Source organism: Bacteroides sp. (genome assembly GCF_030151085.1).
In the GTDB taxonomy this organism is placed as follows: domain Bacteria; phylum Bacteroidota; class Bacteroidia; order Bacteroidales; family Bacteroidaceae; genus Bacteroides.
In genome coordinates this window covers 1-42,118 of record NZ_JASLER010000068.1, presented here as the reverse complement: position 1 = coordinate 42,118, position 42,118 = coordinate 1, and the positions used below count along the sequence as shown (strand labels likewise).

The window sequence follows — 42,118 nt, the reverse complement described above, 5'->3', positions numbered from 1 at the left end:
TGCGCCAAGAACTGCCCGGCAGATGCAATTATGGGAGATATGCGTAAACCGCACGTTATCAATCCTGAGACGTGTATCAAGTGCGGCATGTGCATGGCACGCTGCAAATTCAAAGCAATCAATGTCTGCTAAATCTTTACTGCTATGGAAGAAAAACAAATTACTCTACAAATAGATCACCACTATATCACCGTAGCCGAAGGCTCTACCATCCTGGAAGCCGCACGGAAAATTGGCATCAATATCCCTACCCTGTGTCATATCGACCTGAAAGGAACCTGCATTAAGAACAATCCCGCTTCTTGCCGCATCTGTGTCGTGGAAGTAGAAGGACGCCGCAACCTGGCGCCTGCCTGTGCTACCCGGTGTACGGAAGGAATGGTAGTTCGTACCAGTACATTGCGTGTAATGAATGCACGTAAGGTGGTAGCCGAACTGATTCTTTCGGATCATCCGAACGACTGCCTTACTTGTCCTAAATGTGGTAACTGTGAATTGCAAACATTGGCACTACGTTTCAATATTCGTGAAATGCCTTTTAATGGAGGAGAATTATCTCCTCGCAAGCGTGAAATCACCTCATCCATTGTACGAAACATGGATAAATGTATCTTCTGCCGCCGATGCGAAAGTGTTTGCAATGATGTTCAGACTGTGGGTGCATTGGGTGCTATCCGCCGTGGCTTCAATACAACGATAGCACCTGCATTTGACCAGATGATGAAAGATAGCGAATGTACCTATTGCGGACAATGCGTTGCTGTATGTCCGGTAGGTGCACTGACTGAACGTGACCATACTAATCGATTGCTGGAAGACTTGGAAAATCCGAATAAGATTGTCGTCGTACAAACCGCCCCTGCGGTACGTGCTGCATTGGGTGAAGAATTCGGTTTACCTCCCGGTTCGCTGGTAACGGGAAAGATGGTGTATGCCCTTCGTGAACTGGGCTTCGATTATGTCTTTGACACGGATTTTGCTGCCGACCTCACAATAATGGAAGAAGGCTCTGAAATACTGAACCGCTTGACACGTTTCTTGGACGGTGACAAGTCAGTTCGCCTGCCTATTCTTACCTCCTGTTGTCCGGCATGGGTGAACTTCTTCGAACACCACTTCCCGGATATGCTCGATATACCGTCCACTGCACGTTCTCCACAGCAGATGTTCGGGTCTATCGCCAAGACGTATTGGGCGGAGAAGATGGGAATTCCACGGGAGAAATTGGTAGTGGTATCCATCATGCCGTGTCTGGCCAAGAAGTACGAATGCGACCGGGACGAGTTCAAGACGAATGGTAATCCGGATGTAGATTATTCTATCTCGACCCGTGAATTGGCAAGGCTTATCAAACGTGCCAACATCGGCTTTACCCTTTTACCGGATATGGAATTTGATCAACCGATGGGTACATCTACCGGGGCCGGTGTAATATTCGGTACAACGGGTGGTGTAATGGAGGCTGCACTTCGTTCGGTATACGAAATCTACACAGGCAAGCCATTGATGAATGTAAACTTTGAGAAAGTACGTGGATTGGCAGGAGTACGCCGAGCTACGATCGACTTGGATGGTTTTGAACTAAAAGTGGGCATTGCTCATGGATTAGGTAACGCCCGACAGTTATTGGAGGACATTCGCAATGGAAATAATGAGTACCATGTAATTGAAATCATGGCATGTCCCGGAGGATGCATCGGTGGTGGCGGACAACCATTACATCACGGTAATTCTGACGTACTTTATGCCCGCGCCAATGCACTTTACCGGGAAGACGCAACGAAGCCGTTCCGAAAGTCCCACGATAATCCGTACATCAAAACATTGTATGAGGAATATCTTGGCAAACCACTCAGTGAGAAGTCGGAGAAGTTGCTTCATACGCATTATTTCAATAAGTCGATTGATTAACCTCTAAAACGGAAAACTATGTCAGAGATAAAATTAGCCTGTGACGTTGCCGACCAAGTACGTGCCATTTGCGACAAGTATGACAATCAGCCGGGCGAACTCATCAATATATTGCATGAAGCACAGCATCTGCACGGGTATCTGCCCGAAGACATGCAACGCATCATTGCTCATAAACTGAATATTCCCGTATCTCGTGTGTATGGGGTAGTTACATTCTATACCTTCTTTACTATGACTGCAAAAGGAAAATATCCTATTTCAGTATGTATGGGAACGGCATGCTATGTACGAGGTTCGGAGAAGTTATTGGAAGAATTTAAACGTGTACTGGGAATAGAAGTAGGAGAAACAACCCCGGATGGTAAGTTCTCACTGGATTGCTTACGTTGTGTTGGTGCCTGCGGACTGGCGCCGGTAGTAATGATAGGCGAAAAGGTGTATGGCAGGTTACAGCCCATTGATGTGAAAAGAATTCTTGAAGAACTGGAATAAAACACTTATAGCTGCGTTGGCTCACACTTATATGTGTGTAAGCTAACGCAGCTACACAATAGATATCTTATCCAAAATGCCACTCAAATAGGCAATCGCCACTCCATAATTTGTCATCGGAATATTCTGAGTACGGGAATGTGCTATACGGCTGAGCACATATTTACGATTGAACATACAGGCTCCACAATGGATAATAAGATCATAGTCCGACAAATCTTTTGGAAAATCATTGCCGGAAACGATATCTATTTGCAAACTCTCACCAATACGATTTCGTAATAGCCGGGGAAGTTTTACTCTGCCAATATCTTCTGTAAGAGGAGCGTGAGTGCAGGCTTCGGCTATCAATACGCGAGATTGTTCTGTAAGTTTGCTGATAGCCGATGCACCTTGAATAAAGTAATCGATGTCCCCCTTATAGCCGGCAAAGAGAACAGAAAAGGAGGTGAGCAAGCTCTCAACCGGTTTCTGTTGGTAGACAATGGAAAAGGCTTGCGAATCTGTAATAATCAGTTTCGGAGGATTAACAAGAGCACGCAAGGTCTCTTGCAGTTTGTCTGTTGTGCAGCTCATTACCAGGCATTTCTTATCCAATAGTTCGCGGATAGTTTGTACTTGGGGAAGAATAAGCCGTCCCTTGGGGGCTTGCAAATCTTGGGGCATTACTAGAAGCACCACATCTCCTTCTCTTACTAAATCACCGGTAATGGTTTGTTCGCCAAAGTTTTCGGGCAGCTTTTCAAGAATTGACTGATAGATATTTTGAATACCCTGGCGTTCTTTGGCACTGACAATTATAGGAAATTGTCCACAATTCTCTTTTATATGCAATGCAAGTTTATCGGCATCAGAAAGTATATCGGCTTTATTTAGAATCAAAACTACAGGAATATCGCGTTCAGCCAATAGACTCACCCATTCCTTTTCCAGCTCTCCTCCATCTTCACAGAGAAGTAGGGCAATATCGGTTTTTTCAATCGTCTTCAACGTGCGTTCAATGCGCATCGTTCCCAATTCATGCTGATCATCATCAAAACCAGGCGTATCTATAAAGAGACAAGCACCAAGAGGTTGTATTTCCATTGCCTTCGACACAGGATCGGTAGTAGTACCGGGAGTAGCCGATACAAGAGCAGTATCCTGTCCCGTCAAAGCATTGATAAGACTGGATTTACCACTGTTGCGCCGTCCAAAGAGAGCGATGTGCAGCCGACTGGCGTTAGGAGTTTGATGCATATAAATTAATATATTGAGTTACGCAATCACATGAATGGGAAGTCTGCGGAGGCGCTACGCCCCTAGAATCTGAAATCTCTTTTTCCATTCTCTATTTCTTGCAAATTTCTGATAGCAATCTCTTTTATTTTAGGATTAGGAATATGTTCTATTTCTTTGCGAATCAAACGTATTCCTTTCTCCAAAGTATCAGGTGAAGCGTAATCCTCCAAATATTCTTTCAATGTCATCAGCGCATTGGGCTGGCAACAGTTTGCTATCTGCCCACGTTTGACAAGGGACATGAAACGATCGCCTGTACGCCCTTCACGATAGCAAGCTGTACAGAAGCTGGGGATATGTCCTAAATCGAGAAGCCAGTTGACCACTTCATCCAAGGTACGGCGGTCGCTTACATCGAACTGTGCGGAGTTCTCTTCTTCCGTTTCCGGCACAGCATAGCCTCCAACGCTGGTACGAGAGCCACCACTAATCTGAGAGATACCTAGTTCGAGCACCCGTCGGCGTACAGCCTCCGATTCGCGGGTAGAGATAATCATGCCCGTATACGGTACGGCAATTCGAGTTACAGCAATAATCTTACTGAAGATCTCGTCAGAAATAGCATTCGGGAAATCTTGTGTCGAGATATCATCTGCCGGGCAAATTCTCGGAACACTAATGGTATGCGGACCTACTCCGAATGCGGCTTCCAAATGCTCGGCATGCATCAGCAGACCGACGAAATCGTAACGGTAAGTGTTCAGTCCAAATAAAACTCCTACCCCAACATCATCTATCCCGCCTTCCATAGCACGATCCATCGCTTCGGTATGATAAGCATAATCGCTCTTAGGACCTGTGGGGTGCAAAGCTTCATAATTTACCTTGTGATAAGTCTCCTGAAAGAGAATATAAGTACCTATGCCCGCATCTCTCAAACGACGATAATTCTCTACCGTTGTTGCAGCAATATTTACATTCACTCTGCGGATAGCTCCATTCTTGTGGTGAATGCTATATATAGTTTGAATAGATTCCAATATATAATCTATCGGATTGCGTCGAGGATCTTCACCAGCTTCCAAAGCCAAACGCTTGTGACCCATATCCTGAAGAGCAATAACCTCCTGCTGTATCTCTTCCTGCGTCAACTTCTTACGGGCTATTGTACGGTTCTTAGCATGATAAGGACAATATACACAACCATTTATGCAATAATTGGAAAGATATAACGGGGCAAACATAACTATACGATTGCCATAAAACTTTTGTTTGATTTCCTTCGCTAAATGGAAGATACGTTCGGTCAGATCAGGTTCATCACACTCTAACAGCAATGCTGCTTCTCTATGAGAAAGTCCTTGATACAAAGCAGCCTTCTCAATCAAGCTTTCTATCAACGACCGGTTACTACGATTCACCCGGGCATACTCCAGTGTGTCCTGTATCTCCTGATGGTTGATAAATTCTTCCGCTTGTTTTGATTTTACATTATAGATCATAAAAAATAGTGATTAATGATTAGTGATTAGTGATTAATGATTACCGTGCCGCATTTTTGCGCAGCCAACTAATCACTAATCACTATAGAACTAATCACTGTTTATAGTCTCCTCTTTCTTTCGAAATCTCATAACCAATTCGTTTCAGCCTTTCCTCTAACTTCATCAATCCTTCGGCGGCTTCGGCACCCAATGAGGCTTTGTTGTCATATAGAGAATAATTTTTCCGCTGAGACTGCGGAGAAAGATTGGGCATGACGACGTTGGCTCCGGCAAGTATTCCCCGCTCCCGTCCTTCGGGTGCAAGTGTTGCCAAGGCTGTAGTCGAAGGAATTAGTGCGGTGGGATGCATCAAACGGAAAATAGAAAGTAACTTCAAAGTCAGTTCCATATTTCCGGGCAAACACGCAGCAAATGGCGTATCACGATGTGGAAGGAAAGGACCGATACCGATCATCTCAGGTTGAAACCGTCCAATATAAAGTATATCCTCAACTAAGTGATCAATAGTTTGTTGAGGACTACCTACCATAATCCCTGTCCCTACCTGATAGCCGATCTCTTTAAGCCAGTCCAAACATTGTAATCGACGGGTTAGTGACATTTCTTCAGGATGAAGCACACGATAATGCTCTTCATTATAAGTCTCATGTCGTAATAAATATCGGTTGGCACCCGCCTGAAAGAAACGTTCGTATACTTCACGGGATTTCTCACCTAACGATAAAGTAATGGCACAATCCGGAAACGACGAACGAATAGCGGCAACAATTTCAGTTATCCAATTATCCTTCACCTCCGGGAACTCGCCACCTTGCAACACAAAAGTACGGAATCCAAGTTGATACCCTTCACGACAACACGCCAGAATTTCTTCGTGCGTTAATTCATAACGAGGAATATCCCTGTTTCCTTTCCGTATTCCACAATAATAGCAATTATTACGGCAACGATTCGTTATCTCAATCAGTCCGCGAATGAAAATCCTATTTCCAAAATGCATGTAAGCCACTTCTTGTGCCTGCTCTTGCAAATATTGTAGGATTTCTACATCCTCGCATAACAAAAGCTTCTTATATTCGTCAGCACTTAACTTCCATTCCCGGCGCAATTTGTCAATAGAATTTTTCAATCTACATTCTTCATTTAATAAGTTTTCTCTTGTTTTGCCAACTCTTGTTGAAATTGGCGTTTACCGGCTGCAAGCTCATTATGTGCACAAGGTCCGGTAATACAACCACCTTCACATGCCATAACTTCAACAAACTGTCCCGGAGCTTTACCCGATTTGGCAAAAGCACGCAATGAACCTATATTCTTCTTATCCAGATTGGCAACCTGTACAGCATTGATTTTATCTGCTTCATCTTTCAGATATGCCTTTACAGCTCCCATAACGCCTCCTGCTTGTGCAAATCCATGAGCTTCGCGCACAGAAATATAGGGCATTAAATAAGGAGATGTTTGCTCCAATTCAATATTCAATCCTGCCCAAACTGACGCCACTTCCTCAAAAGTCATCACGAAATCTACGGCTTCGTCCCGTTGGGCTTCTTTGCGTTTAGCCACACATGGACCAATGAAAACTACTTGTCCGTCCGGATACTTTTCTTTCGCAATGCGAGCAGTATAATACATAGGTGAACCTGTTCCCGATACGAAAGGTTTCATTCCGGGGATATGCTTATTGACCAATTCAACATAAGACGGACAACAAGATGTTGTCATGAAACTCTGTCCTTCTTCTAATTTTTCAATCAGTTCATGGGCTTCGTTGCTGACTGTATCCATAGCTCCCTGAGCCACTTCTATAACATCTGTAAACCCTATAGCTTTCAGCGCTCCATATACTTGTTCGATGGAAGTCTTGAATTGTCCCAAAATAGAGGGTGCTACAATGGCTATCATCTTTTCTCCTTTACGGATTCTATGTAGAATATCAAATACTTGAGACACCTCGAATATTGCCCCAAACGGACAAGCATTCAGGCATTTACCACAATAAATGCATTTACTTTCATCAATGTGTTCTATTCCCTTTTCATCTTTGCTGATAGCCTTCACCGGACAAGCTTCTTCACAGGGTACCGGAATGTATACGATGGCATGATAAGGACAACTCTTATGGCAAATACCACAACTGATACACGTATCATGATCGATCCATGCCTGACCACTCTCTTTCACATGTACCGCTTTCTTAGGGCAATTAGTCTGGCAACTACGGGCAGTACATCCACGACACAGGTTAGTAATTTCATAATTGATCTGCACGCAAGCCGAACAAGCTTCGTCAATGACGCACATGATGTTATCTTTGGGCTGACCATTTTCCGCCCGATCCATTGCACGGGCTGCATACTCAGATAAAGGAGTCAATTCATCTTGTTCATCCTCCATATCGAGTCCTAGCAAGGGTAATGATTTATATTTCCACACAGCGCGCTCTTTATGCACGCAACAACGTCCGGCATGCTTCGATCTTCTCGGACTCAATTCAATTGGTAAACGGTCAATCTTTTCTACAAGTTCGTTGTCGTTCCACAGTTTCACCAGCTCTTTGAGCAGTCTGTGGCGAACAATCATAATGTTGTTTGTAAATGCCATATTTTTTCAGCCAAAATTAGTTAGGTTGTAACATTTGCAAAGATAGTGATTGTTTTGTAATTGGCATAAAAAGTATAACTTTGTAGTCATAACAAATTAAATACGATAGATATGTTTACTCTTAGAAAAGCCACTCTTGCTGATTGCGAACTGATACAAACACTCGCCCGGCAAATATTCCCCAGCACGTATCAGGAAATTCTCACACCTGAACAGATTGATTATATGATGGAATGGATGTATTCATTGGACAACATTCGCAAACAGATGGCAGAAGAAGGTCACGTTTATTTCCTCGCCTATGATGAAAGTAAAATAGCCGGTTATGTTTCAGTACAACCTCAAGGCGAGGATGTGTTCCACTTGCAAAAGATTTATGTGCTCCCTGCTTACCAAGGTGCACATTGCGGCAGCTTTCTGTTCCGCGAAGCCATTAAGTATATTAAAGAAGTACATCCCACCCCATGCCTAATGGAATTAAATGTAAATCGCCACAACAAGGCATTGAATTTCTACGAACGTATGGGAATGAGAAAATTAAGAGAAGGTGATTTCGAGATAGGAAACGGATATTATATGAATGATTATATAATGGGGATGGAAATTTGAGTAATTAAGAATTAAAAATTAAAAGCTGCGCAGTCAGAGAATCACCTCATAACCTTGCGCAGCTTTTAATTTTTAATTTCTAATTCTTAATTATTTCGCCACTCTCTCCAGCCACTTCAGCATAAACAACATAGTGAACATGGATAAACAACATGCAACAACGAATACAGTCCAGGTCATCCAAATAGGAATACTTTCATAAAGGATTGCACCGATAACGAGTAATTGGTTACCAATAGCAGTAGCACCTAACCAGCCACCTTGCATAATACCTTGATATTTGGGAGGAGCAACCTTAGATACGAATGAAATACCCAATGGGGAAATGTACAACTCGGCAATAGTCAGAATTAAATAGGTAACCATCAACAACAACGGAGTTACTTTTACAGGAGAAGTACCTAAAGCAATGATATCTTTATGCATTGGTAAGTTACCCAAGTATGAACCAACAGCCATTACTAAGAAAGCAGTAGCCGCAATTCCCATACCGATAGCAATCTTCTTCGGTGTTGAAGGTTCTTTTCCTCTAGCACGCTGAGCAGCAAACACAGCCATAATAACCGGCGTCAGGAATACTACAAAGAACGGATTCAATGACTGGAACAACTCAGCAGAAATAGCCATACCAAACAGATTCAAGTCAGTATATTCTTTTGCAAAATAAGTCAATGTCAAGCCATTCTGATGGAAAGAGAACCAAAAGAAGATTACTACGCCAAAAACAGCAAACAGTGCATACATACGTTGCTTTACTTCTTGAACGCTCATTTCTACAACGGCAGCATCACCAGCTTTAGCGGCAACTTTTTTACTTGGATCGGGGAATCTCTTTTTGTTAATTATAAAAATCACCAATGAAACAATCATTGCAATGATAGCTACACCAAATGCATAGTGGAAACCTGTAGTAAATACGTTCAGATAATCATTAGCAAATGCGGTCATATCTGTTACAGGAGCACCAGACATTATTACTTTGTTTGCCAATACGCTATAAGTATCAACCGCTTCGGGTGACAAAGTACCAGCTAAATGTCCATGACAAAGTGCAGGTAGATCAGCATTATAGCTATAACCAAAAGTAGACAACCACCAGTTACGTACACCAACAGCCGCCATCGGAGCGAAGATAGCTCCCAAATTTATAAACATATAGAATAATGAGAAGCCTGAATCACGCATGTTGGCATATTGCGGATTGTCGTACATCTGCCCCACCAATGCTTGCAAGTTTCCTTTAAAAAGTCCGTTACCAAATGCGATGACAAATAATGCCACACAAGTAATAGTTAAGAAAAACGCTTTATTTGCAACTGGCGTAGAAGACGGAATGGCAAGCATCAAATAACCTGCTGCCATCAAAACGATACCTGCCAGGATAGTACCTTTAAAGTTGCGAGTTCTGTCGGCAATAATACCACCAATCAATGCAAGGATGTAAATTGAGAAGTAAAAAGTAGAATAAATCAACCCTGCCTCTTTTCCATTCAAACCAAATTTTGCTTGTAAGAAAAGTACAAGTATTGCCATCATGGTATAAAATCCAAAGCGTTCTCCTAGATTAGATAGAGACGCAGCAACCAAACCTTTAGGGTGTTTGTTGAACATAGAAATAAAGTTTTATTGTTAGTAATTAAATTGAATTTCTAAATAATTTCTGCAAATATATACTTTTTGTAGAATATTACCCTAACAAAATGAAATATCTCAAGCCCAAAAAGACGAATTATTCGTTAAAAAGTATACAAACGTCAGCTTTTACTTCTTTTATCAGATCTTTAGGATCAAGCTTCAGTTGTAGTCCCCGCTGTCCGGCGCTGATATAGATATACGGAAATTGAAGGCAGGTCTCATGTATATAAGTAGGAAAAGACTTTTTCATGCCGATGGGCGAACAACCGCCACGAATATACCCTGTCAAGGGTAAAAGTTCTTTCATAGGAATAAGATCACATTTCTTATTGCCTGAAACTTTAGCTGCCAGTTTCAAATCTACTTCATGCTCACCGGGAATCACACAGACAAAGTATCCATTTTTATCACCATGAAGAATCAAAGTTTTGAATACACAGTCTATATCCTCACCTAAGCTGGCAGCTACATGTACTGCACTTAAATCATTCTCATCCACTTCGTAAGGGATGAGTTCGTATGCTATCTTGGCTTTATCCAAAAGCCTTGCAACATTAGTCTTATTTATTTTCATTGTGTAAGCCTTTCACATTCAGTTCTTCTTTCAAGAATTTCGGAGTATACCCTTTCGTACTCTTGGCTACTTCTTCCGGTGTACCATAAGAGAGGAGTTCTCCTCCACCCTTTCCACCTTCGGGCCCCATATCAATGATGTAGTCGGCCATCTTGATAACATCCAGATTATGTTCGATGACTATGACGGTATTTCCTTTGTCTACAAGTTTATTGAGTACATTCATCAGAACGCGGATGTCTTCAAAATGAAGACCGGTAGTAGGTTCATCAAGGATGTAAACGGTCTTGCCCGTATCACGCTTAGAAAGTTCCGTAGCTAATTTCACACGCTGGCTCTCTCCACCTGAAAGCGTAGTAGAAGATTGTCCCAACTTGATATAACCTAATCCGACATCCTGAATAGTCTTGATTTTATTCAATATCTGAGGAACATTCTCAAAAAATTCTACGGCACGATTAATGGTCATATCCAGTACATCGGCAATGGATTTTCCTTTGAAACGTACTTCAAGAGTCTCACGGTTATAACGTTTGCCATGACAAACTTCACAAGGGACATAAACATCCGGAAGGAAATTCATTTCAATGGTCTTATAACCATTACCTTGACAAGTTTCACAGCGTCCGCCACTGACATTGAAAGAGAAGCGTCCCGGCTTATATCCACGTATCTTGGCTTCGGGCAAACCGACAAACAAGTTACGGATATCAGAGAATACACCTGTGTAGGTAGCCGGATTAGAGCGTGGTGTACGTCCTAAAGGAGACTGATCCACATTCACTACTTTATCAATATAATCCAATCCTTCACTACTGTCGTATTCCAAAGGATCTTGAAGAGAACGGTAGAACTTCTGGGAAAGTATAGGCTGCAAGGTTTCGTTGATTAGCGTAGATTTACCGCTACCGGAGACACCTGTCACGCAAATCAATTTACCAAGCGGAAATTCTACATCTACATTCTTCAGATTATTTCCTTTGGCACCTCGCAACCAAAGGCTATGCCCATTACCTTTGCGTCGTTTCACAGGAACTTCAATCGCACGTTCACCATTAAGATATTGGGAAGTCAGGGTATGAGTCTGCAACATCTCCTGAGGTGTACCGGAGAATACTACTTCTCCTCCCAGACGTCCGGCTTTAGGTCCCATATCAATCACATAATCAGCGGCAAGCATCATATCTTTATCATGTTCTACAACGATAACAGAATTGCCAATATCACGCAGGTCTTTTAAGGAATGGATAAGGCGCTGATTGTCTCGTTGGTGCAGACCGATACTCGGTTCATCTAAAATATAAAGTACATTCACCAGCTGGGAACCGATCTGTGTTGCCAAACGAATACGCTGGCTTTCACCTCCAGACAAACTGACGGCACTTCGATTCAATGAAAGATATTCCAAGCCGACATCCAGCAAAAACTTAAGACGTGTACGGATTTCCTTTAGAATTTCAGCAGCAATCTGTTCTTGTTTACCACTAAGATGCTGGTCTACATCCACCAACCAATCGTATAATTCATTGATATCCATTGATGACAACTCATAAATATTCTTATCGTATATACGGAAAGAAAGAGCTTCCTTGTTCAGCTTGGCACCGTGGCATTCGGGACAAACGGCAGTCTTCGCAAACTGTTCCGCCCATTTCTGTGCAGTAGCGGAAGCATCTTTTTCCTGTAGCATCTGGATATATTTTACTACTCCTTCGAAGGTAACGAAATAGTCGGATGAAGTACCAATTAAAGAACTTTTTATCTTGATACGGTCGTCTGATCCGTAAAGGATCTCGTCGATGGCATCATCCGGCAACTCCTTGATCGGAGTTTTCAGCGTCGCCTCGTACTTCTCCAGTAGAGCGGCTATCTGCCAAAATATCATACTATTCTTGTACTTTCCCAAAGGAGCGATGGCACCATCAGAAATTGAGAGTTCTCGGTCAGGTACTACCTTATCAATGTCTATTTGATTGACTACCCCCAATCCTTTACACTTGGGACAAGCACCTTGCGGAGAATTAAAAGAGAAGTTATGCGGTGCAGGTTCCCGGTAAGACAACCCAGTAACAGGGCACATCAATCGTTTACTATAATGGCGAACCGTATCATCCTGTGCATCGAGAATCATCAGCAACCCGTCGCCTTGGCGCATGGCTGTAGCAACACTATTCTTCAAACGTGTATCATCTTTATCGGCAACAACCAGCTTATCGATTACCACTTCTATATCATGATTCTTATACCGGTCGAGCTTCATGCCCGGTAAGGCTTCACGAACCTCACCATCTACGCGGACATACAAATATCCTTTCTTACGTATCTGTTCAAAAAGTTCTTTGTAATGACCTTTACGACTACGTACCAGCGGGGCAAGGATGTAAATGCGCTTACCTTTATAATCACTCAGAATAAGATCCAAAATCTGTTCTTCGGTATATTTCACCATCTTTTCGCCAGAAAGGTAAGAGAAGGCTTCACCTGCACGAGCATATAACAGACGGAGGTAGTCATAGACTTCCGTAGTAGTTCCCACCGTAGAACGAGGGTTCTTATTCGTTGTTTTCTGTTCGATAGAGATTACCGGACTTAACCCTGTTATTTTATCCACATCAGGTCGTTCCAGGTTACCCAGGAAATTGCGGGCGTATGCCGAAAATGTTTCAATATAGCGGCGTTGTCCTTCAGCAAAAATGGTATCGAATGCCAAAGAAGACTTACCGCTTCCGCTAAGTCCTGTGATGACCGTAAGGCTATTACGGGGGAGTTCCGCATCGATATTCTTCAAGTTGTGCACGCGCGCACCATATACATTGATATATTCTTTTTCTTCTTGCATATTTATTTATCCTATCCTTTTTATCTTAGAAATATTGATGTTTTTTTGAAACGTAACTGCAAAAATAACTGTTTCTACCCGAATATCAGCCGAAAAGAGTTATTTTTCAGTTTTGAAATGCACAATATTATTTCTTAACGCAATCCTTTGGTTAAAATGGGACAATATTCGTAACTTTGCAGCTACTTTGGGAAATTGTAAACATAAACCAACGATTATCGAATGAAAAAGATTAACCGCATTATCTGCTCTCTGCTGCTTGCCAGTGCATGTAGTTTTGTAGCAGCACAAGAGAATCAATCTTATTTTCTGCACACTATCGAGAAAGGACAAAGCCTATACTCCATCGCGAGTATGTACGGCATTAGTCAATCGGATATTATAAAGCTGAACCCCGGAAGCGATGAAAAAATATATGTAGGACGTGCACTACGCATTCCGCGTGGCAATGCCAACGTACAAAAAGAGACATTCCATACCATCGCCCCAGGTGAAACACTTTATCGGCTGACTACAAAATACAATGTCTCTGCCAAAGCTATTTGCGATGCCAACCCGGGACTAAGTGCTGAGAACTTCCGTATCGGACAAGTTATCCGCATCCCGTCTTCTTCCGAAGCAAGTGACTCTACTTCCGATTCTCAAACTACCACTCCGGTAGTAACCAATAACAATATCCCCGGTCCTGTAGAATCTCGCTGCCGGGAGATGCACCGCGTGAAAAAGAAAGAAACGGTATTTAGTATCAGCCGTGAATATGGTCTTAGCGAAGCCGATTTGATTGCTGCCAATCCGGAACTGAAAGGTGACAATAAAATCAAGAAGGGCGATTTTCTGTGCATCCCCTATCCTACCGCACAGGTTGTACAACCCACCAAACCGCAAACCATTCCTACTGATAGCGAGTTGTTCAGCGAAAACAAGAAGACAACAAAGCGTTTCAATACGATCAAAGCCGCACTTATCCTTCCTTTGCTGGATGTTTCGAAAGGCGAATCTGATCGGATGGTGGAATACTACGAAGGTTTCTTAATGGCAGTTGATAGCTTGAAACGTACCGGTACATCTATCGATCTATACACTTATAATTCCGGACCGGAATCCTCTTCACTGAACTCAATACTCAATAAGAGCGAGATGAAAAGCATGGATATAATCTTCGGCCCCCTATATCAAGACCACATCGACCCATTGGCAGACTTTGCCAAGAAAAACAATATCCGTTTGGTTATTCCGTTCACATCCAAGGATAATACAGTATTCCGTAATCCTGCCGTATATCAGATCAATACGCCTCAGTCTTATTTATATTCTGAAGTTTACGATCATTTCGTGCGCCAGTTCCCCAATGCAAACGTTATCTTTATCGAAGCAAGCCAGGGAACCAAAGACAAAGCTGAATTCATCAAAGGGTTGAAAGATGAATTACGCAACCGTGCTATTCCTATGAAAAGCTTGAAAGAAGATGCCAGCGTTGAAGCATTGAAAGCCGCATTGCGTTCTGATAAAGAAAATATATTCATCCCGACTTCCGGCAGCAATCTGACTCTAATTAAGGTACTTCCCCAGTTAACTCTATTGGTTCGCGACCAACCTGAAAGCCGTATCCACTTGTTCGGTTATCCGGAATGGCAAACTTATACCAAAGATCATTTGGAAACCTTCTTCGAGCTTGATACATACTTCTACTCTTCTTTCTATACCAATAATCTGCTACCGGCAGCTATCAACTTTTCTAAGAATTATCGTAGATGGTACGGGAAAGAGATGGACGAACGTTATCCGAAATTCGGTATGCTGGGCTTTGATACAGGCTATTTCTTCCTGAAAGGTTTATCACGTTATGGTTCGGACTTTGAACAGAATATGCCTGGAATGAGTTTAACACCCATCCAGACCGGCTTCAAATTCCAACGGGTAAATAACTGGGGAGGATTTATCAATAAGAAAGTATTCTTTGTACGCTTCACCAAAAATTATGAGCTGATAAAGCTGGACTTTGATTAAAGGATAATTCATAATTTGTAATTAGTAAAAGATGAAACTGAAAACAATCATAGGAGCAACTTTATTAGCAGGCGTATCCGCTCTGCCGACTTATGCCCAGATAGGCGAACAACGTCATAACCTCGCAGTCGGTATCAACGGAGGTATCAACCTGAATAGTGTCAGCTTCACTCCCTCCGTTAAGCAGAAAAACCTGATGGGTATTACTGGCGGATTAACGGCACGCTATATTTCTGAAAAGTATTTCAGTATGATATGTGGCGCACAGGTTGAAGTGAACTTCTCACAACAAGGATGGGATGAGTATTACCAGGATTATCCAACCCTCAGCTATACCCGCACCATGAATTATGTGGATATTCCTTTCCTAGCACATCTTGCATTTGGTAAAAACAGGGGATTACAATTCTTTATCCATGCCGGTCCACAAATAGGTTTCCTGATTAGCGATAGCGAAAAGATCAGCGGAAATTGGGAAGAAGTAATTGCCGGCGGTGCAAATATCGAAACAGAGCAGCATGGCAAACCTATTGACAATAAATTCGATTATGGTATTACCGGAGGTGCAGGCATAGAGTTGCGTACTAAAGCCGGTAACTTCTTGGTAGAGGGAAGATACTACTACGCTCTCTCCGACTTCTATAGCAGTAGCAAAAAAGACTATTTTGCCCGCTCCGCACACGGAGTTATCACTGCCAAGATTACTTATCTCTTTGATTTAAAGAAGTAAATCAGATACAAAAAAACAGACCATGTGTTCAGCAAAAACACATGGTCTGTTTCATATAAATAGATGGTCTGTTAGAGGCAAATAGACGGTCCGTTTGACCTCAACAGATGGTCTGTTTCGTTATCTCAATCTATCCGCAGCTTTCACCATCAACTCATCTCTATAAATAGCACGGAATGCCAAATAGTTCAGAATGATAGAAATAACAGGAAGGCTAAGTGCCCATCCTATCCGGAAAGTCGATGCGTCCAAATCAGTATCCAGTACGTAGTAGAACACACAGAAGGCAATGTAATAACCAATCAGCAATATACTGCTAAAGATTGTCATACGTATCTGCATCATACGGTTACGGAACAAGAATATTGTACAGAACGCTATAATTGCGCTCAACAATAATATACCGAACAAGCCCCATGTAGAATGGAAACTTCCGTCAGCCATAGCTACGCCCATTGGCTTAAAAATGTGTGTCGTAACTCCGTCCGCTCCAATAAATTGTCCTACCGGCATACACATTGCCACAATTAGTAGAACAGTTACCACAAATAAATAAACGGATTGAATACGTTGTATCATTACTGCAATTTTTCTTTTTCCTTAGACGGGTTACGATAGTAAACCTTACCTTCAATATACTCTTGTGTAGCAATCAAACCCGGCTTCGGCAATTTTTCATAATAGCGGGAAATTTCAATTTGTTCCCGGTTTTCAAATACTTCCTCCAAATTATCATTGTAAGAAGCGAACTCAGCCAATTTCTTAGAAAGATCGTTCTTTATTTCCACACTAATCTGGTTAGAACGCTTTCCGATAATTGCTACAGTTTCATATACATTACCGGTATCCTCACACAACTCCATCATATCACGAGTTACCGTACTGGCAGGAGCATTTGTCTTTCTGTAATCCATAAATTTGTCTATCTAATTTAATTCTATATCGATATATTTCTTTTAAAGCTTAATCTTGCAGAACCTTTTGTGATTCCTTGAAGATACGATCGGCTTCCTTCAAATATTTACTTTCGGGAAATTCATTCTTGAAAGCGTAATATTCATCGACTGCCTCACGATAACGTTCTGGCTTTCTATCTTCCACACTATATACAGCCAATTCATATTTGGCACGCAAAACGAGGATAGACAAGTCTTCACGCAAATTGGTATAAGGATAATCTTTCAAAGCATTCTGTGCTGTAATAACACAAGCCTGATAGTTGTTGCCCAAGTAGTTACCTAAATTATAATAAAGTCTGGCAGAAAGATATTCTTTCATCACCAATTTGTCTTGCAAAGCAAAAATCATAGACTGTGCTTCGTCTTTTTTAGTACTTTGAGGGAAATATTCCAAGAACATTTGCAACTGCTGTATAGCACTGTATGTACCCGACTGATCCAAGCGCGGTTCGGGAGTATCCAGATACAAAGCCTTTCCGGCATGGAAACGTGATAGTTCAGTAAATGTACCACGGGGATAAACGTTGTAATATTGGATAAATGTCTGCGCAGCAGTTTGATAATCTTTCTGATTATAATAACTCATACCAAGCATATAGAGGGATTCCTCAGCTTTATCAGTTCCTTTAAGGATAGCGATAAGCTCGTTAAGCAACGTTGCGGAACGATTGTACTGACCTTTCGCGAAGTAGTTCTTAGCAGCTTCGTATTTGTATTCGTAGTCTGTGCTTTTCAGCAATTTGTTGTATTCTCCACACGAGGAGAGCAGCAGAGCTGCAAGCAAAGTTATTAGGATGTTCTTTTTCATTACTTTCATTCAAATAATGCGCAAAGATAGAAGTTCATATCGAATAAAGCAACGATACGTACCTTAATTTTTCAAAAACCAGACGAACAGGGAGTTTTAGAGGACGAATGGAAAGGAAGGGAGGAGAATTAGTGAGTAGTGATTAGTTGACTACGCTATCATGCCGTATGGTAATCACTAATCACTATAACACTAATCACTATTTTACAGTTTATACAAATCACTTGCAGCCAAAAGATCTACTTTCTTTTCAGTCAGTACACGGATGCAATTCTCCATATCATTGGGGCGAATGATGACATTGGCTGTCTCGCCATTGGCAAAAGAGTACATATATTCAATAAACACTCCTTCGTCAGATAAGAAACGGAGGACTTTTGACAGAGAACCGGGGATATTGGGGCAACTAATGCCGACTACATCCGTTACGTTAACTGCAAAATGGTTATCTTTTAAAGCTTTATAGGCTTTATCGGGTTCAGATACAATGCCACGAAGAATACCGAAGTCAGCATTCTCGGCTATGCAAAGAGCAGAAAGGTTGACACCTTCTTTAGCGAGCACTTCAGTCACTTCCGTAAGGCGACCGGACTTATTTTCAAGGAAAATAGAAAGTTGTTTTGCTACCATAATTATGATTTACAATTTGACGATTTACGATGTACGATTAAGGGATGATTTACAAAGTAATTTCAACCGTACATTGTTAAATCGTACTGGTTTATAGTTTACGATTATCCATCACACGTTTTGCCTTGCCCATACTGCGTTCAATGCTGCGAGGCTCTACCAAACGAACATCTACACCCAAGCCCAGCACACTTTGTAAGCGACCGGCGAGCTTTTTCTTTAGTGCCAACATCTTGTTGATTTCATCAGAATAGTATTCAGGACGAACTTCAACTTGCAACTCCATGGTATCTGTATTATTCTTACGATCAACAATAAGGAGATAGTGAGGCTCAAATTCCGGCAATTCAAGAATAACAGATTCAATTTGTGTCGGGAATACGTTCACGCCACGAATAATAAGCATATCATCACTACGTCCGAGAATACGATCCATACGAACCAAGGTACGTCCACAAGGACATGTATCGTAATGCAAGGCTGTAAGATCCTTGGTACGGTAACGAAGCAAAGGCATACCTTCTTTAGTAAGGTGGGTAAATACTAGTTCACCAGTCTCGCCGGGAGCTACGGGTTCAAGAGTATTCGGGTCAACTATTTCGGGGAAGTAATGATCTTCATTCAGATGTGTTCCGTGCTGGCAATCACACTCATAACCTACTCCCGGACCGGCAATTTCACTCAATCCATAGATGTCGTATGCTTTGATACCCATTTTATTTTCAATATCCTTGCGCATACTCTCCGTCCAAGGCTCAGCACCGAAAGCACCGGCTTTCAGCTTAAATTCCTCACGGGGGTAACCGGAATCCTTGATGGCATCCGCCAGATAAAGAGCATACGAAGGAGTACAACAAAGGACGGACGAACCGAAATCATGCATCAAAGTAATCTGTTTCTCTGTATTACCGCTGGACATCGGAATAACGGAAGCACCTATATTCTCGGCACCGGCATGTGCGCCCAAACCTCCGGTAAAAAGTCCGTAACCGTATGATACTTGGAAAATATCTGATTGATCGGCACCGTAAGCTGTAAAAGCACGAGACAAGCACTCTGCCCATACAGAAAGGTCTTTACGGGTATAACCTACCACAGTGGGCTTTCCGGTAGTACCCGAAGAAGCATGAATGCGCACAATCTGACTCATAGGAACGGCACAAAGACCGAACGGATAGTTATCACGAAGGTCGTATTTCGTAGTAAACGGAAGTTTTACAATGTCGTCTATGCTGTTTATGTCATCGGGAGTAACACCCAGTTCTTGCATCTTCTTACGATAAAAAGGAGTATCGTGATATACGCGCTCCACAGTTTTTTTGAGACGAATGCCTTGAATCTTGCGAAGACTTTCGCGGTCCATGCATTCGATGTTTTCATTCCAAATCATGTTTTTAAGTCGTATTAATTTAATATTTATGAATTGTTATAATCTGATGCAAAGTAAATAAAACATTTGAAAAATTGATAGCAGAATCTGATTTAATTTACTTTTTTGATATATCTTTGAATCCTATAAGCTCGATTATTACCAATGAATTTTGAATTAACATCCGCCTATAAGCCTACCGGCGACCAACCGGAAGCTATCGCACAGCTCACCGAAGGCATACGTGAGGGAATTCCTGCACAAACATTGCTCGGCGTTACCGGTTCCGGAAAGACATTTACCATAGCCAATGTTATTGCCAATATCAACAAACCTACGCTGATATTAAGCCATAATAAAACACTGGCAGCCCAACTATATAGTGAATTCAAGGGATTCTTTCCGAATAATGCCGTAGAGTATTATGTATCCTATTATGATTATTACCAACCCGAAGCATATCTGCCATCTTCGGACACTTATATTGAAAAGGATCTCGCCATCAACGACGAAATAGACAAGTTGCGTCTGGCAGCAACCTCTTCCTTGCTATCCGGAAGAAAAGACGTGGTAGTAGTCTCTTCCGTATCATGTATTTACGGCATGGGAAATCCGTCGGATTTCTATGAAAATGTCATCGAAGTACAACAAGGCAAGAATTTTAGCCGCAATGTATTCCTGCGCCGCTTGGTAGATAGTTTATATGTTCGTAACGACATAGATCTTAATCGTGGAAATTTCCGTGTAAAAGGCGATACGGTAGATATCTATCTGGCATACGCTGATAATCTGCTTCGCATTGTATTCTGGGGAGACGAGATAGATAGTATTGAAGAAGTCGATCCGATCAGTGGGGTAACCATTGCAAAATTCGACAACTACAAAATCTATCCTGCCAATCTCTTTATGACCACCAAAGAAGCAACCCTCCGTGCCATTCATGAAATAGAAGATGATTTGCACAAACAGGTTAAGTGGTTTGAGCAGGAAGGTCGTCCGTTTGAAGCCAAACGACTACAGGAGCGTGTAACGTATGATATGGAAATGATTCGCGAATTAGGACATTGCTCGGGTATCGAAAACTATTCCCGTTACTTTGATGGTCGTGCTCCCGGTACACGTCCTTACTGTTTGCTCGATTTCTTCCCCGAAGATTTTCTGATCGTCATTGATGAGAGCCATGTCAGTGTGCCTCAGATTCGTGCAATGTATGGTGGCGACCGCGCTCGTAAGACAAACCTTGTGGAATATGGTTTTCGTCTGCCTGCCGCTATGGATAACCGCCCCTTGAAGTTCGATGAATTTGAGGAAATGGCGAAAGAAGTGATCTACGTCAGTGCTACACCGGCAGATTATGAATTAATAAGATCAGAAGGTATCGTAGTAGAGCAAGTGATCCGTCCTACAGGATTGCTGGATCCTATCATTGAAGTCCGTCCCAGCCATAATCAGATTGATGACTTGATGGAAGAAATCCAAATACGTATAGAAAAGAACGAACGTACTTTGGTCACTACCCTTACCAAACGTATGGCAGAAGAATTAACAGAATATTTGCTGAATAATAACGTAAAGTGTAACTATATCCATAGTGACGTAGATACATTGGAACGAGTAAAGATCATGAGTGATCTCCGTGAAGGCTTATATGACGTGCTTGTTGGTGTTAACCTTCTACGTGAAGGGCTAGATTTGCCGGAAGTATCTCTCGTTGCCATCCTCGATGCCGACAAAGAAGGCTTCCTCCGCTCCCACCGTTCATTGACGCAAACCGCCGGACGTGCCGCTCGTAATGTTAACGGTATGGTTATTATGTATGCTGACAAGATTACGGATAGTATGCAGCTGACCATTGACGAAACCAATCGTCGGCGTGAAAAGCAGTTGAAGTATAACGAAGAGCATGGTATTACTCCCCAACAAATCAAGAAAGCAAAGAATCTCAATGTGTTTGCTACCACGGAAGTACCGAATGGAGAAGCCTCTGTGAGCAGAGATAAATCATCAAGTGCTCCTCGTCCTTATATGGAGCAAGAAACATCATCCGGTATCGCCGCCGATCCTATTGTGCAATATATGAGCCGTGCGCAGTTGGAAAAGAGTATCGAACGCACCAAGAAACTGATGCAAGAAGCTGCCAAGAAACTCGACTTTATCGAAGCTGCCCAATATCGTGATGAGGTGTTGAAGATGGAAGAAATGCTAAAAGAAAAGGGTTCCTAATAGAACAAAAAAGAGCCGCTAACAGATTTCTCTGAAAGCGGCTCCTACCTTAGTTTATCTCAAGATGATTTTGATATATTGGCTAAAGTATCATCGTTTGTCCACCAATCACACCTGCTACAGCGCTAGCTACAGCAATAATAATCTTCAAAATTACGTTCCAAGTTTTTTTCATAGAGTTCTTACGTTTTAATTATTGATCTTCTGTTTTTGTTTTACACTCATGCAAGATGTCTTTTATCCCAAAGGATTATCATTCTCATCTCCGGCAGAGCCACCCCCTGAAGGTTTCGAATCATCACCTACGGTAACTTTCCCTTTCAGATAGTCATCCAAACTCACCAAATCCAGTCTTTCACCGGCACGAGTAGCTACCTTCGTTATCTTCAGTTCCTTATTAGCTTGAAAACAAATACGTACACTTTCCACACTCTTGGCAGTTATATCATCTGCTTTCTCTTCACCTTTCGATTTTGCCGCCAGCATAAACACACCCAATCCGGCAATATTTACTGTTTTACCTTCCAGCAACTGTTCTTTCAGCTTTTCCACAAAGTTCTGCATCGTACTCTTGATGTCACCAATAGACAAGGAAGATCTGTCTTGCATCTTCTGTGCGATAAATGCCAAATCTACACTTTGTCCCAATGTCACCAGTTGTGGAAAATACTTCTTAGGAGAGTTTTCAACCCGAGGGTCCGACGGCCTCTCTACCGCTCTAAAAATTACACTCATACTTTTTTCTTTAGAGATTAAAATTCAGTTTTAATTCACACGTTTCGTTGATCAACGATACAAAGGTGCGGACTAAAAGTTATATCACCAAAGAAAAAAGGGGGCTGAAAGCAGTTTTTCTGAGAAAAGTTATAAAGTACTAGAAATCAAGAAAAAGCCGCTGACGAATCTCTTCGAAAGCGACTTTCTAAATAGTTAGCATCTCATTTATAAGGGTACTATAACATACACATCTTCATTTCTTTTACGATATACCTCACATCCTCATCCGTCACATACGGACCACTTGGCAGGCATAACCCTCTCCTGAACAAACTTTCGCTTACCCCATTAACATATGCAGGACTCTGTGCATACACCGGTTGCAAATGCATCGGCTTCCAAAGAGGACGGCTCTCAATACCTGCCTTATCCAACCATATACGCATCGCCTCTACATTACGATTCGGTTCACAAGACGTATGAACACATTTCACCTCGTGTGTCACACCAGCAGCACCACCTACAGCACCTTTTACAGCCTCACTGTAAGCTTTTTCCTCACCTTTTACCTGCAATTTTTCATCCAAGAGCACTGTATTCAACCAATAATTACTATCATAACGATCCGAGGGATTTTCATGTAATACGATACCTTTCATTTCCTTCAACAGCTCCCTATACAAGGTACAAATATACTTATGATGTTCTATATGTTCATCTGACACCGTCATCTGACCACGACCAATACCAGCACAAATGTTACTCATTCTATAGTTATAACCTATCTGCTCATGCTGATAATATGGATATGCTTCACGAGCTTGGGTAGCATAAAACATAATTTCCTTCTTTGCTTCCTCATCAGCGCAAATCAGTGCACCTCCGCCACTAGTCGTTATCATTTTATTGCCGTTGAATGATAATACTCCATAGTGACCGAACGTGCCACACACTTGCCCGTCAAACTTACTGCCGAAACCCTCAGCAGCATCCTCAATCACCGGAATATCATATCTCGCAGCTACGGACATTATTTCATCAATCTTGCCGGGCATACCATAGAGATAAACAGGTACAATTGCTTTCGGCTTTCGCCCCGTCTTGTCGATACGGTCTTTGATTGCTTCTTCCAAGAGTACTGGGTCCATGTTCCATGTATCCTTTTCGCTATCCACAAATACAGGCGTGGCACCAAGGTATGTCACCGGATGGCTTGAGGCACAAAATGTAAAGCTCTGTACTATCACCTCATCTCCCGGTCCCACTCCACAAGCTAACAAAGCCAAGTGTACTGCCGCTGTACCGGCACTGAGTGCCACCACTTTCTTATTATGCCCCACAAAATGTTCCAAATCCTGCTCAAAAGCATTAACATTCGGACCGAGCGGAACCACCCAGTTCGTATCGAAGGCTTCCTGTATGAAGCCCATCTCCTTGCCGCTCATGTGAGCAAGGCAAAGATAAATTCGTTTATCCATAAAATATATGTGACTTTTCTAATGATTCGACTTCCTCACGTAATGGGGTATAAAAAGAAAAGAAAGGACTTTATAAATCCTTTCCAAGCACTGTATAAATGATGATTTTGAAGTCATACCACTTGCCATGACCAGGACAAAGAACTGAAGCGAACTTATTACAGTCTTAATTCTAAGTATATAAAAACGTAAGCACTTTTACCTTTAAATAATATAATGCCCAGGCATTACAATAAAACCATTACACTCCAATTTCTTTAATAGATTCTCGCTTTCATGAGCCATCTTTTTATCACTTCGAGGAAATGTACACACCAATTTGCATTTAGGTATATACGAATCACCCGTAAATACATATTTACCAATACAGTAAGATAAACATGTAATGTCATGCCCAGGAGTTGGGATAATATCCATGTTTATATCATCAAAAAGATTAATTGCTTGTTGATCTTTCAAAAACGAAACACTCTGAGGATATATTAAAACAAAATCCTCAATTTCGGAATGATACTTTGAGAAATTAAGTTTGGGAGACTGTAAAGCCTTTAACCCATCTTCTGTGGTATAAACTCTCGCCTTGGGATATTCCGTCAGCAAGCTATTTAACCCATAAATATGGTCATAATGCGTATGGGTTAAAAACACACCTTTTAAGACAAGGTTGTTTATTGATAGATATTTTGTAATTTGTGACAAATCACCGCAGTCTATCATATAAACCCAATTATGTCTATTATGACTTATTAAGTACGTACATGAATATAAAATGTTATTGACTATTTTATGGATCTGGATCATAATATAGACGGTATTCTCGTAAACGTATCTATCAGATTATATCCATCCCATGTTAATGCAAAGGCTGTTGTCTCGCCAATTGGTACTATTCGATCAAGTCCCCGAAATCTGTTTTGACGAACAAATTCAGCAAGTTCTTCCCGGCTGAAACCATAGTAGCTCAAAGTCTGATACTTAATAGTTACAATTGGAGCAATTTCATCAAGTGATTTAATTGTTTTCTCAGAGAAATAACCACAAGTACAACGAAAATCCTCTATATTTGATGGAAGTTGAGAGAGTTCAGCACGTACTACCACATTATCCGGCATTTTTTCTTCCTTGATATCCATACAAGCAGCCTGACGATAAAAAGCTGTAAGCTTATCCATACTCATAACAGCCTGCAATTGATACTTTGTAGATACATACTTGTGAACGGCAATCCAAAAACGTTCTTTAGCTTCTTTCAAGCAGGAGTTAGAGAGCCAAAATATAATATGTGGAGTAGAACAAGCATTTTGATCAAACAGATATGTATCGTTATAGAATGCTTCTGCTAGTTTCTGGATTTCTTCATCACTTGCTTTCAATATTGCTTCAGGCCTAATAGCAGCAATTGAATAACGATCAGCAAAGCACACATCGAATGAACGTGCAGGAATTGTATTTTGACGTATAGTTTGTATCGTTGTATCCCCACCCCATATAACACGAACATTGGCAATAGAAGAAAAGTAAGCACTTGCATCGGATGTATGGTCGTAACGCACGAGTACAATTCGACTAGCAACATCTGCGTATTCTCCACATCCTATTAATGCATGAAGATGTTTTATGATCAAATCTACTTGAGCAAATTGTTTTGAACTAACACGCACAACATTAGCATTACCAGTCAATAACCCTGCCACCAACGAGTAACCAAAATTAATAGGAACATTGGAGGGGGCAATGTGAAAAAGCACTCCTCTACCTAATTTCAACTCACCATCATGAACATATTCCAACTCCAACTTCAGCAGATTTGCCTTCCGACAGAAATATGCAAAAGTAACAACATCTGGGAATAAACGGCTTTGACGATCCTTCATCAATGAACTAGAGAGTGCATTCAGAAATTCAATAACTTTGTCCGAAAATGGAACATCCGGACAATATGCCGTAAACTTGTCCCAATCTATTTGAGCCGGGTACAACAATGTATAATTAGAACTTGGTTGCATAAGTATCACTACATCCGCGGATTTCCGCATTTTTAATTCTTCCTTTAATTTTGAAATACTTTCCTTTCAATCCACAAAGACAATCATCCTCACCTAGAATCATTCCTTCATCTTCCGTTAGTAGGATATGTCCCGGGTAAGAACCGGGAAGTATGCTAACCACCTCGATTAAGCCATTTTCCCCGATTTCTGCCAACGAAAAATCATAAGGACGACGAATAAGAATATCACTAAAAGCACTAGCATGTAAATGACCACATTTACACTCCATATAGATGCATCCGGTTTGTTCTACCATACCATAATAATCATGTATATTCTCTGGTAGAATTCCACATACATCATTTAAACTCTTCTTATATTCTTCTTGAGAGACCTTCTCTGTAACGAGTTTTTTCCAACCACCGCCATGAATCAATACACCTTCACTTAAATCAGGCTTGTAACCACTTTCCAATAATTTCTTATAAAAATGTTGCCAAATCATAAAAGTGAAACCAAACATAAAGATAGTTTCGCCCTTGTTGGATTCTATAAATTCTTTTATTCCTTCAATATCCAACTCCATTGCTTCGTTGAGCGCATACTGGCGCTTATTACCAAACATAGAAAAACCTAGGATTCCCGCACCACGAGCCGAAAACAGATTACGATTCTTCACTACGGCGGATGAATCTAGTATCAGCATTGGAACTCGCTTTGTCCCGAGGAAATTGCTTACAATCTTTGTTAAACATTTCTGTTGAGCAGAACTTGTTTCACGATCAAGGAATATACGACTTACCGCTTGACCTGTTGTACCAGAAGATGTCATCGTCTTTACAACTTCATCCTTCTCACAAGAGCGCAATTCAAATTCCTTGAAAAGACGTACTGGCAGAAACGGTAATTTTTCGTAATCCGGCAGATTGTTAATATCCAAACCTCGAGCATCCATCATTCTTCTATATGGCTCACATTGCTCATAATGCTTACGAGTAAGTTCATGTAGTCGCTCATTAAGCAAGGCGTGCTTTTGCTCTCTGTCTAAAGAATATGGAGCGGTTTCAAGTATTTCGTTTATATCCATTGTATTATTATAGCATTTTCTGAAGTTCAGGGTAATCTATCTTCCCTGAAGTTTTTACTGGTATTTGGTCTATAACCCTCACTTGGAATGCCCTCGGATTAAACCCTGTTTTCTCCACAAGCAATGCTTTAATTTTTTCTTCAAGACATTCTTCTGTTACAAAGATTGTAATCAAGTCATCCACTCCACCGCAAGCACAATTGGGAGTTATTGCTTTTACCAATTGTTCCGTAGCATCAAGGTTTGTGCGATTACCCCAGATTTTTACAAATCGTTTCATGCGACCAGTTATATAGAAGAATCCATCTGCATCAAATTTGGCAATATCACCTGTATGCAATTCGCCATGGTTTTCATCTCCGTTCATCAAGTCTTCACGACACTCGGCATACCCCATGCAGACGTTCTCACCCTTATAGACGAGCTCACCATCTACCTCTGGTTCTACTATTTCGTTTCCATCAGAATCCATCACGCAAAGTTGACCACCGGGGATAGCAATACCGATAGAAGCATTCTTCTCCACAGCCTTATCAAAAGGCAAATAACTCATTCGTGGAGCAGCTTCTGTTTGGCCATACATAACTATGAATTTCTTGCCACTCTGTTTCGCAAAGCCTACATACTCTTCCACATAAGCAGCATTCAACTTACCACCGGCTTGAATCATTGTCTTTAGTTGTGGTAATTCCATGCGGAAGAATCGAAGCCGTTTAAGCATTTCGTATGTGTAGGGAACACCTGCAATAGAAGTAGCCTTTTGTTCCTTTACGAACTCCCAAAATTCACGTTGCATAACAGCCTTATCTGTTAGCAATATCGCAGCGCCCTTTATTAAGTGGCTATTGATTACCGACATGCCATAGCTATAGTACATCGGTAGAGATGTCACAGGTCTCTCATTCTCTGTTATCTGTAAATATTCCGCTATAGACTCTGCATTACTTTCTAAATTTTTTTCTGAAAGGCGTACTAATTTTGGCGAGCCTGTACTCCCTGATGTGGTCAAACAAAGTTGAAGTTGGGGATTGATTTCCTTCTCAATCAATGGCTCACTATAAGTCATTGTCTGGAGGGAATATTCCTGATACTGATAGATAGTTTCGCCACCAATCTCGCTAACACGAGTGGTAGGCATCCAAATATACTCCGGCTGGTAGATAGCAATCAATCGTTGTACCAATTCCAAATCCTTACTACCATCCAATAACACTTGTGGAATATTCTTGTTCATGCAAGCCACATAACCAACAAAAGAACCAAGAAGATTTTCACACAATGTGAAAATGAGTCCTCTTTGAGGAAGTGCAGAAACAAAGATATCTACCTCGTCAGCGAGTTCATAATAGTTCAAAGACTCACCACGGTCAGTAATGACCGCAATATTATCCTTGTATTGCAATAAACCAAACATTAATATGATTTTTGATTATTATAAATAATTAGAATCTTTGAGTAAGAAAGGGTCTCCATGTCCAGGAATCAGAATTGTACTCTGAGTTAAAGATTTTATGTATGGTAATGTCTTGCTCATATATATTGAGCGTTCACTTTCTGGAAACTTTAAAATAACAGGGGCATTTTGCAAAATTGTGTCTCCAGTGAAAACAAGATTATCGTCAATCCAATAAAAACTACTCCCCGGACAATGACCAGGTGTAGATATACCCTTGATGGTTATATCCGAAATATTCCATTCAACATTTTCATCGAATGTAAAATCAGCCTGAATAGTGTAGGGCTTAAAATGCTCTTTGAAGATTTTATACCTATCGCCTCCGTCTCTTTTATCCATGTCCGCCCATACAAGAGCTATAAGGGCTGGATTGTTCTTTCTTTTTACGGCTATTGCCTTAGCACATTTCGCTTGACAATAGATTTTTGCTTCATAATAAGTTAGTAGCCAATTGACACCACTAGTATGATCATAATGCTCATGCGTAAGAATAATAGATACATTTTTTATTTGATTCTTCCTCAGTAAAGTGATTAACTCTTCATTCTCGTTTGGATCAAATACAAGAGCTTCATTATTATTTATAATTACATACATATTTGATTTTACCGGTTCAAAGATGTACCGATAAATCAAATATGTATTATTGTTTCCCTTGAGGGTGAATTGATCCATTCTTTAGAATTCGACATTGTATTTCTTTAGAATCTCTTGAGCTTTTTCAAAAGAACTCATATCAATAATATCATCAGTATCTAACATAATATCGAAAGAATCCTCAATGGCAGCTACAAGAGTCATGTGACCAACTGAATCCCATGCTTCTATACCTTGATATTCAAGACCAATAGTCTGTGTTGCGCTGATACCGAAAGTTTCGGTAAATACTTTAGTAAGTTTTTCTATATTACTCATGTCCATAAATTAATTTAATGTTATTATAATAGTTATTTATACTCGTTTGTTTCCAAAAGTGTATCCGCTTCTTTATTAATAAGAAGAGTTTTTCCAACCAATTCATCAATCTTATCCGCTGTAATACCTGTTCCAGGACGTTTAGCATCAAGGTCTTCAATGGTAAGTATATGACCGGCGGGAAGATCTCTTGTTACAATTACGCTTCTCCGCATTTTCTTAATCTGCTCCAGTTCCGCCTCACGAACCACACGCTCTCTATTACCCATTGCAATTTGGGTATTAAGGCAGCAGTAAACCATTTGCTTCATTTCATCAGGTTCAGTTGCCATCTGGTTGTCCATTCCAATTTTGGTACGGTCAAGCGTCAGATGTTTCTCAATGAGTGCAACACCAAGAGCTGTTGCTGCAACAGCCATCTCTACCCCATGCGAATGATCAGAAAAGCCTATTGGATATTGAGGAAATTCCTCACGAAGACCAAGGATATTGTGTAAATGAATAGTATTGAGTTCTGGCGGATAGATAGAAATACAATGAAGCAAACATATTTGATTATTTCCAACTTCTTCAATGACATGAACAGCATTTCTTACTTCCTCAATGGTACTCATACCTGTAGAAAGTACTATTGGGGCTTTTTTCTTCGCTATGTAACGAAGAAAATTATAATTATTCAAATCCATAGAAGCCACCTTAACAAAAGGAGCCTTACATTCATCTAAAAGGAAATCCACTTCTTCACGAGAGTAAGGTGTTGAAGAAAAATCAATTCCTTTGTTTATACAGTATTCCGCTAATCCCTTTAGATCTTCACTACTTAACGAGAATTTGCTAACAATACGCTTTGAGATTGGATTTGCTTTGTAGTAACTTGCGGAATAAAGACTTTCCGCGGACCATGACTGAAATTTCACACAATTACATCCAGCCTCTACAGCAGCATCTATCATTTTTTTTGCGATCTCCACGTTGCCATTGTGACTGGAGTTAACCTCTGCAATAACGTATGGTACTTCATAGTCACCAAGTATGCGCCCTGAACACAATTTCATTGTAGCCATATACTTTTATAGATCTATTGGTTCAACAATCATTTCTTTTGTAAAAGTTTCTCGATCCATCCAAGGGAATAAATCTTCAATAGGACGACTTACAAAACGTCTTTGCACATTGAAAGCCGCAGACGTCCTTAGATATTCCTGATCCTCTACAGCCATCACTTCACAAATAATAGGTTCATTAATTGTCTGGAGCTTCTCGAATCCTCTTTTCAAATCTGCCGTCCCACTGATGCGCATATACTGTAAACCGAAACATTCAGCCAGCTTTTTAAAGTCTGGAATACTTACACCATTACTTGTATCAACCCCCACAGTACGTGTACGGAATAGTTCCTTCTGACGCTTACGAATAACTGAATATATACCATTATTCACAACAATAATACGGATGGGAATTTTGTTGAAAGCAATAGTCTGAAGTTCTTGTATATTCATCATCACTGAGCCGTCACCAATAACAGTTGTCACGGCATGACCACAAGCCCAATATGCGCCCATAGCAGCAGGAAGTGCAACTCCCATACAGCCTTGCGAAGCCGGATGCAAACATCGTTGATTATTCCCGTAGTCGATAACAGTAGGTGTTATTAATTCCTCCATTCCAGCATCACATAGAATAACAGCATCATCAGCGAGAGTTTCTGAGAGTGTTACGGCTATATTATAAAGATCTGCCAGTTCACTATGCTTGTAGGCATCCTCGCACTTAGGAAAAATAGTTTTCCAATGAAGACATTTATCTACCCAAGTCTGATTGACCTTTTTAATATTGGCATTCAACAGCTCAATAATAGCATCCTTTACATCGGCCTTTATGAATTTATCGATTTTTACAGTTTCTTTAGAGTGCTCATTCTCATCAATGTCTATTACTATAATTTTTGCTTCACGAGCAAATTTTTCGTATTGAGAACCGGTTGTCATAGGTGACAACCGACATCCGAGTGAAAGAATAAAGTCTGCATTTTGAACGGTAAAGTTACCAGCGCGAGTGCCGCCAATTGCCGCTACAGTCCCTATACTAAGAGAATTCTTTGTCCCATATGTGTCAACAGCAGAAGCCGAAAACACAACAGGAATATTGACATTCTCAACCATATTACGGAATTCTTCTACTGCATTAGCTGAACGCACGCCATTACCTATGAGTACAACTGGACGTTTTGCCTTGTTGAGAGCATCTACTGTAAATTGTAAATCCTCAGTTGTTATTGCGTAGTCTTCAATTGGAATATTCCATCTTTCTAACTCTGCTGGTTCTACTCGCATATTTTGTACATCCACGGGAACATCTAACCATACCGGACCTTTAACGCCATGGGTCGCATAATAGAGTGCTTTATCCATCACAACACCAACTTGCTTGGGATCCTTCAACATTTCAGCATACTTAGTAATAGGCCTTACAATTGGAATTATATCTGCCTCCTGTGAACCGAATGTACGAATTGGCTTACCTGTATAGTTAACTGTTTCCTTCAACCAATTCTGGCCAGACAGGAAGAACGTAGGTATCCCATCCTGCCAAGCATTCAGAACTCCTGTCATTGTGTTAGTGGAAGCACAACCAGTAGACACCAGACACGCACCTAAATGACCATTATACTGAGAATAGGCCACAGCGGCATAAGCTGCTGCCTGCTCATGATGAACAGGTATTGGGGCAATATTCGGATTCTTAGCCACTGCATCTGAAAGATAGAGTATACCTCTACCTGTTATCAATGGTAAATGCTTTATACCTTGATCAACTAGACGTTGTATTATGTAGTCTGCAACTCTTTCCATTTACTTTGTTTTAGGCTTAAATTCATTTAAAACGTCAGGTATACCTATTATAAAATCTGCACTAACAGCCACTTCGTTGTCAACGTAACCAATACAAGAACCAATCGCAAGACCTCTTCTGTATGATTTTAAAATTGCTTCAATATCAACGCGCATTCCTGGTACAAGCTTTTTCTTATATTTTACATGATAATCCAATGCAGCAGTTTTTTTTCCCTTATTTTCAGAATAAGTCAAAAAAGTCATAAGAAAAACTTGACATAGCATTTCTGCTTGTATAAATCCTGGTACATTGGGCTCATCAGCAAAATGACATGGAAAATACCATTCGTTATATGAAAGACATTTGTGACCTTTTGCTGATTTGCCAACAATAACTTCATCAATATAATCAACAAAAAGGCATGGATATCTATTTTGCTGATATTTCTGGATTTCTACAACATCCAAATTTGTTAATATCGTATGTTCCATATTTATTTATCGAATTCAATGAGTTCTGGGATTATAATATGATCTGTCTCAAAGAAAAGACTGGCCCAAGAAAGCCCTACACCAAAAGAACATCCTACGTTTTTCAAATAATTGTTACGTAGCAAATCCGCCCTCTCTGTTATCATAGTGAATGGAATACTACATGCTCCGGTATTACCAAAATTTAGCAATGAAAAAGGAGCCTTTTCTATGTCAATTTTCATTTTCTTAATAATCTTTTTGACCATATAATAATTTGCCTGATGAAAGAAATAGCAATCCACGTCAGCCTTGTCTATTTGGCTATACTCAAGAAGCTCCTCTACGCTCTTTGGGGCGGTTTTAAGTGCAAACGCAAAAACTTCCATTCCTTTCATTTCCATATGCAATCTGCTTCTTTTAATATTTGGTCCAAAATCTTGTAACAGAAGACTGCTTTCTGTCACGCCATGTCTCGCCCCTCCATCTTGTATGATTATATCCTCATAATTTTTTCCGTCAGTTCCTAATTGGTAAAAAAAGGGAGAAGCACCATTTTTATATTCAAGCGCAGTTGCAACTCCAGAATCACTAAATAAGGGGTATGCAGTTTTATCAGTATAAGCACATTCATAAGTTCCCATATTACCAGTAAGTAATATTGCCCGTTTTATACATCCGCTACTTAGTAAGGAACATACATTTGCCATTGAATACGCCCATCCTGTGCAACCGAGAGTCATATCAAATGCCATAGTTGACTTTAATAGACCTAACTTTCCATGAATTATACATGCTGTATCAGGAAGAATATGATCTCTGTCTGGAGAGCAAAAAACGAGAAGATCAATTGACTCTTTTTCCCAGCCAAGATCATTCAATAACTTTTCTGCTGCTTTACAAGCCAAATCTCCACAAGTCTGACCTTTATTGAGCACTCGTCTACGTTCAATTCCTATAGTAGGAATCATACGATCAAGCTCATTATCATCGAAATACGGATAATCGCTATTCTCTTCTATTTTTGAAGGAACACAAGCCGACATACCACGAATTACAACATTATCAATTTTTAATAAAGCCATATTGAATATATAAACAATTTAAACTAAATGAAAACCTCCATCTATTACTAAACTAGTTCCTGTTATCCATAAAGAAGCATCAGATAATAAATAAATGATAGACCACGCAATTTCTTTAGCATTTCCATATCTCTTTAAAGGATATTTATTTAAATCTTGCAGTAATTCGTCTTCGGATAAGATTAAGTTACTTACCATCTCTGTATTTACCATTCCTGGATGTACTGAATTTACTCTTATCTTTTTTCCTGCAACTTCAAGAGCACAATATCTTGTGAAAGTTTCCATTGCTGATTTTGTCATTCCATAAACAGAATTACCATAAGTTTGTACCTTTGATGCTAAAGATGATGTAACAACTATCGAAGCTCCTTTATTGATTTTTTTCTTTTTAATTAGTTCTTTTGTTAATAGAACCGGAGCAAATGTATTTACTGCGAACATATTATTCAAGTCATCAATATTAATAAAATTAATAAGCTTTGTTAATGCTATTCCTGCATTATTTACAAATCCATCTAATACTGGAATCTGTTGAATAATTTTCACTATATCATCAGCTTTTGTAAGGTCTGCTATTATCAACATATGACCATCTCCTTCAAGCTTATCAAAAGTTTCTTGAAGTCTTTCTGAATTTCTTGCAGTTATAATACATTTTGCTCCCATTTTAGAACATTCTATGGCTGTAGCTCTCCCTATACCGGAAGACGCACCTGTTATGAGAATTTTTTTCCCATTCAAATTATATGGATTATAGTTCATTTCAATATACTATTACTTTAGGACATTTTATGCATTCTGTAACAAAATGAAAAGTTCCCCACGATAATCCAGTTCCGAAGCCACATCCAATTGTTTCTATCCTTTTTGAAGAGTATTCTTTATTACATTCAGAAACTATAGTTAAGGGTATAGAAGCACTTGTTGTGTTTCCATAGTTCTTTAAACTCGATGGCACTTGTTCGGGTCTTGCTTTGATTTTCTTGGCAATTTTATCCAGCATAAACTTGTTAGCTTGATGTAATACGATTTTATCTACGTTATCAATTTCAATGTTAAATTCATTACATATCGATTTAATACTTTTAGGGATAGTAGATATTCCAAATGAAAAAACATTTGCGCCATCCATATTCGCATTACCAGAATCAATAGGTATTTCACCCGATAATTTACCTAACTCTGCTTGAAACAAGTCTAAAGTGTACGGATGTCTTGACCCACCATATTTCCTAAGTAAAGAAGAACCATCTTTACTATTTGTTCCTATGTAAAAGTTCATTGGTGCAGCATTAGGATTATATTCTAATGCTGTGCATGTTCCACAATCACCAAAAAGAGGCCGACTTTCTCTGTCTGATTTATAGTTAACAGTTGTGCAATTATCACCATCAAAAAGAATAGCTCTTTTTATATAACCACTACTCATGATAGATGATATTGTAGATAAACCAACAACCCAACCAGGGCAACCATGATTAATGTCTAAAGCCATACATTTTTCGGATAAATTTAGTCTATCGTGCATGACAAACACATTGGGTGGGGTAATATAATCCTCAGTCTGAGTGACATATACTATTGCATCTATGGTGTCTACTTCCCATGAGAGTTCATTAATTAATTCATGAAAAGCTTTCTCACATAAATCAGTGTTGGTAACCCCATTATCTACGACATGTCTTCTTTCAATACCTGTACTCTTTATTACAAGTTTTGCTTCTTCAGGTGTATAAAACGGTATATCAATATTCTCCTCTATTTTTTGGGGAACACATGCAGAGATTCCTTTAATGGAAACATTATTAACTGTAAAAAAAGCCATTATTTTCTACTTTTTACAATATTGTATAAATCTTCAACAGTAACAGAACTTCGAATATCATCACCTTTTATCGTTACCTCGAATTCCTCATCAATCATTGCAATTAGAGATAGTGCAACAAGAGATGAATATTCATCTAAGTCGTGAAAAACTGTTGTTGAAGTTATTTCAGCCGCATCTGTATCATCAAACTGCTCAGCAAAGAGCTCTACAAACTCGTTTAAATCTTTCATTTTTGTATATTTATTAATTAATAATATGTGGATTATAATATCATCTTTTTTGCAGGATTTCCCATATATAAATTCCCGTCCTTTGGTTTTGTCATCAAAACAGAACCCGCACCGAGTCGGATATTGTTGCCAATCTTAATCCGCTGAAGAACAATTGAACCAACTCCGAAAAAATTACAATTACCAACAGTAACTCCACCGGAGATACGTATTGCTGGCATAAAACTGTTATAATTTCCTATATTGTCGTCATGCCCGAGAGTTATAGAACCATTGAATACATTAAAGTCACCAATGGCAACATCACAGCTAACCGAACAGCCACCCTGAATAATATTACCCTTACCTATTTTAAATGTTTTTGGATCAACAATATTGAAATCCGGATGTATAATATTAGGAAATACAATATTGTCATTGCATATCTTCGATGCAATAGAAGCCACTCCATGTGGACTACCGATAGCTATTACAACATTAAGTTCCTGTGAATAAGAATTTAAATAATCTATTCCACCTAAAACTTTACCATATTCATTCTCATCACCCACATTTTTCACATCGTCTATAAAACCTATAAGGTTCCATTGTGCCTCCGTAGAATTGATTCTGTTCAATAAGCAAGCCACTTCACGTCCGAAGCCGCCTGCCCCATAAACTGCAATATCTTTCATTTTATAAAATTCTAATTATATCCATTAAAAGCTTCCATTGTAGCCGAGGTATCTGAACTGATACCTTCCCGCACAAACACCTTTTTTATTGTAAGAAATATTATCTTCATGTCTAAAAGAAACGAACAATGATCCACATACCACACGTCCAATTCAAACTTCTTCTTCCATGAAATAGCATTGCGACCATTAACCTGTGCCCAGCCTGTTATACCCGGACGTACTTCATGACGGCGAGCCTGCTCCCTACTGTATAAAGGCAAATATTGGGGAAGTAAGGGGCGCGGACCTATCAGGGCCATATCACCTTTAAGCACATTAATAAGTTGTGGTAACTCATCTATTGAAGTAGAACGGACAAACTTTCCTACTTTAGTAAGTCGATTGGCATCAGGCAGCAGCTTTCCATCTGCATCCCGCTCATCCGTCATAGTCTTGAACTTTATCACTATGAAAATCTTTCCATTTTTTCCCGGACGCTCTTGAGTAAAGAATACCCCCGCACCCTTATTAGCAAAATGTAACAAAAGAGCAATGAGAAACAATATCGGCCAAATAACAACCAATACAGTAAACACAAAGATGAAATCAATCATCCTCTTGAAAAAGTATGAATACATGTGTATAAGGATTGTAAAAAAAAACTATATCTTCTTGTAAAATTTCACCTGTCTTTGAAATATCCAATAATCGTTTTAACTTAATCTCTCTCCTCGGTAGCAAGTCTACAGCTCAACTCCAATTTATCCTCATAGGATAATTGCTGAGCCAATTCTAAAAACTGATTACAAATCAGACATATTTTCAATACAGCCATTGCCATATTGCTACAATCTATATTAGGAAGACGATTCTTTGACTCACAAATTACTATCGTTGTATATAAAATATTTTTCTAGATATACAGCAAAAGTAAAGAAAAAACAAAAAAAATGAGACATCATTTTGGAACACTTACATACATGATGATTAAATTCTAGTTTACAACAAAGATAGAGATTGAAAAAGAAAAACTTAAGTTAAGTGTTTATATTGAATTCGTTTTTTTAGGAGTAAATTCTGGAATGAAGATTTCCATCTCTTCTATTAATTCTTTCATTTTAAAATCTTCGCTTAATTTTATTAATGTATTTACATGATTAATCACAATATCAAAATCATACTCACGAACAGATGCTATACGAATTTTTTTATTTATTGTACAAGTTGTATTTTCATCTGAACTCAAAACTTCTTCATACAATTTCTCACCGGGCCTTAACCCTATATATACAATCTTTATATCCTTATCAACAACCAACCCTGATAATTCAATCATCCTCTTTGCTAAATCAACAATCTTCACAGGATCTCCCATATCAAAAATTAAGATCTTTCCACCATGCCCTATAGATGCAGCTTCTAACACTAAAGAGCAGGCTTCTGGAATCGTCATAAAAAATCTTATGATATCAGGATGTGTGATAGTTACAGGACCACCTTTTTTAATCTGTTCACGAAAGTGCGGAACCACAGAGCCATTACTACCTAAAACATTCCCAAACCTAGTTGTAATATATTGAGTTTTGCACTTACAATCCATTTTTTTTCGCAAATATTCATTTAAACTTTGGACATAAACTTCTGCAATACGTTTACTACATCCCATTATACTTGTTGGGTTTACAGCCTTATCTGTAGAAATCATAACAAATTTCTCCACGCCATATTCGGCGGCATTATCCGCTAAATTCTTTGTACCATACACATTTGTCAAAATAGCCTCACAAGGGTTTTCTTCCATCAATGGAACATGTTTATATGCTGCTGCATGAAATACCACTTGTGGATGAAAATTGTCAAAAATATATTTTACACTATTTAAATTTTTAACATCACCAATTATAGGAATAAAATTTAGCGTTTTAAAATTTTCCTCCAATTCTAATCGCAAATTATGCACTGCAGTCTCACCAATATCAAAACATATTAACTTTTTAATTCCGAGCTTAGATAATTGGCGACATATCTCACTACCTATACTACCAGCAGCCCCTGTCACAAGCACAACCTTATTTTCTAATTGTCTCTTAGCTTCCTCCAAATTTATGGTAATTTCATCTCTACCTAATAAATCTTCTATTTTTATTCTTCTTATACTATTATTGTTTATTATTCCCTTATCTATAATTTGAATATTAGGTACAACTAAGTTACGTAAATTAATATTTTCACAAAAACGGACTAATTGGCTTTCTTCAGCTTTCGCCATGCTAATGTCTGGATAAAGAACTCCGTCAATATTTTGTATATTTACTAATGCATTCAGTTCTTTTTCAGAACGAACATTGAAAATTGGCAAACCATATATTTTGTGCACCCTAAACTGATTCTCACCATATACAAGAAAACCATCAATGTGATAATCAAACATAAAAACATTAGTTCTCCCATTTACTAAAGCAATACTTTTTTCATTTATACCATAGACTAATAGATGCTTCTGCTTTGGCATTCTTAATGAAACAACATTTATATAGTAAAGTGCTACTACTATCCGCACAAAAAACAAAATTATAGTAGTAAATATAAAGTCTAAAAGGATTACTATGCATAATTCCCATATACCATTTCTATCAATCAAAAATAAATATAATAATAATAGAACCAGTATCTTCACAAAAGAAACCTTTGCTATCTGTATATAATCCCAAGAACTAGAATATCTTATTACATTTTTATACAGCCCAATAGCATAAATAGATAAACAGCTTGCAAAAAATGCTCCGCCAAAAGATGTATATATTCCAATTTGGAAAGGTAAATCATTTTTTAAGTATAACAAGGCAAAAACAATCGCTATTGACACAAGTGTTGATAACGAGAGATCAATTATAAAAATAATTCGAGTATTTACATATTTAAAAGGTATATTCTTAAAGAATAAACTATTTAGATTACAAAAAAAATCTTTCACTTCTACGATTATTAATCAGTTAAACTCCTATAATACTTTAGTAATTCCATACTTAATTTTTCCGAAGAGAAGTTTTCTAGAATCCTATTTCTACCATTTTTACCATGTTCTTTCACTAAAGCCGAATCAGATATATATAGTTTCATTGCATGATATAAAGCGTCAGTGTCCTTAACCTTTATCTTTATACCTGTAAAATTATCAATCATTGAATCTTGTAATCCATAAATATCTGAACAGATTGTGGCCAAGCCCAAAGAAGCCGCCTCAATTACACTGGTACCAAACCCTTCTCTATAAGAAGGTAAACACAATACATCAGCGGCTTGTAATATAAGTTCAGGAGTATCTGTCGCTCCATAAAATTTATAGTTTTCATTTTCATGCAAACTTAAAGGCAAATGAGATACAAATTCTTCGCCTTCTTCATTAGGTCCAATCAATAAAAGAAATGCATTCTTAAATTCATCTGCTAATCTTGCAAATGCCTGAAATAATTCTATAAGACCTTTATCTCTATTAAGTCGCCCTAGAAACGCAAAAACAAATTTATTTGTTAAATTTAACTCAGCCCTATACTTCATCTTTACAATTGGAGAAGGATTGAACTTATTTACATCAACTCCTGATATTGAACCATAACCAAGTACTTTTGACTTCGTAGCATTAGTAACACTATTTCTTATCAAAAATTGTTGTTGAGAAAAGCTGTCTATCAAAATATTACTAGATAACAGATTCATAAACTCATCGACTTTTCTTAAGAAAAAACGATTAAAACCTTTTTTTGTTGCCCAAACTTGTCCTGTAAAATAATGTACTCTAATTCTGACATTTACAATTTTAGCAGATAACATTCCTATAAGTCCAGCCTTTGGAGTAATTGTTTGCACAATATCAAAATTACCATAATGCATATATTTTATTAATTTCAATAATGCAGTAATATCTTTTATTACAGATATTTTTCGTTCAATAGGTATAGAACTATATCCTTGTATTGGTAAAGATTTCAAGTATTCTTCTTCATTACTTTCTCGTATGTTTGTAACAATATATATATCAAAAAAAGTAGCGAGCAATTTTATATGATTGTCATAAAATGCATGAATTGTACAAACTTGCGCAACTATACACAGCCTTAGTTTCATGTAAATAATATTTTAAACTGATTTATATTTTAGTTCCTTCACAATTATCATCAACCCACAAATTTGTTTTTTATGTATTCATTATATGAAACATGTTCAAACCTATATTGTAAGACAAAAAAATCATTTTGTAATAAAAGTCAAATTTCCGCAGTTTCAATTTTCAGCCTTCTAAATAGAGTATCAAAAATTTGGTTTTCTCGTTCCATAGGGACACTTCCTCTATGTTTTATAATAAAATCAATACCCAAAATAGGTGCCACAAAAGAATAGTAAAAATATTTTAGCCAGACTTTCAAGTTTCTTTCCCGGTTATATATTTCCTTATAGGCTCGTTTAAGTTTTACTATAGACATAGAATCAAATTCCGAATAATAGTATAGCACATCACTCAAATTTGTATATTTACGTCCGTCCATGCAACGAGAAAAGAAATCAATGTCTTCACCATAATCAATACTCAAATCATATCTATGATAAGCTATTACGCTTCGACGAATCATTGCCGAAGCGCAGATTATTTGTAAGCTATCTTTCGATTTAACAAACAACTTAGGTATCCCGTCACCTACACCTCTTATCCTACGATACTTTCTCATCTCTCCATAAGAATAAAGCCCAGTAGAAACTAAATCTACATCAGGATGACAAAACATATATTGCAACTGTTTTTCTAATTTGTTTGGGGCCCACCAATCGTCAGCATCTAAATATGCAATAAATTCACCTTTTGCGTGCTCCAAAGCTACTTGTCTAGCATTGCCACGTCCCAAATTCTTTTCCAAATGAATAACTTTAAAACGTAAGTCACTCAGTTGATCCAAAAATACCTTAGTATCATCAATCGAACCATCATTTACAATAATACATTCCCATTCTGTATAACTTTGCCACAACAAAGCAGCAATTGACCTTTTAATATCAGGATAACCATTGTAAACTGGCATAAGAATAGAAACCATTTTTTTCTGTCTCACTCTTTAGATATATTAAGTAAAAAATCCACAATTTTATTTTCCCCTACTTCATTTGAATAATGAGTAAGGAACAAATTGCGTGAATAACTATTAAATACATCAATCTCATTCTTTTGAATTAAGGTGTTAATAACAGTAATAAAATCTTC

The 42,118-nt window shown here is 39.1% G+C and carries 40 protein-coding genes; 7 read left to right on the top strand and 33 right to left on the bottom strand.

The annotated features are described in order from the left end of the window. From Q1W14_RS13795 to Q1W14_RS13785, 3 genes are all read left to right on the top strand, one after another. Positions 1 to 132 (top strand): 4Fe-4S binding protein (locus Q1W14_RS13795; RefSeq protein WP_300702331.1); only part of this gene is annotated, 132 nt, incomplete at its 5' end. Positions 133 to 144: 12 nt separating this feature from the next. Next, positions 145 to 1,911 carry an NADH-dependent [FeFe] hydrogenase, group A6 gene (locus tag Q1W14_RS13790; RefSeq protein WP_300702329.1) on the top strand — a complete coding sequence of 589 codons (1,767 nt, stop codon included), beginning with the start codon at positions 145 to 147 and terminating at the stop codon, positions 1,909 to 1,911. A gap of 18 nt (positions 1,912 to 1,929) precedes the next feature. After that, entirely contained in the window at positions 1,930 to 2,406 is a 477-nt protein-coding gene (locus Q1W14_RS13785) for an NAD(P)H-dependent oxidoreductase subunit E (RefSeq protein WP_300702327.1), read from the top strand. A gap of 51 nt (positions 2,407 to 2,457) precedes the next feature. Here Q1W14_RS13785 and hydF read toward each other — a convergent pair whose 3' ends face one another. From hydF to Q1W14_RS13765, 4 genes are all read right to left on the bottom strand, one after another. Next, the gene (gene hydF / locus Q1W14_RS13780; RefSeq protein ID WP_300702325.1) at positions 2,458 to 3,645 is read right to left on the bottom strand and encodes a [FeFe] hydrogenase H-cluster maturation GTPase HydF; all 1,188 of its coding nucleotides are present in this window, start codon (positions 3,643 to 3,645) and stop codon (positions 2,458 to 2,460) included. A 62-nt stretch (positions 3,646 to 3,707) separates the two neighbouring features. Next, positions 3,708 to 5,129, bottom strand: coding sequence for a [FeFe] hydrogenase H-cluster radical SAM maturase HydG (gene hydG / locus Q1W14_RS13775; protein WP_300702323.1), 1,422 nt, complete (start codon positions 5,127 to 5,129; stop codon positions 3,708 to 3,710). 94 nt (positions 5,130 to 5,223) lie between these two features. Then, complete coding sequence (hydE, locus tag Q1W14_RS13770) at positions 5,224 to 6,261, bottom strand: [FeFe] hydrogenase H-cluster radical SAM maturase HydE (RefSeq protein WP_300702321.1); 1,038 nt, start codon at positions 6,259 to 6,261, stop codon at positions 5,224 to 5,226. A 14-nt stretch (positions 6,262 to 6,275) separates the two neighbouring features. Next, complete coding sequence (locus Q1W14_RS13765; protein ID WP_300702319.1) at positions 6,276 to 7,736, bottom strand: monomeric [FeFe] hydrogenase; 1,461 nt, start codon at positions 7,734 to 7,736, stop codon at positions 6,276 to 6,278. Between the two features lie 111 nt (positions 7,737 to 7,847). Between Q1W14_RS13765 and Q1W14_RS13760 the strand changes: the two genes are divergently transcribed. Further along, positions 7,848 to 8,345 (top strand): GNAT family N-acetyltransferase, encoded by a 498-nt coding sequence (locus Q1W14_RS13760; protein ID WP_300702317.1) that lies wholly within the window; start codon positions 7,848 to 7,850, stop codon positions 8,343 to 8,345. 90 nt (positions 8,346 to 8,435) lie between these two features. On the opposite strand, the gene Q1W14_RS13755 is transcribed toward Q1W14_RS13760, so the two are convergent. From Q1W14_RS13755 to uvrA, 3 genes are all read right to left on the bottom strand, one after another. Then, positions 8,436 to 9,956 carry a peptide MFS transporter gene (locus tag Q1W14_RS13755; protein ID WP_300702314.1) on the bottom strand — a complete coding sequence of 507 codons (1,521 nt, stop codon included), beginning with the start codon at positions 9,954 to 9,956 and terminating at the stop codon, positions 8,436 to 8,438. A gap of 118 nt (positions 9,957 to 10,074) precedes the next feature. Then, entirely contained in the window at positions 10,075 to 10,554 is a 480-nt protein-coding gene (ybaK, locus tag Q1W14_RS13750; protein ID WP_300702312.1) for a Cys-tRNA(Pro) deacylase, read from the bottom strand. After that, positions 10,541 to 13,393 carry an excinuclease ABC subunit UvrA gene (gene uvrA, locus Q1W14_RS13745; protein WP_300702310.1) on the bottom strand — a complete coding sequence of 951 codons (2,853 nt, stop codon included), beginning with the start codon at positions 13,391 to 13,393 and terminating at the stop codon, positions 10,541 to 10,543. Before uvrA ends, ybaK begins: the two co-directional genes overlap by 14 nt. A 222-nt stretch (positions 13,394 to 13,615) precedes the next feature. Between uvrA and Q1W14_RS13740 the strand changes: the two genes are divergently transcribed. Continuing rightward, positions 13,616 to 15,400, top strand: coding sequence for a LysM peptidoglycan-binding domain-containing protein (locus Q1W14_RS13740; RefSeq protein ID WP_300702308.1), 1,785 nt, complete (start codon positions 13,616 to 13,618; stop codon positions 15,398 to 15,400). Positions 15,401 to 15,431: 31 nt separating this feature from the next. After that, the gene (locus tag Q1W14_RS13735) at positions 15,432 to 16,130 is read left to right on the top strand and encodes a porin family protein (protein WP_300702306.1); all 699 of its coding nucleotides are present in this window, start codon (positions 15,432 to 15,434) and stop codon (positions 16,128 to 16,130) included. A 120-nt stretch (positions 16,131 to 16,250) separates the two neighbouring features. Here Q1W14_RS13735 and Q1W14_RS13730 read toward each other — a convergent pair whose 3' ends face one another. From Q1W14_RS13730 to Q1W14_RS13710, 5 genes are all read right to left on the bottom strand, one after another. Next, entirely contained in the window at positions 16,251 to 16,709 is a 459-nt protein-coding gene (locus tag Q1W14_RS13730; protein ID WP_300702305.1) for a DUF4293 domain-containing protein, read from the bottom strand. Continuing rightward, positions 16,709 to 17,044, bottom strand: a complete 336-nt coding sequence (locus Q1W14_RS13725; RefSeq protein WP_294591004.1) for a DNA-directed RNA polymerase subunit omega — start codon at positions 17,042 to 17,044, stop codon at positions 16,709 to 16,711. Before Q1W14_RS13725 ends, Q1W14_RS13730 begins: the two co-directional genes overlap by 1 nt. A gap of 49 nt (positions 17,045 to 17,093) precedes the next feature. After that, positions 17,094 to 17,897, bottom strand: coding sequence for an outer membrane protein assembly factor BamD (gene bamD, locus Q1W14_RS13720; RefSeq protein WP_300702301.1), 804 nt, complete (start codon positions 17,895 to 17,897; stop codon positions 17,094 to 17,096). 204 nt (positions 17,898 to 18,101) lie between these two features. Beyond that, positions 18,102 to 18,527 (bottom strand): amino acid-binding protein, encoded by a 426-nt coding sequence (locus Q1W14_RS13715; RefSeq protein WP_291551477.1) that lies wholly within the window; start codon positions 18,525 to 18,527, stop codon positions 18,102 to 18,104. A 91-nt stretch (positions 18,528 to 18,618) separates the two neighbouring features. After that, entirely contained in the window at positions 18,619 to 19,917 is a 1,299-nt protein-coding gene (locus tag Q1W14_RS13710) for a phenylacetate--CoA ligase family protein (protein ID WP_300702299.1), read from the bottom strand. A 144-nt stretch (positions 19,918 to 20,061) separates the two neighbouring features. Here Q1W14_RS13710 and uvrB point away from each other — a divergent pair, with 144 nt between their 5' ends. Continuing rightward, on the top strand, positions 20,062 to 22,119 hold the full coding sequence (gene uvrB, locus Q1W14_RS13705; protein ID WP_300702297.1) for an excinuclease ABC subunit UvrB: 2,058 nt from the start codon (positions 20,062 to 20,064) through the stop codon (positions 22,117 to 22,119). Positions 22,120 to 22,201: 82 nt separating this feature from the next. Here the strand turns inward: uvrB and Q1W14_RS13700 are convergent, their stop codons facing one another. The 21 genes from Q1W14_RS13700 to Q1W14_RS13600 form a co-directional block, all read right to left on the bottom strand. Further along, the gene (locus Q1W14_RS13700; RefSeq protein WP_300702296.1) at positions 22,202 to 22,294 is read right to left on the bottom strand and encodes a smalltalk protein; all 93 of its coding nucleotides are present in this window, start codon (positions 22,292 to 22,294) and stop codon (positions 22,202 to 22,204) included. Positions 22,295 to 22,356: 62 nt separating this feature from the next. Beyond that, on the bottom strand, positions 22,357 to 22,854 hold the full coding sequence (locus Q1W14_RS13695; RefSeq protein ID WP_300702295.1) for an HU family DNA-binding protein: 498 nt from the start codon (positions 22,852 to 22,854) through the stop codon (positions 22,357 to 22,359). Positions 22,855 to 23,072: 218 nt separating this feature from the next. Next, the gene (locus Q1W14_RS13690) at positions 23,073 to 24,314 is read right to left on the bottom strand and encodes an aminotransferase class I/II-fold pyridoxal phosphate-dependent enzyme (RefSeq protein WP_300702293.1); all 1,242 of its coding nucleotides are present in this window, start codon (positions 24,312 to 24,314) and stop codon (positions 23,073 to 23,075) included. A 204-nt stretch (positions 24,315 to 24,518) separates the two neighbouring features. Further along, complete coding sequence (locus Q1W14_RS13685; RefSeq protein WP_366945766.1) at positions 24,519 to 25,115, bottom strand: MBL fold metallo-hydrolase; 597 nt, start codon at positions 25,113 to 25,115, stop codon at positions 24,519 to 24,521. After that, complete coding sequence (locus tag Q1W14_RS13680) at positions 25,112 to 26,350, bottom strand: acyl-CoA reductase (protein ID WP_300702289.1); 1,239 nt, start codon at positions 26,348 to 26,350, stop codon at positions 25,112 to 25,114. Before Q1W14_RS13680 ends, Q1W14_RS13685 begins: the two co-directional genes overlap by 4 nt. Next, positions 26,304 to 27,389, bottom strand: a complete 1,086-nt coding sequence (locus tag Q1W14_RS13675; protein ID WP_300702287.1) for an acyl-protein synthetase — start codon at positions 27,387 to 27,389, stop codon at positions 26,304 to 26,306. The genes Q1W14_RS13680 and Q1W14_RS13675 overlap by 47 nt, the downstream gene beginning before the upstream one ends. 7 nt (positions 27,390 to 27,396) lie before the next feature. Further along, positions 27,397 to 28,803 (bottom strand): AMP-binding protein, encoded by a 1,407-nt coding sequence (locus tag Q1W14_RS13670; RefSeq protein WP_300702285.1) that lies wholly within the window; start codon positions 28,801 to 28,803, stop codon positions 27,397 to 27,399. Positions 28,804 to 28,821: 18 nt separating this feature from the next. Further along, a complete protein-coding gene (locus Q1W14_RS13665) occupies positions 28,822 to 29,520 on the bottom strand; it encodes an MBL fold metallo-hydrolase (protein WP_300702283.1) in 699 nt (232 codons plus the stop codon). Positions 29,521 to 29,523: 3 nt separating this feature from the next. Beyond that, positions 29,524 to 29,760: an acyl carrier protein gene (locus tag Q1W14_RS13660; protein ID WP_300702281.1), complete on the bottom strand. Its 237-nt coding sequence runs from the start codon at positions 29,758 to 29,760 to the stop codon at positions 29,524 to 29,526. 32 nt (positions 29,761 to 29,792) lie between these two features. Further along, positions 29,793 to 30,824 carry an N-acetylneuraminate synthase family protein gene (locus Q1W14_RS13655; protein WP_300702279.1) on the bottom strand — a complete coding sequence of 344 codons (1,032 nt, stop codon included), beginning with the start codon at positions 30,822 to 30,824 and terminating at the stop codon, positions 29,793 to 29,795. Between the two features lie 6 nt (positions 30,825 to 30,830). Further along, positions 30,831 to 32,612: a thiamine pyrophosphate-binding protein gene (locus Q1W14_RS13650; RefSeq protein WP_300702277.1), complete on the bottom strand. Its 1,782-nt coding sequence runs from the start codon at positions 32,610 to 32,612 to the stop codon at positions 30,831 to 30,833. Then, positions 32,613 to 33,086, bottom strand: a complete 474-nt coding sequence (locus tag Q1W14_RS13645; protein WP_300702275.1) for a 3-hydroxyacyl-ACP dehydratase FabZ family protein — start codon at positions 33,084 to 33,086, stop codon at positions 32,613 to 32,615. A gap of 2 nt (positions 33,087 to 33,088) precedes the next feature. Then, positions 33,089 to 34,150 (bottom strand): 3-oxoacyl-ACP synthase III family protein, encoded by a 1,062-nt coding sequence (locus tag Q1W14_RS13640; RefSeq protein WP_300702273.1) that lies wholly within the window; start codon positions 34,148 to 34,150, stop codon positions 33,089 to 33,091. A gap of 18 nt (positions 34,151 to 34,168) precedes the next feature. Next, the gene (locus Q1W14_RS13635; RefSeq protein ID WP_300702271.1) at positions 34,169 to 34,915 is read right to left on the bottom strand and encodes an SDR family oxidoreductase; all 747 of its coding nucleotides are present in this window, start codon (positions 34,913 to 34,915) and stop codon (positions 34,169 to 34,171) included. A 1-nt stretch (position 34,916) separates the two neighbouring features. Then, complete coding sequence (locus Q1W14_RS13630) at positions 34,917 to 35,978, bottom strand: ketoacyl-ACP synthase III (protein WP_300702270.1); 1,062 nt, start codon at positions 35,976 to 35,978, stop codon at positions 34,917 to 34,919. After that, positions 35,978 to 36,211, bottom strand: coding sequence for an acyl carrier protein (locus Q1W14_RS13625; RefSeq protein WP_300702268.1), 234 nt, complete (start codon positions 36,209 to 36,211; stop codon positions 35,978 to 35,980). Before Q1W14_RS13625 ends, Q1W14_RS13630 begins: the two co-directional genes overlap by 1 nt. Before the next feature lie 32 nt (positions 36,212 to 36,243). Further along, entirely contained in the window at positions 36,244 to 36,885 is a 642-nt protein-coding gene (locus Q1W14_RS13620; protein ID WP_300702267.1) for a serine acetyltransferase, read from the bottom strand. Between the two features lie 11 nt (positions 36,886 to 36,896). Beyond that, a complete protein-coding gene (locus tag Q1W14_RS13615) occupies positions 36,897 to 37,505 on the bottom strand; it encodes a sugar transferase (protein WP_300702265.1) in 609 nt (202 codons plus the stop codon). Positions 37,506 to 37,912: 407 nt separating this feature from the next. Continuing rightward, on the bottom strand, positions 37,913 to 39,841 hold the full coding sequence (locus tag Q1W14_RS13610) for a UDP-N-acetylglucosamine 4,6-dehydratase family protein (RefSeq protein WP_300702263.1): 1,929 nt from the start codon (positions 39,839 to 39,841) through the stop codon (positions 37,913 to 37,915). 11 nt (positions 39,842 to 39,852) lie between these two features. Further along, a complete protein-coding gene (locus Q1W14_RS13605; RefSeq protein ID WP_300702261.1) occupies positions 39,853 to 40,992 on the bottom strand; it encodes a glycosyltransferase in 1,140 nt (379 codons plus the stop codon). Positions 40,993 to 41,132: 140 nt separating this feature from the next. Continuing rightward, a complete protein-coding gene (locus Q1W14_RS13600) occupies positions 41,133 to 41,969 on the bottom strand; it encodes a glycosyltransferase family 2 protein (protein ID WP_300702259.1) in 837 nt (278 codons plus the stop codon). Positions 41,970 to 42,118 lie beyond the last annotated feature (149 nt).

Bases quoted from the DNA above. Each gene is read 5' to 3' on its own strand.
- Q1W14_RS13790 (WP_300702329.1), top strand. From the start codon at position 145: ATGGAAGAAAAACAAATTACTCTACAAATAGATCACCACTATATCACC.
- Q1W14_RS13785 (WP_300702327.1), top strand. From the start codon at position 1,930: ATGTCAGAGATAAAATTAGCCTGTGACGTTGCCGACCAAGTACGTGCC.
- hydF (WP_300702325.1), bottom strand. From the start codon at position 3,645: ATGCATCAAACTCCTAACGCCAGTCGGCTGCACATCGCTCTCTTTGGA.
- hydG (WP_300702323.1), bottom strand. From the start codon at position 5,129: ATGATCTATAATGTAAAATCAAAACAAGCGGAAGAATTTATCAACCAT.
- Q1W14_RS13765 (WP_300702319.1), bottom strand. From the start codon at position 7,736: ATGGCATTTACAAACAACATTATGATTGTTCGCCACAGACTGCTCAAA.
- Q1W14_RS13760 (WP_300702317.1), top strand. From the start codon at position 7,848: ATGTTTACTCTTAGAAAAGCCACTCTTGCTGATTGCGAACTGATACAA.
- Q1W14_RS13755 (WP_300702314.1), bottom strand. From the start codon at position 9,956: ATGTTCAACAAACACCCTAAAGGTTTGGTTGCTGCGTCTCTATCTAAT.
- ybaK (WP_300702312.1), bottom strand. From the start codon at position 10,554: ATGAAAATAAATAAGACTAATGTTGCAAGGCTTTTGGATAAAGCCAAG.
- uvrA (WP_300702310.1), bottom strand. From the start codon at position 13,393: ATGCAAGAAGAAAAAGAATATATCAATGTATATGGTGCGCGCGTGCAC.
- Q1W14_RS13740 (WP_300702308.1), top strand. From the start codon at position 13,616: ATGAAAAAGATTAACCGCATTATCTGCTCTCTGCTGCTTGCCAGTGCA.
- Q1W14_RS13735 (WP_300702306.1), top strand. From the start codon at position 15,432: ATGAAACTGAAAACAATCATAGGAGCAACTTTATTAGCAGGCGTATCC.
- Q1W14_RS13730 (WP_300702305.1), bottom strand. From the start codon at position 16,709: ATGATACAACGTATTCAATCCGTTTATTTATTTGTGGTAACTGTTCTA.
- Q1W14_RS13725 (WP_294591004.1), bottom strand. From the start codon at position 17,044: ATGGATTACAGAAAGACAAATGCTCCTGCCAGTACGGTAACTCGTGAT.
- bamD (WP_300702301.1), bottom strand. From the start codon at position 17,897: ATGAAAAAGAACATCCTAATAACTTTGCTTGCAGCTCTGCTGCTCTCC.
- Q1W14_RS13715 (WP_291551477.1), bottom strand. From the start codon at position 18,527: ATGGTAGCAAAACAACTTTCTATTTTCCTTGAAAATAAGTCCGGTCGC.
- Q1W14_RS13710 (WP_300702299.1), bottom strand. From the start codon at position 19,917: ATGATTTGGAATGAAAACATCGAATGCATGGACCGCGAAAGTCTTCGC.
- uvrB (WP_300702297.1), top strand. From the start codon at position 20,062: ATGAATTTTGAATTAACATCCGCCTATAAGCCTACCGGCGACCAACCG.
- Q1W14_RS13700 (WP_300702296.1), bottom strand. From the start codon at position 22,294: ATGAAAAAAACTTGGAACGTAATTTTGAAGATTATTATTGCTGTAGCT.
- Q1W14_RS13695 (WP_300702295.1), bottom strand. From the start codon at position 22,854: ATGAGTGTAATTTTTAGAGCGGTAGAGAGGCCGTCGGACCCTCGGGTT.
- Q1W14_RS13690 (WP_300702293.1), bottom strand. From the start codon at position 24,314: ATGGATAAACGAATTTATCTTTGCCTTGCTCACATGAGCGGCAAGGAG.
- Q1W14_RS13685 (WP_366945766.1), bottom strand. From the start codon at position 25,115: ATGATCCAGATCCATAAAATAGTCAATAACATTTTATATTCATGTACG.
- Q1W14_RS13680 (WP_300702289.1), bottom strand. From the start codon at position 26,350: ATGCGGAAATCCGCGGATGTAGTGATACTTATGCAACCAAGTTCTAAT.
- Q1W14_RS13675 (WP_300702287.1), bottom strand. From the start codon at position 27,389: ATGGATATAAACGAAATACTTGAAACCGCTCCATATTCTTTAGACAGA.
- Q1W14_RS13670 (WP_300702285.1), bottom strand. From the start codon at position 28,803: ATGTTTGGTTTATTGCAATACAAGGATAATATTGCGGTCATTACTGAC.
- Q1W14_RS13665 (WP_300702283.1), bottom strand. From the start codon at position 29,520: ATGGATCAATTCACCCTCAAGGGAAACAATAATACATATTTGATTTAT.
- Q1W14_RS13660 (WP_300702281.1), bottom strand. From the start codon at position 29,760: ATGAGTAATATAGAAAAACTTACTAAAGTATTTACCGAAACTTTCGGT.
- Q1W14_RS13655 (WP_300702279.1), bottom strand. From the start codon at position 30,824: ATGGCTACAATGAAATTGTGTTCAGGGCGCATACTTGGTGACTATGAA.
- Q1W14_RS13650 (WP_300702277.1), bottom strand. From the start codon at position 32,612: ATGGAAAGAGTTGCAGACTACATAATACAACGTCTAGTTGATCAAGGT.
- Q1W14_RS13645 (WP_300702275.1), bottom strand. From the start codon at position 33,086: ATGGAACATACGATATTAACAAATTTGGATGTTGTAGAAATCCAGAAA.
- Q1W14_RS13640 (WP_300702273.1), bottom strand. From the start codon at position 34,150: ATGGCTTTATTAAAAATTGATAATGTTGTAATTCGTGGTATGTCGGCT.
- Q1W14_RS13635 (WP_300702271.1), bottom strand. From the start codon at position 34,915: ATGAACTATAATCCATATAATTTGAATGGGAAAAAAATTCTCATAACA.
- Q1W14_RS13630 (WP_300702270.1), bottom strand. From the start codon at position 35,978: ATGGCTTTTTTTACAGTTAATAATGTTTCCATTAAAGGAATCTCTGCA.
- Q1W14_RS13625 (WP_300702268.1), bottom strand. From the start codon at position 36,211: ATGAAAGATTTAAACGAGTTTGTAGAGCTCTTTGCTGAGCAGTTTGAT.
- Q1W14_RS13620 (WP_300702267.1), bottom strand. From the start codon at position 36,885: ATGAAAGATATTGCAGTTTATGGGGCAGGCGGCTTCGGACGTGAAGTG.
- Q1W14_RS13615 (WP_300702265.1), bottom strand. From the start codon at position 37,505: ATGTATTCATACTTTTTCAAGAGGATGATTGATTTCATCTTTGTGTTT.
- Q1W14_RS13605 (WP_300702261.1), bottom strand. From the start codon at position 40,992: ATGAAACTAAGGCTGTGTATAGTTGCGCAAGTTTGTACAATTCATGCA.